Below are 57671 nucleotides of genomic sequence, written 5' to 3'. Positions count from 1 at the left end.
GCCGATTTGATTAGGGATGGTTTTGGTGAAAAACCCCTGTTTCATGTTTTTGTTGCCGAAGTACAGCAGGAGATTGTTGGAATTGCGCTCTATTATTACCGATATTCAACCTGGAAAGGAAAAATAATCCATCTTGAAGATTTGGTAGTAAAAAACAGCATGCGCGGTCAAGGTGTAGGTTATGCACTTTATTCCGAAATTATCAGGCAGGCACAGAGAGACAAGGTCAGACGAATTGACTGGAATGTACTGGATTGGAATACACCGGCAATTGATTTTTACGAAAAAACAGGAGCCAAAGTACTCAATGAATGGTGCGTAGCTCAAATGGATGAAGACGGTATTGCCAATTTTACAGAAAAGAAATTAAAATAAAAAACATATAATAATGACTTTAAATTTTTCAGCAATAAATCTGAAATCTTAAGTCTTAAATCTTAATTTAAAATGAAAGTATTCAAATTTGGTGGAGCATCTGTAAAAGATGCTGCCGGTATAAGAAACGTATATGACGTTTTACAAAAAGCAGGTTACGAGGATGTATTATTAGTTGTTTCGGCAATGGGAAAAACTACCAATGCCTTAGAAGTAGTAATCAAAAATTATTTCGATAAATCACCTGAACTTAACGCTTCGGTTCAGGAAATTAAAAAATACCACAATCAGATTTTATTGGATTTATTCGAAGACGATAAACATGAGGTATTTGCTGCTGTACAAAATCATTTTACTGATTTAGAGTATTTCCTTGCTCATAACAAATCGCCTAACTACAACTTTGTTTACGATCAAATTGTAAGTATGGGAGAGATTATTTCGACAACTGTTTTGAGTTACTACATGAATTTCATGGGAATTGAAACCCAATGGATTGATGTTCGTAATTACATTAAAACAAACAACAATTACCGTGATGCCGAAGTTGACTGGGAATTAACTCAAAGCAACATCTCTAAAAACATCAAAACCAAAAGCTTAAACATCACTCAGGGATTCTTAGGTTCTGACGAAAATAACTTTACAACAACCTTAGGCCGTGAAGGTTCTGATTATACTGCCGCAATTTTTGCTTATTGCTTAAATGCCGAAAGTGTTACTATCTGGAAAGACGTTCCAGGAGTTATGAATGCCGACCCTAGATATTTCGAAAATGCAAGTTTGTTAAATCAAATTTCGTACAGAGAAGCTATCGAATTAGCTTTCTACGGAGCAACGGTTATTCACCCAAAAACATTACAACCATTGCAAAAAAAGGAAATTCCTTTACACGTAAAATCATTCATCAATCCTTTATTAAAAGGAACTGTTGTGAGCAAAGGAGCAACACTTGAGCCATTCATGCCTTGTTTCATTGTAAAAAGAGAACAATTATTAATTTCACTTTCTTCTATTGATTTCTCATTCATTATGGAAGAAAACATTAGTGAGATTTTTGGACTATTCCATGAATTTAAAATTAAGGTAAACTTGATCCAAAATTCAGCTATCAGTTTTTCTGTATGTGTTGAGGACAAATTTGGTAACTTTAAAGACTTACTTGCTATTTTATCTAAAAAATTCAAAGTGGGTTACAACGAAGATGTTACTTTATACACGATTAGACATTTTAATGACGCTGCTGCTCAAACAGTAGTAGAAGGAAAAACGGTGCTATTGAAACAATTAGGTACTGAAACGATGCAAATTGTTACTAAAGAAGGCTAATCTTTTCGCTATAATTATACAAAAAGACACTGTTGTTTTGCAGTGTCTTTTTTTTTTACAAATTCCTCATTTAATTGTTATTTTAGGAAATAAAAACTTAATAGTTTGATAATTCATAAGCAAGTTTACAAAAACTTTGTTTAAGTATTTTTATCATTAAAAATGATTTAAAAAAATGAATTTAAACTCTCCTAGCAAAAACATTTTAGTAGCTCCGTTAAACTGGGGCTTGGGACACGCAACACGCTGTATTCCTATTATTAAAGCCTTACAAGACAATAATTTCATACCAATTATTGCCTCAGACGGCATTGCTTTGGACTTATTAAAAAAAGAATTTCCCTATTTAAAATTTCTTGAACTACCTTCTTACCAAATAGAATATGCCAAAAACGGCAAGTATTTTAAGTGGAAACTGCTCAAAAATTGCCCAAAAATGATTGAAGCCATTTTAGAAGAAAAAAGATTAGTGAAAAAATGGATTAAAAAACACGACATCGACGGAATTATCTCTGACAACAGACTTGGCGTATTCAACAAAAAAGTGCCTTCGGTATTTGTTACTCACCAACTCAATGTAATGACAGGAAATACTACCTGGTTGAGCAGCATTTTACATCAAAATATTATAAAAAAATATACCGAATGCTGGATTCCGGACACAGCAAGCACACCCAATTTAGCCGGCGAATTAAGTCATTTAAAAAATCATGATTTAAACATCAAATACATCGGGCCATTGAGTAGAATGCAGCAAAAAAAAGCAAATAAAAAATACGACTTGATGATTATACTTTCAGGCCCTGAACCGCAACGGGGAATGCTGGAAGAAAAATTGAAAAAAGAAATTACACTTTACAATGGTAACATTCTTTTTATAAAAGGAATTATAGAAAAAGAACAAAAAAAAGAACAAATAGGTAGTATTACTTTTTATAACTTCATGCACAGCCGACAACTGGAACAAGCACTGAACGAAAGTGACATCATTCTTTGCCGCTCAGGATATACCTCGATTATGGATTTGGCAAAACTGAACAAAAAAGCCTTTTTTATTCCTACTCCCGGACAATACGAACAAGAATATTTAGCCAAAAAACTAAAAAAAGAAGCTCTTGTTCCTTTTACAAAACAAGAGCTTTTTACTATTAAAGATTTGGATGAAATTGACAACTACAAAGGACTTTCTGAGATAAAATCGGATTTGAATTGGGCTGAAATATTTAATGTGTTTTTAAGGTAATGGAAATTCTATTTTTATACTTAAATAGGAACATTAACTTCTTTTAGAAAAAACTCATTGGTTTGTTTAACAAACGACAACAGAGTAAATATTTCAACATAACTTTTCAAAATTTTTCCAGAGTAAAATTAAATTTCGTAAACTTTCCTACTTCAGATTCCACCTCAATTGTACCACCTAAAGCCAATACTAGTTTTTTTACTGTTGCCAAACCAATACCGTTTCCGGTTTCTCCATTGTGATCACAAGTGTCTAAAACTTCAAAAATTTCAAAAATTTTATGCTGATCTTCTTTCGATATGCCGGGACCATTATCAGTCACTGATATTTTATATTGTAATTCTTCCTCTAATATCTCAATTTCAATTACAGCTATCTCTTTATCATTGTACTTTACAGCGTTACTAACAAGATTAATTAAAATTTGTTCTAAGGCTGTTTTATTTGTAAATAAAACCGGAACATCAGACTTTAAATTAATATCGTTTTTATTTTTAAAACTAAATAAACTTATAATATCGCCTTTTAAAGTTTGTATATCTATTGCTGTTTTTTCCTCATCAATAATTTTATCAAATTTACTGTATTCAAGCAGTTCATCAATTAATCCTCTCAGTTTAACAGATGACTTACTGATTAATTCTATAACTTCAACAGCTTCGGCATCTAAATTTTCTGCATAATGATCAATAAAAAAATGTGTCAGAGCGGCGATGTTTCCTAATGGTGATTTTAAATCGTGAGCTGCTATATAAGCAAAGCGCTCTAATTCTTTGTTTTTGTTTTCAAATTCGAATAAATTTTTTTCGAGTTGTTTTTTTTTCTTTCTCAACTCTAACAACTTCATTGCCTGATTCGAAAGTGCTTTCAAGGATTTTATCTGATTCTCACTTAATTCATTAGGTTTATTATCAATAACACATAAAGTCCCAAGGGGTAAACCATTTTGACTAACCAACGGAGCTCCTGCATAAAAAACAACATTAGGTTCCTCAATTACAAGAGGATTATCATAGAATCGATGATCATTTCTGGCATCCTGAACAATAAATACTTCATCAGGATTGAGTATTGCATGGGCACAAAAAGCAATTTCCTTAGAAGTTTCCATAACATCGGTACCATAATGTGATTTAAACCACTGTCTTTTATTGTCTAAAAGACTAATCAGTGAAATTGGAGTACCACATATTTGAGATGCTAAATAAGTTAACTCATCGTACTCATCTTCAGGCAGAGTATCTATAATAGCATAAGAATCTAAGTCTTTTAACCTCTCATTTTCCCATACAAACGTATCTGGTTTAATCATAATCCTTTTTTTAATACTTATGTTAAAATCATATTTACTTACAAAATTTATAATTTCTTCCTCTTAGGAAACCTTATAAATTTATCAACATTTACTACTATCATATCAGTTTATCAATTGGTTATCAGTCGAATAGTTCTTTTCTCTAATTGAAAAACCAACAATCCACATTGATTACAGATAATCGGTTAAGTTTTAAACCCTCTTGGATAATTGTAACCAAAACTCCTCTATTTTAAGAATTGCCTTTAAAAACTCATCCATATCAATTGGTTTTACAACATAACTGTTACTGTAATTTTCATAAGCCAAATTAATGTCTTTCTTAGCAGAAGAAGTAGTCAAGATAATTACCGGAATTTTCTTTAATCCTTCGCTATGTTTAATTTGTTTCAAAACTTCATGACCGCTAAATACTGGCATATTAATATCCAGTAAAATCAAATCAGGTTTTTCAACATCGGTATAAGCTCCTCTTTTAAAAAGAAAATCTAAGGCATCTCCCCCATTTCTTACAACACTTATATCAGTCTTAATTTTACTTTCTTCAAAAGCATCAAGAGTTAATACAATATCTCCTTCATTATCTTCAACTAATAAAATGTGTACTGGCTTCATACGCTATAATTTTATGTTTTTTTTTAATTTTTCTATACAAACCAAGCAAAAGAAAATATCTAAATTCAACTATACTTTGGGGTTGTTTTTAGGAATTGTAAAATAAAAAGTAGTTCCCTTGTTCTCTTCAGATTCCAGCCATATTTTACCTCCCCAGGATTCTATATGCTTTTTGGCTATAGCCAAACCTATTCCCGTTCCACTGTATTCATTCCTATTGTGCAATCGTTGAAAGATAATAAATATTTTTTCAAAAAACTGACTGGCAATTCCTATTCCATTATCTTTTACAACAAATAACCATTCCTCTGTTTTGTCTTCCACTTTCAATTCTACAACAGGCGAGACTGTTTTTGACGAATACTTAATGGCATTATCCAGTAAACAGTGTAAAGTTTGAACTAATGGAACTCGAAAAGCTTCGATTATTGGCAAATGATTAAAATGTATTAAAACCGATTTTTCAGTGATAATTTTACTCCTAAGAATTTTATAATCCTCAACCATATCCGCCAGACTTACCTTTTCTTTGTTCTCATCGAGTTTACCGGCTCTTGAATATTCTAATAAATCAAGAATAATTTGCTTCATTCTTTTGGCACCATCTGTTGCAAAATAAATGTACTCATGTGCTTTTTGGTCTAAAACGTCACCATATTTTCTTTCCAGTTGGTTCATAAAACTGGTTATCATACGCAATGGTTCCTGTAAATCATGTGAAGCAATAAATGCAAATTGCTCTAACTGTTCATTACTAAGTTCCAAATCATGAGCATATTTTTTTAAGGATTCATTTGCTTCCTGAAGTTTAACTTCCTGAAGTTTTCTTTCAGAAACATCAGTTACCGCACCAATTATTCGTATCGCTTCTCCTTTATTATTTCTAATAAAAATAGCCCTGTCAATTACATAAGCATAAGTACCATCTGCACGCCTGAATCGATATTCACTTTTCCAATTCAATAATTTACTATCCTGTTCTACTCTTAAAAGACTTTCATGCACAGCTTTAAAATCATCCGGATGGACATTTTCTGTCCAGAATTGCATTGTTGGAGTGATTTTATCTAAATCATGCCCAAAAAGTTTTTTAAATCCAATTCCCCAATACAAGATACCCTCTTCTATTTTTAAATCCCAAATAGCATCATTGGTAGCTTCTGTTACTTTTTCAAATCGTTCATTGGCCCTTAAAAGTCTTAAATCAGACTGTTTCCTCAAGGTTACATCTTTAAAATAAACCGAAAGACCATCTGATGATGGATATACAGAAACTTCAAACCATTTATTCAATGTAGTGTAATACTCTTCAAAACTTACATTTTTTTGAGTTTCCATAGCAAAATGATATTGGCGATAAAAATCGGAATCTATAGCATCGGCATATTCTTCCCAAAGATTTTTACCCATTATCGAATCCCTTTTTTTACCTAAAAGATTTTCAGCTTCCTTGTTCCAATAAGTTACAATCCATTCATTATCGACTGCAAAGAAGGCATCGCCAATACTTTCCAGTATATTATTTCTTTCTTCGTAAACATCTAATAATTTTTTTCTCAAAGAAATATCTCTAAAAAACACTGTTAATCCATCTCCTGAAGGATAAGCATTTACTTCTAGCCAAATCCCGTAATAATCTTCAAAACTAATGGGCTGTCCGGTTTCTAAAACTTTATGATAATTAGTATAGGAAGGAAGAGAAACAGCATCCGGGAATACATCCCACAAATTTTTGCCTAAAAGCTGTTCTCTTTTAACACCCAATAATTCTTCGGCTGCTCTATTCCAATACGATACTATAAAATTTTCATCTATCGTAAAAAACGCATCGGCAATACTTTCTACAATGTTGTTTTTCTCCAGATAGGCTTTTTCAAGTTTCTCCCTAGCCAATTTACGTTCATCAATATTTTTAAAATAAACCGAAATTCCTCCGTTTGAAGGATAGACATTTATTTCATACCATTTGCCATCTCCGGGAAAAAGATATTCAAAAGAAGTTGATTCTTTGGATTTTGCAACATTGTAATAAACCCTTTCTAAAGAGGTTCCTATGGCAGCTGGGAATTCCTGCCACAAATTCTTACCAAGAACATCGACAGCTCTTTTTTGAAGAAGATTTTCTGCCTCTTTGTTAAAATAATTAATCTTCCAATTTTTATCAAGAGCATAAAAGGCATCCGAAATACTGCCTAAAATTTCACTGAATTGAAGTTCTAACATTTTAGCATCATGAATATCCTGAAAACTACCGTATATACGCACACATTTTCCATCTACCAAATCAGCATTGCCTATTACACGTACCCAACGTTCATTCTTTTTAGCAGTAATAAGTGCCGCTTCAAAATTAAAGGTCTTACCTTCTGAAATACAGGAATTAATACTCTGCCTAATCATTTCCCTAAAATCCTTTCGATAGAAATTGATTCCTTTTAATAAATCCGGAACAAAATTTCTAGGATTTGTCTCATGCAGTTGATGCACCATATCTGTCCAAAACAGTTTTCCGTCAATCAAATCAATTTCCCAGCTTCCAATTTTAGCTAATGATGATGCCTGAGCATTAAGTTCACTTAACTTTTTCTCTTTTGTTATATTTTTTGCAGTAGCATAAATTAATCCGTCTTCAAGTTGTGAAGTACACACCCAGCTTAACCAGACAATTTCTCCTTTTTTGGTAATATATCTATTTTCAAACTTAAAAGTAGTTTTGTCCTCTCCTATTTTTTGCAACTCCTGTAATGAAATATCTTTATCTTCAGGATGTACAAATTCCACACAATGATGAAAAAGTAATTCCTCTTCCGAATACCCTAACAACTCACATCCTGCGGCATTCATTTTAAGAAACCTACCTTGAAAATCGGCTAAACAAACAATATCCGGAATCGCTTTAAATAAATGGTCAAGGCTTGACTCAAGCGTTTTTCTGTTTATTTCTGAACCGATGAAGGTCTCCAATTCTTTAAAAACACCAACATACCGATTCAATTGCACACTTTTTTTAGTGGAACCAAAAACCAACACCCCTACAATTGAATCTTTAAACAGCAAAGGAATGCCTGAAACTGCCTGAATACCTGCCTGCAATGCGGCATCTTTCCTGACAATAAAATCCTTCTTATCTTCTATATCCCAAACAATCGGCTTTTTGGTTTCCCATACCAAACCTGCCAGACCTTCACCAAATTTAAAAGATCTTATTTCCTGTGTTTGAAGGTAAAACTGTGCTGCCGTATTCGAATTATTATGATAACTCAGCAGTTGAATCAGTGAATTTTCAAGATTAGGAATCCAAACTTCTACAAAATCAAATTCTCCAAAATCAGCAAATTCAGAACACAACTTATTCGTGGCACTTTTAAGTTCTGTCTCTTCATTAAATATTAAACTTATTTGTCTTAACAGCCTTTGCTCTAATTCACGATTCATTTTCGCAGTCACATCCCGCTCAATTGCAATCCAATGGGTAAACCATCCTTTTTCATTAGCTACAGGAGTAACAGAAAAATTAATCCAAAATTCTTCTCCATTCTTCTTATAATTAATAATTGTAATTTCACAAGATTCCCAATTTTGAAGTGCTTTTTTAAGTTTGGCAAGTTCCGCTTTGTTTGATTTTGGCCCTTGTAATATACGAGGGCTTTTACCTATAACCTCATGAGACTCATAGCCCGTCATTTTAGTAAATGCTTCATTAACATATACAATACGTGGTCCAGGAGAATCAAAGGGTTCGGCTTCAGTAATTAATATAGCGTCATGGGTATTAGTAATTACACTTTCTAATAGCTTATGCCTTTGTTCTTCTTCTTTCTCTATAGTAATATCTCTTACCGTTCCTTCAAAAGCAATTGGCTCTCCATTTTGGTCTTTCACCAATCGCCCTAATTCATGCACCCATCTTATACTGCCATCGGGCAAAATTATTCTATGAGTAAAATCATGTTCTTTCTCTCCTGAAAATGAAGCATTTTGCTCTATTTCAAAAGTTTCCTTGTCATCGGGATGAATCGTTTGAAAAAAATTATCATAATTTACATCAAAATCTTCTTTTGTTCGACCCCATATTTTATAAACTTCATCAGACCAGGAAAGTGTGTTTGCATCTAGCTCCAATTTCCAATATCCCAACTTTGCTATTGCAGAAGCCGCTTTTAATCTTTTTTCTGATTCTTTTAAATTTCTATACTTCAATTCCCGCTCTGTTACATCCTGACAAACTACCAGCATACCTTTTTTTTGCTGAAAATCTATTGGATGTCCGTTCATTTCTATCCGGATATTTTCTCCACTCTTTTTTTTATGCGTAAAAACACCCAAATAAATAGCTGCTGTGTTTGCCTCTTCCTGAGAAATTGTAAGAAGCATTTTAGAAAACGATTCGGGCGGCATTAAGTCCATAATAGTCAATTGGAAAAACTCCTCTTTATTATATCCATATAATGCAACAGCCGCATTATTTACATCAAGAATTTCAAAAGTATCCAAATCAAAAAAACAATTTGGCAAAGGATTAAAATAGAACAAATCACTATAACTTTCTTTCACTTTTCTTATTTTTTGATTAATTTTCATAGCTTAAAAACTATCCCTTTTTTTTTTTGATTTTATAAATACTAAAAATTAACTTTTAAGATTGTTTTTAGAACTTTACCGGAACAAAGCAAATCTATTTTGGTCTTCATTAAAGTGTATCAAGATTATTAACACCCGATAAAGCCTTACGAATTAATCACCCTCTTAAAAGTTAATTTTAAACATTTTTAAAATAACAGCTGTAATTTATGAAAAAAGAACTACAAATCATTTGCTTTAATCAATAAAAAAAGACTAAATTTAGACTTATACAATCTTACATTTTTTAAGACACCACAGATTTTCTTTAAAATTTAAAAAATATTAATTCAATTCGTTAACAACAGAAGCCTTTTAAATACAATATTTTTAAAAATTCAGGATTAATTTTTTTAATCATCTAATTAACAAACACCTATGAAAGAAAGTTCAGCCTCTTATAAATTTCTTGTTGTTGAGGACAATCCGGGTGATTTCTATTTAATAGAGGAATACCTGACGGAAAGCTTTGCTTCATTAAAAATAGAAAATGCAAAAAATTTTACGGAAGCAAAAGAGTATTTAACCAAATCTCCATATTGTTTCAATATCATCTTTTTAGACTTAAGCTTACCCGACAAACAGGGAGAAGAACTCATAAAAAACATTTTACTGAATGCCGGAGAAATCCCGGTAATTGTACTTACAGGATATAGTGACATTGCATTTAGTGTTCGATCGTTACATCTGGGCGTTGCCGATTATTTGAATAAAGACGAATTAAACGCTACTTTACTCTATAAAAGTGTAGTTTATAACATCGAAAGAAAAAGAAAAAAAGACGAATTAGAAGAATCCAAAAAGCTTTATAGCGATTTATTTCACCTGAGTCCAATTCCGATGTGGGTGTTTGATGTAAAAACATTGTTCTTTTTAGACGTCAATCAAGCGGCAATTAATCATTACGGTTATTCGTTACAGGAATTTTTAGCAATGACCATCAAAGACATTAAACCGCTTGAAGAAATGACAAAAATGAAACAGGCTTTGCATGATAATGAAACTTTATTTAAAGACAAATTCAAACACATCAAGAAAAACGGAACCCAAATTGATGTAGAAATACAAAGTACACATATAGAATTTCTGGGTCGCAAGGCAAAATTAATGCTGGTTTATGATATTACAGAAAAAATAAAATATCTGAAAACGATAGAAAGCCAAAATGAAAATTTAAAAGAAATAGCACGAATTCAATCTCATGTGGTACGTTCACCTGTAGCGCGAATTTTAGGGCTACTCAACTATATGGAAGAATACGACTTAGATGATGAAGAAAAAAAATTCTTTCAAAAAAGCTTAAAAACATCAGTTCTGGAATTAGACGACATCATAAAAGACATTACCCATAAAACACAACAATTGAGCCCACAAAATAATATAAATGGTTCTAAAAACATATTCAAATAAATTAAGTCCGTTTTGCAATTATACTTAAAAAACACTTATAGACTATTTTTATGAAAAATGAATTGAAACCCAACTTTGAAAGGATTATGATTATTGATGATAATCAAATTGATCTCTTTATATTTTCAAAATTACTGACTAAAAATAATTTTTGTGAAAATATTTTACAATACTCCTCTGCCGAAAAAGCGCTAAAATACATCACAGAAAACCAAGGAAACAGCCAGTTAATGCCACAAATCATTTTTCTTGATATTTATATGCCTGTAATGGATGGTTTTGAATTCTTAGAAAATTACAGACAGCTTTTTAAAAACACAACTCAACACTGTAAAATAATAATGGTTTCCTCTTCTATAGACAATAGTGATATTTCCCGTGCCAAATTAGACAAAAATGTAGTGCTATATGCTACAAAACCAATATCTAAAAATTTATTTGACAATATAACTGCACTCTAAAAACAAAATATCCAACAAAAAAAAACAGATTCTTCAAAATGAAAAACCTGGTTTTTTTGTGATAAAAATATTCGATAGCTATTGCTTATCCTCAAACTTTTCATGTTTGATAATCTTAGCCTTAATCATAAAATGAACGTGCTCAGCAATATTAGTACAATGTTCTGAAACGCGCTCTAAATGTTTTAAAACCATTACCAGATTCATTCCCGAAACTACAGCTTTCGAATTCGATTTCATTTCGTTCATCAAATTATGAATCGTATCGTCGGTTCCTTTTTTAATACTGTTATTAAGTACAAAAATTTCTCCAATAGTGGTTTCGCTTCTATCTAAAAAACACTGATTCATTTTTACCGTGATTTCCTCAACTTGTTTTGCCAATTCGGCTACATTGAATTTTACAATTAAATCGTGTTTGTCTTTAATGTTTTTCGAATTTTTGATAACACTCATTGCCAAATCGCCAATTCTCTCAATCTCATTACTAATTTGCATCGAAGCCATGATAAACCGCAAATCGGAAGCTACAGGCTGTTGCAAGGCAAAAATAGTTTGACAAATCTCATCGATTTTCACATCTAATCTATCTATTTTTTCTTCGGTTTTTTTCACCTCTTTCTTCTCGGCCATAGGCTCTGAAAGCAGAGCTTTTACCGCTTCAATTAATTGATTTTCGGCAAGAGTACCGATCTTGATGATTACGTTTTTAAGTTTATCTAATTCTATTTCGAAGTGTGATGCCATTTTTTTAATTTTAAAGTTATCCGATTACAATTGGGAACAATTATCAGCCAAATCTTCCCGTTATATAATCCTCAGTTTGCTGTATTGCCGGTTTGGTAAAAATCGTTTTTGTCTTATCACATTCAATCAATTTTCCCATATAGAAAAAAGCTGTATTGTCGCTCACACGCGCTGCCTGCTGCATATTATGCGTCACAATAACAATAGTATATTGCTTTTTTAATTCGTGTACTAATTCTTCAATTTTTGAAGTCGAAATAGGATCTAATGCCGAAGTAGGCTCATCCATCAATAAAACCGAAGGCTGTATAGCCAGAGCACGGGCAATACACAAACGCTGTTGTTGTCCACCGGATAATTCAAATGCCGATTTTTTTAACTTGTCTTTTACCTCATCCCAGAGTGCCACCTGCTCAATGGAAGTAATGACTCTTTCTTCGATTAAATGTTTATCCTCAACTCCGTTTACTCTCAAACCATAGGCTACATTTTCATAGATTGTTTTAGGAAAAGGATTAGGTTTCTGGAACACCATTCCCACATTCTTTCTCAAATCATCAACATTAGTATTCTTTTGATAAATATCCTTTTGATCAATTAAAATACTTCCTTCCATTCGGGTGTTATCAATCAAATCATTCATTCGATTCAATAAACGCAAATAAGTTGACTTCCCACAACCTGATGGCCCAATAAGTGCCGTAACAGTATTCTCCTTCATCGATAACGAAATGTCGTGTAAGGCCTGGGTTTCTCCGTAAAAAAAATTTACGTTTTTGGATTCTATTTTGTGCATGTTATACTTTTTACTTTTACTTAATAAACCAACTTTAATGGCATTAATTCATTTTTACTTTTTTCCCGTAATATTTACGAAGTGCATTCGCCAATAAATTAGAGATTAATACAATTACAATTAAAATAAGTGCCGTTCCATAAGCCATTGCTCTGGATTTCTCAATATTAGTCCCACTGGTTGCAATTACATATAAATGATACGGCAAAGCCATAGCCTGATCAAAAATAGACGAAGGTAATTTAGGCAAAAAATAAGCGGCTACAGTAAATAAAATAGGAGCTGTTTCGCCTGAAACCCTTCCGATGGAAAGAATCAAACCGGTAATGATATTTGGAAAAGCGATTGGCAAAACTACTTTGCTTGTTGTTTGCCATTTAGAAGCTCCCAAACCTAAACTGGCCTGCCTGAAAGTAGAATCAACAGCTTTTAAAGATTCTTCAGTTGTTCTGATAACAACAGGAAGTACTAATAATCCCAGAGTTAATCCACCGGCTAAAATTGAATCGCCAAAACCCAGTTTATTTACAAATAATGACATTCCGAACAACCCAAAAACAATCGATGGAACTCCCGCCAGATTATTTGTCATCTGTTTGATTATCTTTTTAACCCAACCGTCTTTTACATATTCGTTCATGTAAATTGCAGCAAAAACACCCACCGGAAAAGCAAAAATCATACTTGCCAAAACCAAACAAAGCGTACCTATGATGGCAGGAAAAATTCCGCCTTCGGTCATTCCGTTACTTGGCATTGCTGTAATGAATTCCCAACTAATTACGCCGATTCCTTTGACCACAATAAATGCCAGAATAACAAATAAAAGGGCTACAATAGCATAACTTATTGCTGTAAAGATTCCAAAAGCAATGTTTTGACTAATTCTCTTTTTACGGGCTAATTTATTTTGTGCTTTCATTATTAATGTTTTTTGTGTGCTTTTCTGTTAGTCACTAATTCGACTAACATATTGATCCCAAATGTGATTAGGAATAAAATACAACCCAAAGCAAATAAGGCTTCGTAATGCAAACCTCCGTTTGGTGCTTCACCCAGTTCGGCAGCAATGGTTGCCGGAATGGTTCTTACCGGAGCTAAAAGGGTATTAGGAATTACAGCAGCATTTCCGGTCACCATTAATACCGCCATGGTTTCGCCAATAGCCCTACCAATTCCTAAAATAGCTCCCGCAGTAATTCCCGAAGCCGAATAAGGCATGACCACCTTATAAATCGTTTGCCATTTGGATGCACCTAAAGCCAAACTGGCTTCTTTCATGGCACGTGGCGTATTGCGCATGGCATCTTCTGAAATAGTAATAATAGTTGGCAAAGCCATAATAGCTAAAACCACACTTCCTGCTAATCCGGTTTCGCCTACAGGCAAATTAAACATTTCCTGAATTAAAGGGACAATCACCACTAATCCAAAAAAACCATAAACTACCGATGGAATTCCGGCTAATAATTCGATTAAAGGTTTTAATAAACTTCGGGTTCTTTTTTGAGCAATTTCACTAAGATAAATTGCCGCTGCTAATCCAATAGGCAAAGCCAATAAAATAGCACCAAAACTTACCCACAGCGTTCCATAAATTAAAGGCTTTACTCCCATTTGAGCAATGGGCTGGGCTGTAGGAAACCATTCTTCACCTGACAAAAATTCCCAAACCTTAATTTTATCAATATCTAACTCTTTGCCAACAAATTGATCCGACTTGTATTTATCTGAAAAAAAAGCAATAATGCCGGGTTGTTTCTGAATTAGTTCATTAATTTTTTCAGGAAAATGCTCAAAGTTAGCTCCTAATTCTTCCTCAGTATAATATTGGGTAATATCACTGGTTGTAAATAACACTATGGGCCTGTTCTCACCTCCGAGTTGATTCCAATTGGTTATTTTTTTATCAAAAACATCTTTTACTTGCGAAGGCTGAAGGGTCTTTACTTTGTTAGTAGCATTAACCACTAACAAATAACCATCATCAATGGGTTTTCTATTAAAAACTCCAGCACCTTCAATAAATAGAAAAAAAACAATCAAAACTACGGTAATACTTGTGGCCGCACCACTTAGCATTAAAATGGCTTCGACAAGCTTCTCTTTCAGCTGTTTAAAATTTGTTTTCAAATCAGTATCTTTTATTTTTTTGCAAAATTACATCAGCCTGACTGACTGAATGTTCTGTAGTTATTACTATTGAGTTAACTTAATGTTAAGCCAATGTATTTTTGGGTATAAAAAAAGGTTATCGATAAAAAATGATAACCTTTTCAAGAACTTATAATAACCTTTAGAATTATTTTAATGGAATATAACCAATATCTGAAACTGTTTTTTGACCTACATCCGAAAGCGCATAATCAACTATTGATTTTACTTTGGCTGCATTTGTTTTATCATACATATAAAATAACGGTCTTGAAATTGGATAGCTTTTATCTTTAGCACTAGCTATTGAAGGCTCAACAAAGGTTTTTCCCTGATCATAAGAAACCGCTAATTGTTTTACTTCTTTAGTTTCATAAGCCAAACCAATGTAACCAATCGCTCCTTTTGTCTGACCTACAGCCTGAACAATGGCTCCTGTAGCCGGTAAACTTAACACATCTGTAGCGTAGTTTTTCTTACCCATTACTTCTTCTTTAAAAAACTCGTAAGTTCCTGAAGAAGATTCTCTGGAATAAGCCACAATTTTCTCATCGGCTCCACCTACTTCTTTCCAGTTTTTAATTGCTCCGGTAAAAATTCCTTCTAATTGCTCACGAGTTAACTTAGAAACTCCATTAGCCGGATTCACAATTACAGTTAAAGCATCAAATGCAATAACTACTTCTTCAATCTCTTTTTTAGCTTCTGAGAATTTCAATTTCTCTTCTGTTTTCAAATCTCTTGAAGCCATGGCAATATCAGTAGTTCCATCGATAAGAGCAGTAATCCCTACTCCTGATCCTCCACCTACTACAGTAACACTGATGTTTTTGTCAGATTTCATTAAATCTTCAGCTTCTTTTTGAGCCAATGGCAAAACAGTATCACTTCCTTTGATAGTTACTGAAACAGCTGCTGCATTATCCTCAGAAGCCTTATCTTCTGTTTTAGCCTTACCACAACTCAACATACCTATTAAAGGTAAAATCAAAAATAATTTTGTTTTTTTCATTTTGTTTTAAATTAATTGTTGCAAAAGTAAATCCTCCATATTAAGCCTGCGTTAATTCATCATTAAGCAATTGGACACTTTTTTCAAGGAAAACTAATTTTTAAATATATTGTTTAGATTAGAATGAATTAAAAATTAAACTGCGCTTGTAATCGCAATAAATTACCACGTTGTCTGTTGACAGGCAATGCGCTGTCTTCAAAAGTACGATCGGCAATTACCCATTCGGCTACTAATTCAAAAGCTTTGAAAGGCTGCCATTCCAATCCTAATTCGTAATCTCTTACTACATAACTTCTGGCATCTTTTTCAAATTTCTTTCCTCCATCATAGTATTGGAATTTTGCAAAAGGATAAATCAAATGATGTCTAGGCAAATCTAATTTGTAGTTCAGTAATACATAACCTCCTTCTAAATGAGATACATCAACCGTATTTGTTGTTTTGTTGTAACGAGGTCCTTTACCAATGTTATATTCTGCCTGAATCCCGAATGGTTTTGGATACAATATAAAAGAAGCCGCCACACGTTGATCTAAGGTATTTTGTTTGTTAGCAGTAGTTACACCTGTAGAAAGTTCGCTAGTAAAAGCCCATTTTCCGGTATAAGCCTGAATTCCCGGCTCGATAATTTGGTTCCCTACTACAAACGGATAACTAAAACGGGTTACCACATGCAGGTTTCTATTTGCTTCTAATTTATTAGCCGTTTGACCGTTGTAAGCTCCAAAGGCAAATACTCCGTAATCTCCCGAACCTTTATAACCCTCTTTAATCAACATAGCAAAACGCTCTCTAACCGCTGCTGGTGCCCAGTAGAAAAAAGCTCCCAAATCACGCTCATTAACCACAGCACTGTTCAAACCGTCGTTTCGGTCTAATGTCAATCGGTTTTGACTTGATTGCATATTTTCAAAACCATAAGGCACTTTACTTTGTCCTATACGCACTCTAAATTCTCTCTTTTTATCAAATGACAAATCAAAATACGCATCTCTTAATTGGGCAAAATGCAATGCTCCAGAAACAGGAGAACTGGCAAAATCCGGCTGAATATAAACATAAACATTAGGATGTATTTGACCTGAGAACACCAAACGTGCACGTCTTAAGAAAAGGCCATTGTTTGATTTTGCATCCGGAGCAGTTGAAGTCGTCCCCCAGGATTTATCACATTGATCACAAGCTACTTTATCATTTGTTGACAACAAGCCATTGTATCGTACCTGCACATAACCTCTTAAACCAATATTATCATACCAATGTTCTTTTTTCTCGGATTTCTCCGGTTTTTCAGTAAGCATTGGTTTTTCCTGTTCGCTCTGTTTTTGTTTGTTAGCCGAATTAATAGAATCTAAAATTCGAACTACTTCTTTTTTAATCTCGTCTTTCTTTACATCTTGCGCATTCATTAATGACGAAACCAACAGTAAACCTGTAAATAAAAATCTTTTCATTTTAAGTATAAATCAATATTACATTATTTTAACGCAAAACTAATATTAAACTTTTTATCCAATATTAAGCCTGAGTTACCATTTGAACACCACTGCATAAACATTTGTTTACATTAGCACTCTAATTCTACATTTAAACACATACGCAGAAATTAAAAAACCAATAAACACAGTACTTAAGAAGCTTTTATTTGTTAACATTTACTTAACATTGAGAAAAAACAGCATTCTGTTTTTATCAAAAAAAATACTTTTCGGCTTCATATTTGAGGATATTTATTTACAATTCCAAAATTCGTTTATCTTAAAATTTCCATTTAAATACTAAAACGAAGCTCTAAATCTGATTTTTAAAACAACCAAACAACCTTCGTATCGCTATTTTTTCAAAAATGACTCAATTACACTTGTATAAAACAAAAAAGGTGTCGCTGTACAAACAACGACACCTTTTAAGTGTTTTTAATTTACAAATGCTATTCAGGCACTAATTCTTTATCCTTTTCTTTTTCTTTCTTTTTCTTCTTAGCTTTTTCGATGGTAAATGAAAACTCAGATCCAATTCCGAATTCACTTTCTACATATATTTTCTCTTTATGCGCTTCGATAATATGTTTTACAATGGCTAAACCTAATCCCGAACCTCCCTCGGCTCTGGAACCACTTTTGTTCACGCGATAAAAACGTTCAAAAAGCCTTGGAATATTTTGTTTTTCAATTCCTTCGCCGTCATCACTTATTCTGACTAAGACCTTTTCTTTAGTTAAATTCACAACGGCAATTTCGGTAGTTCCTTCTTTTTTACCGTACTTAATCGAATTCACAATCAGGTTTTCTATCACCTGCTGGATTCGGTCTTTATCGGCTTTGACAAAATTAGGCTGGATATTTTCATTTTCAAAAACCAAATTGATTTTCTTTTTATCAGCTTTCATTTCTAACAAATCGAAAACATTTCGAATCAGCTCTACAATATCAAATTCGGTTATTTCTAAATTCAAATCACCCGATTCGAGTTTAGTAATCATATCCAAATCTTCTACTATATAAATGAGTCGCTCTACTCCTTTATCGGCACGTTTTAAATATTTTTTACGAATAGCCTTGTCTTCCATTGCTCCGTCAAGCAAAGTAGAAATATAACCTTGCACGGTAAACAATGGTGTTTTTAACTCATGCGATATATTCCCCAGAAACTCTCTTCGGTATTCTTCACGAACTTGCAGCATTTCGATTTCCAGTTTTTTATCGGTGGCAAACTTCTTGACTTCACGGGTCAGCGTTTCCATATCAGTTGTGATAGGCTGATTGATAAGCGTACTGGATTCTAACAGGGAAACATCGTCGTAGATTTTTTTGACTCTTCTGTAAATAAAACGCTCCACACGGTATTGAAGTACCAAAAATGAAAAGAGATAAATAGCAAAAACAAAAATAATCCCGAAAAGAAATAAGGTTTTGGTAGTGGTATTAAAAATTATCATTGCCAGAAAAAGAACAAAAGCCGTAGAAAAAAGGCTGATGTAAAATGCCGATTTGATGGCAAACTTGTATGTTTTTTTGAAGCTAATTTTCATTTATTCGTCTTTGTTCTTAAATAATAACAACCCTGTCTTTTTTTAACCATATACCTGTCTGCCGACAGGCAGGAGTCAGATACGTTTTTTCTCTTTGGCTGATTACAAAAATATCATTTTGAAAATAAGAGCATGTAAGCATAAGAACAAAAAGAAAACCTAACTATAACATTGGTTAAACTTATATGACTTCCCGTTGGGTGTAATACCATTTAGAAATATAGAGAGGTCTGATTGTTTTTTGTCAAATCGAGCGCAGTCGAGATTAATAGTAGTTCTCGACTGCTCTCGAACTGACAATCAAGAACATTTTATATTCTAAATGGTGGTATAACTTATATGGTTTTAAAAACCAATCTTATACTTCAAATTTATACCCTACTCCTTTTATGGTTTTAAAAAGATCATCACCTATTTTTTCACGCAATTTTCTAATGTGTACATCAATAGTTCTTCCGCCTACCACAACTTCATTACCCCAAACCTTATCCAGGATTTCGTCTCTTTTAAATACTTTTCCTGGTTTTGAAGCTAAAAGGTAAAATAATTCAAACTCTTTTCTAGGCAAAGCAATCTCTACATCGTCTTTGATAATCTTATATTCTTCACGATTAATTTCGATTCCGCCCACATTTAGCGTTTCGCTGTCCTGTCCGCTTGCTTCTTTCAATCTTCGCAATAAAGCTTTTACTTTACTTACTAATAACTTTGGCTTAATCGGCTTAGTGATATAATCATCGGCCCCGGCATCAAAACCGGCTACCTGAGAATAATCTTCACTTCTTGCTGTTAAGAAAGTAATAATCACTTCGCTCAATTCAGGAATGTTTCTAATATTCTCACAGGCTTCCATACCGTCCATTTCCGGCATCATCACATCCATGATAATTAAATCAGGTAATTCCTTTTTAGCTTTAGTAATTGCCTCTCTACCATTAGAAGCTGTAACAATTTGATAGCCTTCCTGAGCTAAATTGTAACCTACAATTTCTAAAATATCTGGTTCATCATCTACCAGTAAAATCTTTGTGTTTTTCTTTTTCATAGCTAGCAAATTTTCTTTTGCGATGGTAAATGTACTAATAAAAAAACAGCATAAAAGTTGTGTTAACTGTAATTTAAAGAGATAACGATTTGATAATATTGAAGCAACATAATCGTAACAACCGATTAACACCAACTTTACAAAGCTGACATTACTTTGCAAAAAATTTAATCAAATTATGAAACTTAGATTATTGATTCTAACGCTTTTTATTACAACAATTAGCTTTGCTCAGAGTAAAGGTACAATTTCAGGAGTAATAACAGACAAAAATTCGAACAATGAAACACTACCTTTTGCAACTGTGCTTGTAAAAGGGACTAAAATTAACACTACTACCGATATTAATGGAAAATACACTATTAGTATCGCACCGGGAAGCTACACAATTCAATATAGCTTTGTTGGTTATGAAACTAAGGAAGTTGCCGTAAAAGTAACCGAAGGAGCTAAACTAACTCTTGATCAATCACTCTCATCAGGTGGTTATACCCTCAAGGATGTTGTAGTAACTGCTACTAAAAACAGACAAAAAGAAACAGCATTATTACTTGAACAAAAAAATGCAGTTGAAATTAAGCAATCTATTGGCGCACAGGAAATGTCCCGAAAAGGTGTTAGTGATGTTGAAGCAGGACTAACAAAAATAACCGGAATCACCAAAGTAGAATCCAGAGGGTTATTTGTACGTGGATTAGAAGACCGATACAACAATCTACAAGTGAACGATTTGGCGGTTCCTTCAAACAGCCCTTTTAAGAAAATCATTCCTTTAGATTTATTCCCAACTGATATTGTTGGCTATATGGATGTTTTTAAAACTTTCAATCCAAATATTTATGGTGATTTTGCCGGTGCAACAATTGATATTCATACATCACAACCTACAACTAGCTTTACCAAATTAAGCTATGGTGTTGGATATACTACCAATAACAATATGAGTGATTTTCTACTTTCATCAGATGCTGATAACACAAAAAGCTTCTTTGGATTTGGAGGACAGGAAAGACAATTACCAAGTGGATTTGGTAAAATACCAAACGGACAAATTAATAATAATTTCGAATCAAGCTGGAATGTAAAGAAAATGAAATCTCCTTTAAACACAAGTTTTGGGGTTACTCATGCTGATAATTTTTCAATAGGAAAAAACAGTAACACATTAAAATACATTCTGGGAGTTAATTTTGATAATAAATATCAAATTAGAAAAGGAGCTGATCGATTTTTTGCAATTGGACAAGGAGAATACGACAACAACTTAAATCGTTCCCAATACAAATTTTTGACTCAGGCTTCTGCTTTACTTGGATTAGAATACAAAACTGACCGCCTAAAATTATCAACAACTTCATTGTTTTTAAAATCTACCGAAAATCAAATTCAAGATCAGGTTGGTTACACCAGAAATGCGAAAGACAATCCAAATGAAATTATTCGTTTGAATCAATATGACGAATCTAACTTTTTTACTAATCAGTTAAAGTCAGAATATAAGTTAACTGAAGAGGGTAATCATCTTATTAAAGGAGGATTATCATACACCAGAACAAAATACAATCAGCCTGATAGAAAATTTATAAACGGTGTGCTTTTAAATGAGGAAGAAGCAGAAACACGTTATGGAAGTAACCACCTTATCAGACAATTTTTAGACGTTGAAAACAATTTTCATTTGTCAGGATTTTTTGAATATCAATATTTATTCGGAAAGAATGAAGACAAAAAAAATAAATTATCAGCAGGATACAACGGCTATGCCGAATACATGACGACCTCCTACCGATTTATTTCCGGAATTCCAAACGGATCTCAACCTGCTAATATTGTAAACATAAACAATATTGACAGTTCCATTCAAAATGATATTGCTAACAACAACTTATCATTTACTGAAAGTACTAACGGAGAATACAAAACCAAACTTGATAACAGAGTTGATGGTGTTTACGCTAATTTGTTATTTCATGTAGGAGAAAAACTTGAGATCAACACCGGTTTACGTGCTGAAAATACCATTCGTGATCTGAAATACCGATTGATTTTTGACCCAATAGGATCTGCATACAGAACAAATCTAACTGAAAAACTAGACATCCTGCCATCATTAAACATCAAATATTTAGTTAACGAAAACAGCAACATCCGTTTTGCAGCAAGTAGAACAATTACCAGACCTGTTTTGTTTGAAACACTTCCAATGACTTATATTAGTGCAGACGGAACATCTGAAAGAGGAAATGAAAATCTAAAAAATTCCACAAATACAAATGTGGATTTAAAATATGAAATCTTCCCAACTAAAAACGAACTTTTCGCAGTTACATTATTTGGAAAACACATTCAAGATCCTATCGAACGTTCATTTGACAATTTTGGTGGTGGTTCCGGAAGACAAGTTGCCTATTACAACAATAAAACAGCTTCAATTTTTGGTGCTGAATTCGAAGTAATTATTGAACTAAGCAGATTATCCGAACAATTAGAAGGACTATCTTTTGGAGCTAATACATCAATTATGCACACAGAAGCTGTTGCCGACACAAACAGAGGATCCTATTTTGATACTTTTGAAAAAAGACAACTACAAGGAGCTTCAAACTGGTTAGTAAATGCCGATTTAAAATATGCGTTTGAATTCAATAGTGAATGGAAAAATACTGCAACCCTAGTTTATGGAGTTTACGGAGACAGGATATACGCAGTAGGTATTGCAGGACAAGATAATGAATACGAAAAAGCTTTTCATAAACTAGACTTTATTTGGGGACAAAACATTAATAAAAAATGGGATATTAAATTCAGTATCAACAACATTTTGAACCCAAATTACAGAAGAGTTTTAGGAGGTGACAATAAAATTCCAATATTAGAATCTTCATTAACCTTACAAGAATACAAAAGAGGTACAGGATTTTCAACCAGCATTTCTTATACATTTTAACACTAACAACTTACCATCCGAAAGGATGGTTTTTTGTTTACACTAAAGCAACATTAAGATTACAATTAATCCAAATATGATAACTGTTTCATAAACTTTAGAAAACACCTAAAATTCCTTACCGATATACATTTGTAAAAAAATATTAAAACAATTCAATCATGAAAAAATTAGCATTAAGCTTATCAATCTTAGCAGCTTTATTCACAAGTTGTTCAACTAATGACGACGAAGGAACTATTCAACCTGTAGAAGGAGAATTAACCGGAGCTATTACAACAAACAGGACTATTGCATATGGAAACTATACTATTAAAGGTATTGTAACTATTGAAAGCGGAGTTACTGTTACTTTTGATGCTGGTTCAACAGTTACAGCAAATGCTGCTGATGGTGTTGATGCACTAGTAGTTAAAAATGGTGGAAAATTAATCATGAACGGAACTGCTAATCAACCTATCGTTTTAACTGAACAATCAAAAATTGCCGGTTCATGGGGTGGAATTATCATGTATGGTGATGCTCCAATTAGAGGTGCTGGTGATACGGCTTCAAAAACATCAGAAGACGGATTAAACTACACTTATGGAGGTACAAATGCTGCTCATAACGGTGGAACATTAAGATACGTTAGAGTAGAATATGCAGGTAAAAAAATTACTGACGGAACAAGTGAAATGAATGCGTTTTCATTCTACTCTGTAGGATCAGGAACTACATTAGACCATTTAGTTGCTTACAAAGGAGCTGATGATGGATATGAATTTTATGGTGGTACAGTAAGTGCTACAAACTTGATTTCTTACGGAAACTTTGACGACTCTTTTGACTGGCAAGACGGATGGAGAGGACAAAACAACTCTAACTGGTTAGCAATTCAAGTAGGTACAGGAAATTTCGGAATGGAAATTGAAGCCTCTAACAACAACAATACTTACTGGCCAGTTATAGCTAATATTACATTAAAAAGAACAGCCGGAACACAAACAGAAGGAGGTTCATCTGCAGCAGAATATGATGCAATCCAGTTCAAAAAAGAAGGAAATGGAGAATTTTCAAACGTAGTAATCTCTGGATACACAACAACCGGAGCAGCTGCTGTAAGAATTCAAGATGTAACTACAAACACAAATCAAGTAAATGGAAGTAAAATTAAATTGACTAACATCAAAATTAATGATGCTACTACTCAATTTGCTGGAGCTGGAACTATAATACCAGCTTTCCCAACAGGACAATTTACTACAAGTACAACTGCAACAGGAGCTTCTCTAACGTCTGGAACTTGGGCAACTGTTGATGGTGTTAATTTAGTTAACTAATCAGTAAACACCCTTTAATACTTTCAAAAACATCCTGATTATCAGGATGTTTTTTTTTGGCATACTATTTGATTTTTTGTATATTTACTACACAAAATCAAGCTGATGAAAAAAAACTACTTTTATAGTATCCTTTTAACGGTTTTTTTCTGCTCCCTAAGCGTTGTTGCTCAGGATAACAAGCAGCAAAATAACCTGAGCGCACCCTCAGTTATTGAGGGCTTGAATTTGTACCCTAATCCCGTAAGTACCGGTCGAGTAAATATTACAACTAAAAATGATGGTGAAAAAGAAATTATCATTTTTGACTTATTGGGAAAAAAAGTACTTCAAACCCATCTTAACTCCAGGGAACTGAATGTTTCCGGTCTAATGCCAGGTGTTTACATTATTAAAATAAACGAACAAAACGCTTCGGCTACCCGAAAATTAATTATCAGATAATCTAAACTTAAATAGTAAAAAGCTTCAAAATTCAACCTTTGAAGCTTTTTTTATGCTAAAGAAAAAGCAATAAATTTATACCTTTACCAAAAAAAATTCTTGATTACAGCTACCGATATATTTACCATTTCCAGCCAAAAGCAATTTGAAAAAACAGCCTTAAAAGTGTTTCGTTTTCAACATGAAAACAACTTAGTATATCGGGAATTTTGCGATTTTCTAAAAGTCGATGTTCAAAAAGTAAAATCACTACAACAGATTCCGTTTCTTCCCATTCAGTTTTTTAAAAGCCACAATGTAGTTTCCAACAGTAATCCTATTCAAACTACTTTTACAAGTAGCGGAACTACAGGGATGATTACCAGCAAACATCCGGTAACTGATGTAAGCCTTTATGAAGAAAGTTACCGAAAGGGATTTGCTGAATTTTACGGCAACATCGAAGATTATGTCATCTTGGCGTTACTTCCTTCCTACTTGGAAAGAGAAGGTTCTTCATTAATTTATATGGTCGAAGATTTAATCAAACTTTCCAATCATCCCGAAAGCGGTTTTTACCTCCACAACCACGAGGATTTGATTAAAAAATTAACCGAATTAGACCAATCAGGACAAAATGTAATCTTAATTGGAGTTACTTATGCCTTACTCGATTTAATCGAAAAACAGCAATTCCAACTCCAAAACACCATTATCATGGAAACGGGCGGAATGAAGGGCAAACGCAAAGAGATGATTCGCGAAGAACTGCACCAACAATTGTGTGATGGCTTTGGGGTATCATCCATCCATTCCGAATACGGCATGACCGAATTACTTTCGCAAGCCTATTCTTTAGGCGAAGGTGTATTCGAATGTCCTTCCTGGATGCAAATTCTCATTCGCGATACCGAAGATGCTTTGACTTACATTCCTCAGGGAAAAACAGGTGGTATCAACGTAATTGACCTTGCTAATATCAATTCCTGTTCGTTTATCGCTACACAAGATTTAGGAAAAAAATATCCCAATAATTCTTTCGAAGTATTGGGACGTTTTGATAATTCGGATATCAGAGGTTGTAACTTGATGGTGGTTTAAAATCCCACTATATCTCAAAACAAAAGTCAACGATAAATTTTAAGCATAAAAAATGTCCGAAAATCACTTCTCGGACATTTTTTTTAACAACAACAATACTTATTATTATTCGAGTACTATTTTTAAATTTTTCTCTCCATCTGCACTAAGTACTTTCAGAAGGTACAGACCTCTTGCATGATTAGAAATATTACATAAAACAGTTTGCTTACCACCCACCAGACTAACTTCTTTTTGCATTAAAACTTGCCCAACTGTACTCATTATCACAACATTTGCTTTAGACGATTTATAACCATTAAGTTGAACCGTAAATTGTCCAGCTGTAGGATTAGGATACGCTAATACTTCAACTGTTGGCTCTTGAACCGCACAAGATCCTAATTTGCATCCATGATCTAGATGAGCCTGCACAGCAGCTGAGGCAACACAAAGAGCGACTCCGTTATGACAAATCATCACTTTGTCATTTTTATTTCCACAGCTAACGTCTAACACATTAATCACTATTGATGCTTCACTGGTACAACCTTTAGTATCTGTAATAGTTAGGGTGTAGGTTCCTGCACTACTTACATTGATAGAGGAACTTGTTTCGCCTGTACTCCATAAGTAACTATGATTTCCTGTGCCACCTTCGGAAATTGCATTCAAAGTAAGAAAAGTTGGTCCATAGCCAAGGTATAGTGTGTTAACCAAATCAATACTTGGATTCATTGCATATACATCAGGAATACTCACAACTAAAGGAGCATTTACGGTAACCGTAGTAGTGTCAATAGTTTGATTGTTATTAACATCGGTAACTGTCCAAGTAATCGTAGATTCGCCTACATTGAAACTTCCGCTTGCATCTGTGCCAGAACCACTTCTTTCGGTAGCTCCTGTAATGTTATAAGTAACAGCAGCTATTTCGCAGTTGTCATTCGCTATCAGAGTAGGAATAGAGTAGGTTTCACTGTAGCATAGGTTTTGGGCAGCCGGAGTTGTCAAAACAGGAGCAATTGAATCCATTACTGTAACTTCAAAACTGTAATTAACCGAACCGGAAGTATTGCTGGCTGTAACGGTTACATTGGTAACTCCTTTGTTGAATATGCTACCAGAACCTGTGCCATTTCCAGAAGCTGTGGTTGCTCCTGTAAAAGTATACGTGTAACTTGGCGCTGGAAAACCTGAAGCTTCAGCGGCATAATCTACCATTGTATCGCATCCATCAATACGTGTATTTTTAGTTGTATTCATAACCTCCGGTGCTGTAATATATTTTACCTCAATATTAGGAGTTGGTGCTTCGGCCATATCATAGCCAAGGAAAAAACTTGGGTGAGGAGGCTGGTTATATCCTGAATTTTGCCAAGCTACAGCAGTACGATATTGCGGATCATGCATCAAGGTGTAAATTCTGTTTTCTGTTGGAATATTAGTAGTAAAAATAATCAACGCAGTATTGTCGCTACGGCGTAAGATGATTTCCTCTCTCCAATCACCAAATATATCAGCAGTAAGAGCAGGATTCTTTTTAGAATCGTTGTTTGACGAAACTGGTGCTGCTTGGTATATAGTAAACAAGCGATTCAGTGATTTTGTCACAGGATTCCATTTGTCCATAATTGTACCATCCAACACTTCTCGACCTAAATCTCCATCCCACCATACTAAGTGATTGACAGCTTGACTACCACCTGTAGGTTTAGCTGTTCCAATTTCTCCATCTTGAACGTTATAAAGATTTCCGGAAGAACTCCACATCTCATAACCTCTATGATTTGGGTCAATATCTGCTGCTAAAGCACGACCCACATCACCTGTTGTTGGTACACCAAAAATCATTGCTCCCGTTTTAGCATCATTAAGTCGAATACCATACGGACTGTATTGTCCCGGAGATTCCAAACATTGCCAGATTTCCTGACCTGGACGATCCGGATCCATATCGGACATGTGTAGTGCATCCCCATGACCTTGACCATAAGTCCATAGACGTTTACCATTATCGTTAATAGCACTCGATCCATTAATAATTTCGTCTTTACCATCACCGTCTACATCACCAACAGTCATCTGGTGATTTCCTTGGCTGGAGTAAGCGTTATTGGCAGGATCACTCGGGTCTTTACTGTCAAAAATCCATCTAAGCGTCAATTGACCGTCGCGCCAGTCATAAGCTGCACGAACTAATTTGTCATAATATCCACGTCCAACAACAATACTCGGACGTGCACCATCAAGGTAAGCCACAGCAGAAACAAAACGATCCTGACGGTTACCATAGCTGTCTCCCCAATCGGAAGTATTTGCTCTGGCTGGTTGGTAAGTCGTGCTAGCCATAGCAGCACCTGTTAAGCCGTTGAATACTGTCAGGAACTCTGGCCCCTGTTGTACCCATCCGGAAGTATTTCGGTAATCAACAGTAGCATTACCAATCACTGTTCCTGTTCCATCAATAGTACCGTCGGCCGTTTTTAGAATAATTTCGGCTTTGCCATCTCCATCAAAATCATAAACCATAAACGGATTGAAATGAGGTCCCCCATTCATGTTAATCCCTAGGTCGATTCGCCATAATTTGATTCCGTTCAATTTATAACAATCAAAAATTTGGTTTCCACTATAACCACCTGAGTTATGATTAGCAACAGTAGGTTCCCATTTCAAGATGACTTCATATTCTCCATCACCGTCAACATCTCCTACACTGGCATCATTGGCAGTATAAGTATAGGCTTTCCCATCAGGTGTAGTTCCTCCTGGTGGAATTTGCAAAGGAATAGATAATTGATTGTTTGCCCAAACCGAAACTGGGGCAGAAGCTGCTCCTTCGGTATTGTTATTTACTGCTTTCACAGTATAAGTGCCATTAACGGCAGTATTGTCCAGAAAGTTTGTTGAATTAGTAATAGGAGTTGTATTGAGTTTTACATTATCACGGTAGATATTAAAGGCAATACCAGAAGGATCATTACCTAATAAACGCCAGCTAATAAATACCTGGCTGCTCGATTTACGCAATGCAACTACTCCACGATTCAGGAATTCCATTTGCTTTGGTGTAGTCACCACTGCATCAGGTAATGCAAGAGTATTTAAACGTACATTGTCTCCGTAAGAGGTACCAGCGCTGTTAATAGCGTATGCTCTTATATAATACAAAGTAGCCGGGTTTAGATTAGGAATAGTTACATTATATGAACCTGAACCGGCACTAGAAGCTACAACCTTAGTATTCGCCGTTGTTGGGTTTCCACTGGTATTGTAAACAATTCCTCTTTCCGTGATGGCTGTTCCTCCATCAGAAGTAATATTCCCACCAGTTTCTGCAGTAGTAGTGGTAATATTGGTTACTGCAAGAGTACTCAATACGGCTGGAGGTGGAGGCGGTGTGTACATTCTAACAATAGGTGTACTGATGCTACTAGAATTGTTTTTTGTATATACTACAAAAGGATATTCGCTTCCTGCGGCAATAGTTAAATTACCCACAGGTTCGTCAATGCCTCGCGCTACAGTAGGATCTTTCATTTCAGTCCATGCTGTTGCACCTGCTAATTGTTTGAAAACACGTGCGGAGTAGGTTGGAGTGCTACTAACATTATCAATAAAAGAGCAATAAAGATTTCCTGATACATCTTTTATTAAACTTAAACTTGGGGAGTCTCTAGAACCTATTCGGGTGGTAGAACTCCAAGTAGCAGTAGTTTTGTTGTAAACAATAGATGTGGCTCTATTAGTATCAGCAGTATTAAAATAAGCAATAACCAAGTTTCCAGCAGAATTAAGCTCCATGCTGGTATGACGAATACCCGCAGTAACAGTTGGAGCAATAGAATTCCAAGTACCACTATTGTATTGGTAAAGAGCCATAGTTCCGGTAGAAGTAGTAGGTGTAGCAAGGCTACAAAACGTTAACCAAGGAGTGTCTGCTTCATCGATGACCAAGCTTACTGCTACTGCTTTTGCTGCTGCATTAACTGGGGCCGAACCTACGGTTATCCATGAAGTACCGTCAAATTTCTTTACATAAGGAGTCAGATTAGCACCATCTCCAAAAGCGATGTATGGGTTATTATCTGAATCGAATGCTAATGAACTACGTGGTGTTGAACTATATTGCCCTACATTGTTGGTAACTGAACCCGTAGAAACATAGAGATTGTTTGCATCCCCATTTATTGGCTCCCAAATTTGGTTGCTTTCGTTATATACTTTTACAGCTAGTTTATTTCCGTTAGAAGCATCAACATAAGTAATAAAAAGATTATTGGCTTTGTCCACATATATCCTTGTATAGGTGAGATTAGTACCAATATCATTTCCAAATTGCTCCCAGACTCCTGTAGCGGTGTTTCTCTTTTTTACTTTTGCAGTGGTGCCTTCTCTGTATACAACATAAGGAACATTATTCAAAGCTGCGATAGAAGTGTAAGTAGAAGCAACGGAGGATACTTGGTTTTCATTCCCTAAAATAGTCCATTGTTGGGCAAACGTAGTTTGAGTTGTTAAAAAACTCAAAAGAACAAAAAAAGTAAGTCTTAAAAGCATCTTTTGAAAAAGAAACGATTTAGACTCATAGAGTAATTGTTTTTTCATAAAATAATGGTTAATGGTTAGTCATTTCAAAACTATTCCATTAACACTTTATTAGCATCCTGCCCTATCCTGCTACATATCAATATCTTAGAATAAACAATTACTAATAAAACTTTCAAAACCACCCAATCTACTGAAAATCAAAAATCTACAATAAATAATTAATATTAAAAATTAGCATAATAAAAATCATCGTTTTATTTTACGATTTACACAATCACTAATCTTAGATTAATTAAAAAAAACAAAATCCTCTCTTCTTGACATAACCAAAACAAAATATCCCAACAACTCTTTCGAGGTATTGGGACGTTTTGATAATTCGGATATTAGAGGTTGTAATTTGATGGTGGTTTAATAATTTTAAATCCATCTAATTATTAATCAAATAACGAATTCCCATTTCAAGTCCTGCCAATTCAGCCAGACCTTTTAATCTTCCAATTAATGGATAACCAGGATTTCCTGCTCTATTAAAGTCGTCTAACATTTTATGTCCATGATCAGGGCGGATTGGAATATTATAATCGGTTCTTCCAGCAGACTTTCTCCTGATTTGCTCTTCAACAATGGCTTTCATTACTCCCGGCAAATCCACCGTTGGGTCTAAATGCTCCGTTTCATAAAAATCGCCGTTATCTAATATTTTAGTACTTCTTAAATGCAGAAAATGTACGCGCTCTGCATATTGTTTAAAAATTACTGAAAGATTATTATCCTTTCGGGCACCTAACGAACCTGTACAAAATGTAATTCCGTTGTGTAATGACGGACAGGCTTTAGACAACCATTCAAAATCATCTCCACTGCTCACAATTCTTGGTAATCCTAACAAAGGAAATGGAGGATCATCAGGATGAACCGCTAAACGAACGCCATTCTCTTCAGCAACCGGAATCACTTCGTTTAAGAAAAATGCAAAATTTTCTCTCAGTTTATCTTTGTCAATCCCATCGTACTCGGCTAATAATTTTAAAAATATGGCTACTGGTTCTTTTTCATCAGCATCAACAGCTCCATCTATAAAAGATTGAGTAGCGACAATGATATTGTAAGCAAGTGCTCTGGCATCTTCTTTAGTTAAAGTTTGATAAATATCCTCAGCTTTTTTAATTTGTTCTTCAGTATAATCGTTAGAAGCATTTGGTCTTTTTAAGATAAACATATCAAATGCTGCAAATAAATCAGCTTGAAAATACATGGCTTCAGTTCCGTTTTCAAGTTTATAGTGCAAATTGGTTCTTGCCCAATCTAATACTGGCATAAAATTATAGCAAATGGTGGTTATCCCACATTGCCCTAAATTTTTCACGCTTTCCTTATAATTGGCAATAATCCTGTCACGACTTGGCTTCCCTTTCTTGATATCCTCATGTACCGGCAAACTTTCTACCACATCCCAACTAAGTCCGTGAGCTTCTATATTACTTTTGGTTTTTAAAATCTCTTCTACTGACCAAATTTCGCCGTTAGGGATATGATGTAAAGCCGTAACAATACCTGTTGCTCCTGTTTGTTTGATTTGAGCTAAACTAATAGGATCTTTAGCACCAAACCACCTCAATGTTTTTTTTAATTCCATTTTATTATTTTTTAGACTATCCTTTTCTTATACCAATTATTGAGAATGGCACACAGATGAAACTGATTTTAGCGGATTATCGCAGATTGTAATTTACAAAAAACTATGAAAAATCCGTTTTTATCTGTTCAATCAGTGTCACCTGCCTGTCGGCAGACAGGTCTGTGGGCTATTTTTTTTATTTAGTCCGCTTAGCGGACAGTCATATTATTTTTTAAACTCCGCTAAAAGAACTAAAACCTCCGTCAACAGGAATAATAGTTCCTGTTATAAAACTCGCTGCATCTGAACATAAAAACTGAACAATTCCATTTAGTTCATTAATATCTCCAAAACGTTGCATTGGCGTTCTTGCTAAAACTTTTTTACTTCTTTCAGTGTAAGAACCATCCTCATTTATTAATACTTTTCTATTTTGATCTCCCACAAAAAACCCAGGTGAAATGGCATTTACCCTTACTTTTTCTCCAAATTTAGTTCCCAATTCCATTGCCAGCCATTTTGTAAAAATATCAATTCCGCTTTTAGCCACAGAATAACCCGGAACCCTTGTTATAGCTGATAAGGTTGCCATTGAAGAAACATTAATGATACTTCCTTTTCCATGACTTGCCATAACTTCACCAAAAACAATACAAGGATAAACACTTCCATTCAAATTCAAATCAGTTACTTTTTCAAAATCACTAATTTTCATATCAAAAACAGTTTGTTCCTCTGTCAATGTTGCACCCGGTAAATTACCCCCAGCAGCATTAATTAGAATATCAATTGTTTCCCAATTATCCAAAATTTTCGTCCTTGTCTCTTTCATTTCTTCAACATCCAAAACATTAGAAACAAAACCGATAGCCTCTCCTCCCATTTGCTTTAATTCGGCCACTCGGTCATTAACATTTTCTGCTCTAATATCTAGTACAACAACCTTACATCCTGCACTAATTAAATGTTTTGCGATACTTCCTCCAAGTACTCCACCGCCACCGGTAACAATTGCCACTTTTCCTTCAATACTAAACGTATCATTCATATCTTATTTACTTTTAGATTACTATATACAAATCTAAGAAGAAGCAAAACCAATATTATTTCCTAAATTTGCACACACTGAGTCTATTTTTGCAAATTAAATAGCGATCTATGAAAACGATTATGAACGAAAGACTTCCTATTTCGAAGTCTTTCCCTTTAAAAGTACGCTTTTTTGACTATGAGCATTTCACATATCCTTTGCATTTTCATTCGGAATACGAAATCATTTATATCAAAGAAGGAACAGGAACACGATTTTTGGGCAACAACATTGCCGAATATCAAGCGGGAGATATATTATTAATTGGTTCTAATTTACCTCATTTTTTGAAAAGTGATGCTATTTACCATTCCGGAAATACCGATTTAAGAGTAAAAGGCACCATCATTCAATTTGAAAAAAATTTTATGTATTATGCCATTAATCATTATCCCCATTTTATCAAAATAAAAAAGTTGCTGTATGAATCCCAAAGGGGAATTCATTTTACTGCAGCTTGTTTACCAAAATTAGAGTCTTTAATAGAAGAACTACCATTGGAAAACGGTTTGAATCAACTGATGCTTTTCCTGGAAATCCTCAAAGAAATGTCTGAAACCGACAACAGACAAATCATTTCCACCACAGATTTTGTCAACGAAACGATATACGATACAGCAAGAATAGACAAAATAATATCCTTTTTGAATAAAAACTATACCCGTAATATCAGTCTTGAAGAAATTGCCTCTTTTGCTGCGATGAACACCTCTGCTTTTTGTCGTTATTTTAAAAGCAAAACAGGCAAGTCTTTTAAAAATTATATTTTGGATATGCGAATTGGTTATGCGTGTAAATTATTATTAATGGAAGACATCAGTATTTCCCAATTGAGCAGCCAATGTGGTTTTGACACTATCTCTCATTTCAATAAAACCTTTAAAAAAATCATGGGATATGTGCCATCTCAATACAGGAAAGTAATGGTTATCAATTCATAAAAAAGCCTATCGATATTTATCACATCGATAGGCAATTCATAACCCAACTATTAAAATAAAATCTTTATACTTTCAATTTAAAATTATTTTATCAATTCATAAAACTCAACTTCTACTATTGGTAACTTCTGAATATTTTTATCAGATTTTAAACCCGCTTCATCCACTTTTCCTGTAATTTCTACCAGGTTCATAGCATCACTGTTTTTAGCATTTCCTATTAACTCAATTTTTACTTTTTTACCTTTTGTTGGCTTCACGTCAAGTGTAACATATCCTAAACTAAGAGGTGTGGATCCTTCGAATACTTTTTTATTATCAACAAAAATTCGAACTGGATATTTTTTACTTCTCCATCCTGCCAATTTCATCACTACCTGATTGATAGTAGCTTCGCGCTCTAATTCATATTCAATCACTGCATCATCACTTTTTCCGTAAGACCATTGTGTCAATTCGTTGTCATCATAACTATTAATGGCTTCTACCTGATTCGAATTGGTTTTAGCTCCAATAATTCCCACCGCAGTTCTTGTTCTCGTGAAAGAAGGCGTATTAGGCGTAGGTCCTTTTTCCATAAACGAAGGTAAGTTCTCATTTGGCATTTGTTGAGACAGTTTTTCAATGTCAGTTTTAATCGTTCTAAGAGTGAGCAAATCCCCTTTAAGTGCATCCGAAGATGCCTTGATTTTTATTTCACCATCAACTTCGGTTGCTCTTACCAAAATCCGGTTCACTCCACATTCTACAGGAAGACTTGATGCTCCAATATAATTATCCGGTCCCTGAGCAATTCCACCCACAAAAGTTCCTTGTCCTGTCACCTCAAAATTCACCATATTCAATGCCGTAGGACAACGATTTCCTTTAGCATCAACTACTTCAACCTGTACTAAAACCAAGTCGTTACCATTAGCCAAAGTTCCTCCCGGTCTTTCGATAGCTGTCAACTTCAATCCGGTCGCTTTTCCGGCAGTGATTATTTCTTTTTCGCAAACTTTTTTTCCTGATTTATCATAGCCAATAGCTTTGATAGTTCCCGGTTTAAATACCACATTTTTAAAAGTGTAAATGAATCTTTTACTTTGTACTCCTTTACCAAGGCTCACATTATTAACGAATAATTCTACTGCATCAGCTGTCGAAATTACCGTAATATCTTTAGTTACTCCTTTTTCGTAATTCCAGTGTCCAATAATATGCGCTGCCGGTTTTTCGGTATCAACCCATCCATCCCAGATTACCTGATGTGTATAAAACCCATCTTTAGGAATTCGCATTGCATCCACTTCACCACTTCTACGATAATTTTCCTGTCCTCGGTAATGGGTATTTGAATCACTAAAAATAATATTCACTCCTCCCGAACTCACCCTTTCTCCCGTTCCCGGTCTCGATTCCCAGTAGTCATACCAACGTTCTGCATTCTCAATCGCATGAGTATCCTGATTGCGATTATAGGCACTGGCATCTGCAACTTTTGTACCATTCACATTTGTATGTGTAGTTCCTCCTGTTCCATTTTTATGGAATGGCGGCGTAAATTCGTCCCAATATTTACGTAAACCTTCATCCCTGCTGTATTCGGTTGCCCAAAATGGAATACGGGCACTTTTATTGATATACAGCATTTCACCTCCATACTCAGCTACTTTACTGTCCAACATTTCCCTACTACCAATAGCACGACCTCCAAAAGGATCATATTGATTTCTTATTGCCAACATTTCGCTCATATGCGCTTCCGAGATACTTTCGTTACCACATTCGTAAAACAAAATACTAGGATTATTACGGTTGTAGATAATAGCATCACGCATTAAATCAGTACGTTGCTCCCAACGTCTTCCTTCCACATCTTTCTCAGAATCTCCAGCCGGCATCGCCTGAATCAAACCAACCCTGTCACAAGATTCCACATCCTGTTTCCAAGGTGTAATATGCATCCAACGCACTAAGTTCCCATTGCTTTTTACCATTAAACTATTCGAATAATCACTTAACCAAGCCGGGGCCGACATTCCAATCGAAGGCCATTCATTACTGGTACGTTGGGCATAACCGTGCATCATAATCACACGGTCATTTAAATAAACCATTCCGTTTTTAAATTCCGCCTTTCTAAAACCTGTACGGATTTCAGTTTTATCAACCGATTGATTGTCTACTACTAATTCAGAAGTAACAGTATACAGATAACCATAACCCCAACTCCAGAAATTCAAATCCTGTAAAGCTTTGGATGCTTTTAAATCCTTCATTTCATTTGGAGCCAATGATATTGCATCGCCTAAAAAAGAAGCCACTTCTTTACCTTGCATATCTTTAACACTTACTTTCAATTGTGCACTGACCGTTTTAGCCTCTTCATTTTTCACTTGCGAAGAAACATTTACAGTAGCCTTCTTTTCAGCTATATTGAAATCAGTGGCATACACATAAGTTCCTGTTGTGCCTAAAAATGAATACAAAGGCAGGGTTTGATATACTTTGGATTTAATATGTAAGAATACATTTTTTGGAATTCCTCCATAATTGGCATTGAAGTTTTTATCATTCCATTGAAATCCTGAACCTGTAGCTTTTTCTTTGTATCGCCAATCGTTGTCGGTTTTAACGGCAATTACATTTTCCTGAGGAAAAGGATTCACAAAAGCAGAAATATCGATTCCAAAAGCCATAGCCCCATTTTCATGACGCCCCGCAAATTTTCCGTTTACATAAACTTCACCCATTTGACGCACCCCTTCAAATTCGATAAAAACTTTTTTGTTAACAGCCTCTTTTGGCAGTTGAAATGTTTTTCGGTACCAGGCAACTCCTGTTGAGAGATGGGAAATATCCAGTCTGAAAGCTTCTGCCTGATTCCAGGAATATGGCAAATTTACGTTAGTCCATAACTTATCATTAAAGTTGGCATTTTGTGCCTCCTCTACATTTCCAACGTTTAATTTCCAACCGTAATTAAAGTTGTATTTTTCCCTGGCTGATTTATTTTCCTGCGCACTTACTGCATTTGTAAATAACATTACAAAACTGAGTGCATATAAAACTCCTTTCAAATTCATTGCTTAATAGTTATTTGGTTTATTTTTTATAATGAACATAGATTAACAATACATCTACAAATGTAAATTCCTTAATTCATTTTGAATTATCATAGATTGCCATTAGCATTCATATCTTGACATTTGGCAGAATTTGATATAAAATGGCGGAATATGACTAGTGGATACGACGAAAAACAATAAGTAACAAGAATAATTTTATTTTGAATTTGACAAACTGAAACCACGAAACTACAAATTCAAAACCTAAACTTTGGAAAATAAATTTTACCACAGATTCGCAGATTATTAAAAATTTGCGAATTTGCGGTAATTATTTTTAGAACCTGAAAACTAAATAGTAATGATAAGCTTAAAACTATTGCCTACAATTTATTTTAGATATTGCGAAGGACTACAGCCAAAATGCTTAGAAAAAGTTCTGGAGAAATTAGAAGGTTCAGAAAAACCTACTTTGTATGCAATTTCGGAAATACTAAGATTGGAGTTTTTAAGCAGGGCTTCGGCATGATCCATCTTTACTTTTGTAATAAACTCGTGCACGGTACAACCACTAACTGCCTTTATTTTTCGATACAACTGTCTTTGGCTGATGTTTAATTCCTGTGCTAAGACATCAGAATTAAAATCTGCTTCTTCAATACGACTACTGATCAGCTCAACCATTTTACCCAGAAAAACCTTGTCTAAGCTAGGCGATTCTTCCTGAAGTTGTTTGATATCCTTGATTCCCGAAAGTCGGTTGAGCAAAATCATACGATTTTCTAAAACACTTTTTAGCTGTGCTTTTAAAACTTCCACACTAAAAGGTTTCATCACATAAGCTTCGGCTCCTAATTCGTAACCTTCAATCTGATTTTCATCAGAACCTTTTGCTGTTAATAGAATAACCGGAATATGACATGTATTTTCGTTTGCTTTGAGCTCCTTAACCAGTTCTGTCCCTTCCATCTCAGGCATCATAACATCCGAAATAATAATATCAGGAATGTATTGGATAGCGGCTTCTAATCCTTTTTTTCCGTTGTACTCCTGAATTAAAACATATTCTTTTTGGAACTCATTACTTAAATACGCCTGAACATCCGGATTGTCCTCAACAATAAGTACCTTGAGTTTGTTGGTCTCCAAGCCTGTGGTTGGCATTTCCTTTGGAATTGCATACGTTACTGCATCATCAACAGATTCTTCTTTAATTTTGACAACCGGCATTTGTTGAGAAGCGACATAAGGCAACATAATCAGGACTTTTGTTCCCTGACTTACCAAACTTTCCACAGCAATTGTTCCGCTTAAAAACTGAACCAAACTTTGGGTTAACGACAAACCAATTCCCGAAGAATAACCATGAAAAGGACTCGGCCCTATATTATTGAAGGGTTCGAATATTTTTTCTAATTCTTTAGCTTCGATTCCAATACCATTGTCTTCGATACTAATTTCTAAGGCTTTTTTTTCTTTATTCAAATATGCCGAAAAGCAAACAACTCCTCCATCCGGTGTGTATTTTAAAGCGTTAGACAAAACATTAATGATAATCTGCTCTGTTTTTTCGAAATCCAAATCGCAATACAATGGCCCTTTTTCAAGCTGTAATTTAAAATCGATATTACGCTTCATCGCTATGTACTTAAAGGTATTATAACATTCTTCTATAAATACATTGAAATCCTGCGTAGAAGGTTTCAGCTTTAATTTACCTATTTCCGATTTTCTAAAATCTAATATTTGATGAATCAGCTTAGTTAAATAACTTAAATTCCTATTGATTATCGAAAAATATAATGCCTTGTCCTTAGCCGACAAACTCTTGTTTTCCAATTGTTTTAACGGATCAACAATCAGCGTTAAAGGTGTTTTCAAATCGTGGGAAATGTTGGTAAAAAATTCTAATTTTTCCCTGTTTAACTCTTCCTTTTTCTCGGCATTTAGTCTTTCTAATTTGATTTCGTTTTTCAATCGGTCACGATACAACATCGATTTAAAAACCCAATACACAGCCGCTACAATCAATCCCACGAAAATGAATTTAGCATACCAGGTAGCATACCAGGGCGCACTAACATTTACTTCCAAAGTTTGTATTGGCGATTTGCTGTCATTAAGTGAAACGATGCGCGCCTTAAAAACATAATCCCCCGGCGGCACTTTGTTATAAGTTATTTTGCTGCTGCTGGTTTTGATCCACTTGTCCTCATAACCTTCGAGCATGTACTCATAAACTTCCTTATTGGTTCTGTTGAAATTTAGGGAAGCAAATTCAATTGCAAAACTTCTGTTTTCATAATCCAACTGAATCGATTGGGTTTGCGATAAATCCTGCTCCAAAACAATTTGATCATTAATTGTTTCCATCGGAATTACTTTTTCATTCGATAAATACAAGGTTTTGAAAATCAATTTATCATTAACTGAATTCGTTTTGATTTCTTTTGGACTAAAAGAAAGATAGCCGTTTTTATCCCCAAAATAGAGTTTCTGATTGGCTACATCCTTATAAAAAGCTCTTTCTGAAAAAGTCCATGACCCAAACTGATCTTCTCTCCTATAATTGGAAATTTTATTCGTTCCAATATCAATCATCGAAAGTCCCTGTTTATGGGCAATCCAAAGATTTCCTTTGACATCATCAGTTATAGACGAAATATAGATATTAGGACTTTCCGATTGCAATTGTATTTTTTCAATTCGCATCGGATTTGTATTCGTGTAAATTTTATTCAATCCTTCGCTGGAACCAACCCAAATTGCTCCTCGTTTGTCTCTATGCAAAGCATAAATTATATTTCCTGAAATCTTATTCTTAAGATGCTTATCAAAAGTATTCAATGCTAATTTATCATATATTTTTCCCTGACTATTTATTTTTAATCGGATAACCCCGCTTCCCTCAGTTGCTAACCAAAGTTCACGACCATTAACAGATAAAACATCCATAACACTACCATTATGGACAGTAGCCGCTAAATCATAATAGCTGATTTTATCGTTGGCTAAATTGATACGGGCAATACCATTGTACAAACCAACCCACAAATTATTCCCGGATGCTTCTAAGGCATAAACAGACCAAATTTCTAAATTTGGGCTTAAAGCCCTATTGATAATAAACTTACATTGATTGGTTTTAGGATCATAACACTCTAATCCGTTAATACCACCTATCCAAATTCTGCCCTTATTGTCCTTCAAAAAACTACGCGCATTCTTAATTTGGCTATTTGATTTATAAAAAGGATGATTATAATCTAAACCCTTGTTTTTGTAGATTAATATTCCTTCATCAGTAGCCAGCCATATTTTATCATCTACTTTTAAAATGCCTTTAACAGTAGCTAATTTGGTGTTTTCACTATCCTTCCTATAGCTGTAATGCAATTCAAAAGGATTCCTGTTTGGATTTGCCTTATATACATCACCACCTCTGGTTCCCAGCCAGATAATATTTTCATCATCAATAAAAAAATCAGTGATATAATCATCCAATAATTGCCCCGGACGATTGATATTAGCCGTATAACGATATTCTTCGCCTGATTTTACATCCTGAGAAGTAAATTGATGTGAGGATAAATAATAGCTTTTCCCATTTACAATCCGGTTTTTATTTAACTCACTGGATTTATTGTTAAGCCTCTCAATTATAATCTTAGGTACTTTATAAGTAGCAACAATTTTAAACGAATTTAACTGATAATTAAATCGCACGTATTTTCTATCGAAGGTAAAAAACCAAAGCCCTAATTTTTTGTCGGAAACAATATTGCGTATTCGATTATTAGGTAACGAAGTCTTATCTTTTGGGTTGTGATAAAAAAAGTCGAATGTTTTTCCGTCGTATCGGTAAGCGCCATTCCAGCTCCCAATCCAGATATAACCCACAGAATCCTTAGCAATACCATGTATTTGAGTAACTGGGTTTGCTTCACGACCGGAAATTTTTTCGAAAAAAAGATTTTGGGCTTTCAATCCTGATAAAGACAGGAGAGAAACCACAAAAAAAGAAACTACGTAAGACCAAACTTGTTGATTTTTCATACTGATAGTAAAATTCAAAAATAGATAACGGTTCTTAAAACACAAAAACCTGATAACAATATTATCAGGCTTTTGGATTTTTAATGTAATTCCCTAAAAAGAAAATCACTTTATTTATTGTTTGTTGAATGATTAAACTACTCTAACCACAAAATAATTTTTCTTTCCGCTTTGCAATAACACAAATTGGTCATTGATTAAATCTTTTGTCGAAAGGACAAAATCTTCTTTTACTTTTTCTCTGTTTACCGAAATAGAATTAGCAGTCAAAGCACGTCTTGCTTCTCCATTAGATTTCATAAATCCTGTCTTTTCATTTAAAACAGTCACAATATCTAATCCGGCTTCTATATCCGCTTTAGCGATTTCTGCCTGAGGCACTCCATCAAAAACTTCTAAGAAAGTAGCTGCATCTAATTGTTTTAAATCCTCAGCATTCGAGTTTCCAAAAAGAATATTCGAAGCTTTAATGGCATTTTCTAAATCTTCGGCTGAGTGAACCATAATTGTAATTTCTTCGGCCAACTTTTTTTGCAACACACGTAAATGCGGTGCTTCTCTGTGCTGTACTGTTAAATCTTCGATTTCCTCTTTCGATAAAAAAGTAAAGATCTTAATATACTTTTCAGCATCAATATCAGAAGTATTCAACCAATATTGGTAGAATTTATAAGGTGAAGTTCTGGCAGCATCCAGCCAGATATTTCCTCCTTCGGATTTACCAAATTTAGTTCCGTCCGCTTTTGTAATTAATGGACAAGTCAAGGCATAAGCTTTTCCACTGGCAATTCTGCGTACTAATTCGGTTCCGGTTGTGATATTTCCCCACTGGTCACTTCCTCCCATTTGCAGCGTACAGCTTTTATCTCTGTACAAATGCAAGAAATCGTAACCCTGAACCAATTGGTATGTAAACTCAGTAAATGACATTCCTTCAGCCGATTCGGATGACAAACGTTTCTTTACCGAATCTTTAGCCATCATATAGTTGACAGTAATGTGTTTACCCACATCACGAATGAAATCCAGAAAAGAGAAATTCTTCATCCAATCGTAGTTATTTACTAACTCGGCAGCATTTGGAGCATCGGAAGTAAAATCTAAGAAACGAGCCAATTGTCCTTTTATCGCTTCCTGATTGTGACGCAAAGTGATTTCGTCTAATAAATTTCTTTCGTTTGATTTCCCTGATGGATCTCCAATCATTCCTGTGGCACCACCCACCAATGCTAATGGTTTGTGTCCGGACAACTGAAAATGTTTCAGCAACATCACGCCTACTAAATGTCCTATATGTAATGAATCTGCAGTTGGGTCAATCCCCACATACGCCACACGCATTTGTTCCATCAAATGTTCTTCGGTGCCTGGCATAACATCGTGGAGCATTCCTCTCCAAGTTACTTCTTCAATAAAATTCTTCATGTTTTTAATCAATTTACGTCGTCAGTTCAGCCCTTTGGGCTTCGAGTGCGCAAATATAATGAATCAATGGCAAAAATCAATTTCAATGACAATAACAATAAAAAATCAATCATAATAACCATAGAAATATTCGACAAAACTTTAAAATTGAAATTGATTTTTGAAATTGCCATTGAAATTGATTTTATTACATTTACAAAATGATTTTAGTTACAGGAGGAACCGGTTTAGTGGGTGCACATTTATTACTTCATTTATTAGAGAATGGAGAAAAAGTCCGTGCTATTTACCGCAAAAAAAGCAATATCCAAAAAACAAAATCCTTATTCCTACATTATAACAAATCCGCTTTGTTTGATGCTATCGAATGGGTTCAGGCAGATATTCTTGATATTCCTTCATTAGAACATGCCTTTGTAGATATTACAAGAGTTTATCATTGTGCTGCCGTTATTTCGTTTGACCCAAAAGACGAAAAACAATTGCGCAAAACCAATATTGAAGGCACTGCTAATATTGTCAATTTCTGTATTGCCAAAGAAGTTCAAAAACTATGTTATGTTAGTTCCATTGCTGCACTTGGTGATTTAGCTTCACACGAAAGTATTGTCACCGAAGAAACTGAGTGGAATCCGGAGAGACACCATAGCGATTATGCTATTTCTAAATATGGTGCCGAAATGGAAATTTGGCGTGGTCAGCAAGAAGGCTTAAATGTCATCATTGTTAATCCGGGCGTTATTATTGGTCCCGGATTTCCAAAACAGGGCAGCGGACAGTTGATACAAAAAATAGCCGACGGTTTGCCATTTTACACCTCCGGAAACAGCGGTTTTGTGAGTGTAGATGATGTAGTACGAATTATGTACCAATTGATGCAAAGCAGTATTTGCAACGAACGCTATATTCTGATTGCTGAAAATATTGGTTTTAAAGCCCTTTTCAACACCATTGCCGACAGCCTTAAAGTAAAAAGACCCAGCATTGAAGCCAAGTCTTTTATTCTGGAAATAACGTGGAGATTACAATGGATTCTTAGTCTGTTTTCTAAAAAAACAAATAATTTATCTAAAGATGCTATTCGCTCTTTTATTAGCAAAACCGAATATTCAAATAACAAAATTAAAAACACATTAAACACTTCTTTTTTAGATGTACATCAATACATCGAAGAGAAATTTGCAGTTAATCAATCCTAACTCCGTTTTTAATTACTTTTGATTTTATTGTTGGCGTAACTGTTTTTGGTTTTTTCTTCAACAAAAGCAGGCTGTCTTTTTTCTTAATTTTTTGTAACGAATCTTTCTTCTTAGCCAAAATTACTTTTTTAGCCTTTTTAATCGAATCCAATTCTTTCTTTTTAGCAATCAAAGAATCTCTTTTTGCTTCTTTTTTAAGAACAGCATCAATAACTGCTTTTTTACTGTCAATTCGCTTAATCACATTATCATACATCTCTTTGTACTCTTCAAAATTTGATGCGTAATAAATGTTATTTTGTGCAAATTGCGCACTGTCTATTTTATATTTTTTATAAATAAACTCTTTTGGATTGACTTTATAATTTTCGGTCGTAGCAGGTTCGTTGTATTTTATCGCATCCAAAAGCGACAAATCATAAATAATATTTTGCATCACTTCCTTGTCTATAAGACGATCCGGTTCTTTTACCGTCTCTTCCTTACAGCCAATAAATGACATCATTATCATTAAAAAAAATACCGCTTTTTTCATGGTCTTATCGATCAAATGACAATCTTTTTCCAGCTCGGATGTTTTTTACTTTAAAAGCATTGTACACTAGCTGTCCGTTTACAAAAGTATGTGTAATTCTGGATTTAAAAGTAAATCCTTCAAACGGAGACCATCCGCATTTAGCAAAGATATTCTCTTTTTTAACTCCCCAAGGCAAACCTGCATTTACTATTACTAAGTCGGCATAATAACCTTCTTTAATAAAACCGCGTTTTTCAATCTTGAAAATCTTAGCCGGATTGTGACACATTTTCTCCACAATTTTCTCCACGCTAATTTTTCCCTGATGAAAAGCTTCAAACATAGCCACAACTGCGTGTTGTACCAGCGGCCCTCCTGATGGTGCTTTTAAATAGGATTGTTTTTTTTCTTCCAGTGTATGCGGCGCATGATCCGTTGCAATAACATCGATTCGGTCATCTAACAAGGCTTTCCACAAAGCGTCCCTGTCATTAGCGGTTTTAACTGCCGGATTCCATTTGATAAAATTGCCTTTGGTAGCATAATCATCATTGGTAAACCATAAATGATGTACACAAACTTCAGCCGTAATTTTCTTTTCTTCCAATGGGATTTTATTGGTAAACAAATCCATTTCTTTAGCAGTTGAAAGATGAAAAATATGCAAACGCGCACCTGTTTTCTTAGCCAAAGCAATGGCTTTTGAAGAAGACAAATAACAAGCTTCTTCACTTCTTATTAAATGATGCGCCGTAACCGGAACATCTTCTCCGTATTCTTCTTTATATTTTTCTGAATTGGCTCTAATAGTCGCTTCGTCTTCACAGTGAACCGCAATCAACATTGGCGTACTTGAGAATATTTTTTCAAGTGTAGCTTCGTTATCCACTAACATATTTCCGGTTGAAGAACCTAAAAATATCTTGATTCCGGCAACATTTTTTGGATTGGTTTTTAAAACTTCTTCTAAATTGTCATTAGTTGCCCCCATCATAAACGAATAATTCGCATAGGATTTCTCGGCAGCCAACTGGTATTTTTCTTCTAAAATTTCCTGAGTCACTGCATTAGGAACCGTATTGGGCTGTTCGATATACGAAGTAATTCCGCCCGCAACAGCAGCTCTTGATTCTGATTCAATATCGCCTTTGTGAGTTAAACCCGGTTCTCTAAAATGCACCTGATCGTCGATAGCTCCCGGAATTAAGTAATTCCCTTCGGCATCAATAATTTTACAATCGGATGATTTTGCACTAATGCTTTCTGAAATTTCAACAATTAAGTCATTCTCAATTAAAACATCGCCTTCAAAAATTACTCCTTCATTTACTATTTTGGCATTCTTAATTAAAACCCTGTTCATTGTCTTTTTTTTATAATCTATTTATTAATTTTTTTAATCGAAGAGAAATAACTCCAAATACCGCTTCTACTATTATTGAATTACTCATTTTTGACTGCCCTTTAGTACGGTCGGTAAAAATAATAGGCACTTCGGTAATTTTAAAATTATGGCTAAAAGTGCGGTATTTCATTTCTATTTGAAAAGCGTAACCCACAAATTTTATTTTATCCAGGTTTATTTTTTCTAAAACTTCGCGTTTGTAACACACAAAACCAGCTGTAGCATCGTGAATTTGCATTCCGGTAATCATTCGAACATAAACCGAAGCAAAATAAGAAAGCAACACCCTGTTTAATGGCCAGTTCACCACATTAACACCTGTAACATAACGCGAACCGATAGCCAAATCAGCATCACCAAAATGGCAGGCATTGTATAATTTTTCTAAATCATTAGGATTGTGTGAAAAATCGGCATCCATTTCAAAAATAAACTCATAATTATTAGCCAATGCCCACTTAAATCCGTGTACATAAGCCGTTCCTAATCCTGATTTTTCTTTTCTGTTTTCTAAAAATAAACGCCCTTCAAATTCCGTTTGCAACAATCTAACCTTATCAGCAGTATGATCCGGAGAATTATCGTCCACTATAAGCACATGAAAATGTTTGTGTTGGGAGAGCACCGCTCTTATGATACTTTCTACATTTTCAATTTCGTTATAGGTAGGAATTATAACAATGCAATTATTCATATTTCTAAAAATTTCATCGCAAAAATAACCTTTTTATGCCATTTGATTCATAATAATATTATAATAATACCGATTGTATTTTCAATATAATTCAATTGTAATGCACTATTTTCATATTGCACGGGCATCAAACAAGAATAATTTGTGCTTATTTGTGGCAAAAATTTTTAAATGCCAATGCCTTGACAAAATATTGATATAAAATTTCACTAATTTTGCTATCGCTATGACAGAATACCTCTTACATCCGAGAATCACGGAGAACAAAGACTGGGCAACTTTTCTTTTTGTTCTTGCCTTTGGCATTATTGCCATCACTAAATCAGTTTACGGAAATCGATTTAGCGATTTTATCAATCTTTTTTTTTCGGATAAATATTCCAAAGTGTATCGCGATAGCAGCCAGCTAAAAAGCAGTTTTACTATCTCTTTATTTTTTGTTCAGGTAATTTCTTTTGCCTTTTTTATCCAAATTTCCCTGAGTATTTTTGGTTATGCTTCAAAAACCGATTGGATTTTATACATCCAAATCATCACTTTTCTGAGCTTTTTTATTTTATCAAAGTATTTGGTCGAAAAAATTATTGCCACCACCTTTAATATCGAGGAATTTATGGAGCAATTTAACCTGCAAAAAATCACTTACCGAACCTATATTGGAATTATTATCCTGCCTGTAAACATTATTTTATATTATTATAATACTGTTTCTCAAAACATTCCTATTGTAATTATCAGCATAATCCTCTTGCTTAGCATACTGACTTATTCTCTTTCAATAAAAAAATATCAAAGTGTAATATTCAGTAAGTTGTTTTATTTTATTTTATATCTTTGCACTCTCGAAATAGCTCCCTATTTTTTCATGTATTATTTGTTTACAAGAGGGAGCGCTTAGAAAATGTTAAAATATGAAAGTCAAAACAATTTTGGTATCGCAACCAGAGCCTAAAGTAGAGAATTCGCCTTACTTTGAACTCCAACAAAAACATAAAATCAAAATTGATTTCCGCCCTTTTATCCACATAGAAGGAGTTAGTGCCAAAGAAATTAGACTTCAAAAAATTGACCTCAACAATTTTTCTGCTATTATTTTAACCAGTAGAAATGCTGTTGACCACTTTTTTAGAGTGGCCGAAGAAATGCGCTTTAAAGTTCCTGAAGGTTTAAAATATTTTTGTCAGTCAGAAGCAGTAGCTTTCTACCTGCAGAAATATGTGGTTTACAGAAAAAGAAAAATATATGTTGGCGCAAAAGATTTTGCCGACTTATCGCCTTTAATCAAAAAATACAAGGACGAAAAATTCTTATTACCTGCTTCAGACCAATTGAACGCAGAAGCTCCTATAGTATTAGACAATTTAAAAGTGGATTGGAAACAAGCTACTTTTTACAAAACAGTAATGAGTGATTTATCGGATTTAGCGGATGTTTATTATGATGTCCTGGCGTTTTTTAGCCCAACAGGAATCAAATCCTTGTTTAAAAACTTCCCGGATTTCCAACAAAACAACACCCGAATTGCTGTTTTTGGAAGTACCACTCAAAAGGAAGCACTCGATCACGGATTAAGAGTTGACATTATGGCTCCCGCTCCGGGAACACCATCAATGACTATGGCATTAGAAAAATACGTTATTGAAGCCAACAAAGGGAAATAATCTCCTAAATCATATACTTCTAGCCGTCCCGAAAATATCGGGACGGCTTTTTTTTTATACTTATTTACAGGAAGCTAAAACAACAAAAAAAAAACAGCAATCTCTTTATTTTTATATTAAAAAAGCTTATTTTGCCATAAGCGATAAGACAAAAACTGTTGCTATTTATTTAAAAAAGCCTTTTTCCTGACACAAAACCTAATACCACATGATAGGCGAAAACGAAATTAAAAATCTTCGTTCCGAATTCTTTAATAATTCCGAATTGCATTTTATTGTATTTGACAAAGACCTCAACGTCATTGACATCAACGACAGCCTGCTTAAATTTTACCATATCGACTATAACAAAATCATTGGCAAAAACATTCTCGACATCTCACCAGACATAAGAGAAAGAGGCCTGTATGACAAATACCTCGAAGTAATTAGAACAGGAACTCCCATAGTTATCGAAGATAGCTTAAGTCATCCCAATTACGGCAACCAACTAAACAGACTCAAAGTGTTTAAAGTAGGCGACGGAATTGGTGTTACGGCTTCAAACATAACCGAATTAAAAGACACTATAAGTGCCTTAGAATTATTCTCCTACAAGATAACGCACGATGTCAATAGTCCAATGGCAAGCATATTAGGAATTACCGACCTGGCTCTTAACGAACCTAACGATTCTGACGAATTAAAAATGTACTTCGAATTAGTTCAGGAAAACATCCAAAAACTAATGAGCACATTGGAGCAAATTAATAAAACACTAAGGATTCAAAAAGGAAACACCCATTTAGAATTAATCGATTTCAAAAAAATAATCCCTGAGGTCAAAAAAACACTGGCCTATATGCCGGGTTACAACACTATTCGATTTGAAGAAAACATAGACCCCATAACTGATTTTTATTTTGACAAACTCATCATTATTTCTCTATTCCAAAACCTTATCGACAATGCTATAAAGTACAGAAAGGAAACTCAAAACGATTCCTTCATAAAAATCGATGTTTTAAAAAAAGAAGACAACACTACTACAATTACAGTTGCAGATAACGGGATAGGAATAATTGCAGCCTTACAAAAAAACATTTTTAAATTATTTTATCGGGCAACCACGCAATCCAGCGGAAACGGAATTGGGCTCTACACTCTTAGATATGGCATTGAAAAACTGGGAGGGCATATTAAATTTGAAAGCACCGAAAATATCGGTACTACTTTTACTGTTTATTTACCCAATCAAAAATAAATCAGAGAGTTTCCATCACGAATTGCACTAACAAACACGAATTAAAGCGTATCTCAATCACAGCAATTCTCACAATAGTCATAATCCAAATCGGACAAGATTAATCCCAATTGGCGTGATTCGCAGCACACTTAAAACCGAATATTCTGAAAACAAATCGACATTTAATACTCGAATCCTTTTTTTACTATTTTTGACCAACAACTGAAATAAAAAATCATGAAAAGAAACCAATTAATTGCCCTTATCATTCCATTATCCATGTTAATGGCAAACTGTAGTTCTGCCAAAAAAGGAAAAGACTATGTAGAAGCTAAAAAAATAAGCTACACCGCCGATGTGAAACCTATTATCACTAACAGCTGTACACCATGCCACATGCCACCTCAAGGACGTAAAGAACCATTTGAAAACTACGAACAGGTAAAAGAACATATCGCAGCTATAATTGCCCGTGTAAAATTACCTCAAGACGACCGTAAATTTATGCCCCCTGTGAATAAAAAACCGGCTTTAACTAATGAGCAAGTTGCGGTTTTAGTACAATGGCAACAACAAAACATGCCGCAATAACAGCCCAAAATATTTAATAAAAAAATTCCAAATTCCAATTGTCACACTGAGTTTATCGAAGTGTTATTGGATTTTGGAATTTTTGTTTTTGGATTTTTATTTTTTTTAATTTCTCCTGTTTCCTCCTAGATAAATAGACAAATAATACAACAAGGTAGCAATAGAACCCAAAGCTGCCACGACATAAGTACGAGCCGCCCATTTCAATGAATCTTCTGCTCCCGCATATTCCGCCGGATTAAGCATGTTTTTGTTTTTTAGCCAGGCCAAAGCACGATTACTGGCATCGTATTCCACCGGCAAAGTAACAATCGAAAACAAGGTAGTAGCCGCAAACAGGATAATACCAATTAACAGCAATCCCGGAAAGGTCTTCAGCATCAGAATTCCCGCCAGCAAAATCCATTGCATATACGAAGAAGCCACATTGACAAATGGAACCAATTTAGAACGCATTGTCAACCACTCATAACCCACGGCATGTTGCACCGCGTGACCGCATTCGTGTGCCGCTACAGCCGCAGCCGCAGCATTGCGCTGATTATACACCGACTCGCTTAAATTAACCGTTTTATCCACCGGATTGTAATGATCGGTTAATTGCCCCTCAGTCGAAATCACACGTACATCATAAATTCCGTTATCCGATAACATTTTCTGCGCAATCTCAGCACCGCTCATATTATTTTGCAAATGCAATTGTGAATAATGTTCAAACTTGCTCTTCAGTCTTGAACTCACTAACCAACTGAACAACATAATTGCTCCCGCCAGAATTAAATAACCACTTCCCATATCTTTTTATATTTTTGTTTCAAATTTTAAAAGTAAACCTCAAATTCTAAACCAATTTACAAAAATGTCATTTTGACAGCTGTTAAAAAAATTACAATTTCAAAAATCAATTTCAAAAAAAAATCCAAACTCCAATTACACTTCGACAAGCTCAGTGTGACAATTGGAATTTGGATTTTGGAATTTACTTATTTCAACTTAATCATTGACGATTGAAATTGATATTGGAATTAAAATTACCCCACAAGGTTAATGATTTTCCCCGGAACAATAATCACCTTGTTTGGTGTTCTACCGTCTAATTGTTTTTGGGTTCTTTCGTCTTTCATAACGATTTCCTCAATCTGTTCTTTAGTTAAATCCAAAGGCAAATTAATCGTAAAACGCATTTTTCCGTTGAAAGAAACCGGATATTCTTTATCAGATTCTACCAAATGAGCTGGTTCGAATTTAGGGAAAGCCACAGTCGCAATCGAACCTTCATGTCCCAAAGCACTCCATAATTCTTCAGCAATATGAGGTGCATAAGAAGAAATCACAATTGCCAATGGTTCTAAAATTGCTCTTGAATGACAATTTTGCGTTGACAACTCATTCACACAAATCATAAACTGGGAAACCGAAGTATTGAAAGAGAAACTCTCAATATCTTCTGAAACTTTCTTGATGGTTTTGTGTAACGATTTTAAGTTGTCTTTGGTTGGTTCGTCGTTGTTTACGATTAAACCGCTTTCGTCAAAATACAATCTCCATAGTTTTTTAAGGAACCCAAAAACTCCCGAAATTCCTGCCGTATTCCATGGTTTTGCCTGTTCCAATGGCCCTAAAAACATTTCGTACAAACGCAAAGTATCCGCACCGTATTCGTTACAAATAGCATCTGGAGTTACCACATTGTATTTGGATTTCGACATTTTTTCGATTTCACGACCAACAATGTATTTTCCACTTTCTTCTCTGATGAATTCAGCATCTTTATAATCAGAATATAATGGATGTTTTTTAAAAGCTTCGATATTCAATTCATTTGTAGAATCATTAATCACAGCTAAGTCAACATGGATACCACTAATAAAAGGAACTAAATTCTTTAAAAATTCATCTGATAATTGTGTTCTTTCTTTAATAATTCCAATAACCTCATCCTTCAATGTAATAGTTCCCAACAACCCATTTAAAACTTGATCGTTTTTCTTTAATACATCATAGGATATAAAAACAGTTGGAATCTTGTTTAAGATTTCAATTGTCTCATTATTATCTTCGGATACAATTCCATAAGAAAAAGCTACTCTATATACAAAAGCACTTTGTCCCAAAATCATTCCCTGATTAATCAGTTTTTTGAATGGTTCTTCTGTTGGAGCAAAACCTTTGTCTTTTAAGAATTTGTTCCAAAAACGGGAATACAATAAATGTCCGGTTGCGTGTTCGCTTCCACCAATGTATAAATCCACAGATTCCCAATATTTCAATGCGGCTGCACCGGCAAATTCGTTTTCATTAGCTGCATCCATATAACGCATCCAGTACCATGAACTTCCCGCCCAACCTGGCATGGTGTTCAATTCTAATGGAAAAATAGTTTTATTATCAACTAAATCAGTATTCACCACTGCATTCTGAACTGTGTCCCAAGCCCAAACCGCAGCGTTTCCTAATGGAGGCAATCCGTCTTCGGTTGGTAAATATTTCTCAACTTCCGGCAAAATAATTGGCAAATGTTGCGCATCAATCATCTGCGGCAAACCATTCACATAATACACCGGAAATGGTTCTCCCCAATATCTTTGACGGGAGAAAACCGCATCACGCAAACGGTAATTTACCTTACCGTAACCTTGATTTATTTTCTCCAATTCGGCAATTACTTTCTGGGTTCCATCTTTGTAACCCATGCCATTTAAGAAATCAGAATTCACTAATTGAAATCCTTCTTTTCCTCCATACGCCCCTTCCGAAATATCTTTATCAACAATATTTTTGATTTCCGGCATTCCGTTTTCACCTTTGAAGAAATTGGCAAAAGCATAATCTCTTTCATCCCCACAAGGAACCGCCATTACAGCACCTGTTCCGTAACCGGCCAAAACATAATCCCCAATCCAAACCGGAATCGCTTCTTTGGTAAACGGATGCTCGGCATAAGCTCCTGTAAATACTCCTGAAATGGTTTTTACATCAGCCATACGCTCTCTTTCGGAACGTTTTGCTGTTTTTTCGATATATGCTTCAACTGCTGCTTTTTGTTCAGGGGTGGTAATTTGAACTACCAATTCGTGTTCCGGTGCTAAAGTCATAAACGTCACTCCGAAAATAGTATCAGGTCTGGTTGTAAATACTGAAATACTGCTTTCTGAATTCTGCAGTCTGAAATCTACCATCGCTCCTACCGACTTCCCAATCCAGTTTCTCTGACTTTCTTTGATACTTTCACTCCAGTCAATATCATTCAAACCTTGCAACAAACGCTCAGCGTAAGCCGAAATACGCATGCTCCATTGGGTCATTTTTTTACGAACTACCGGATACCCTCCTCGTTCTGAAACTCCATTGATGATTTCGTCATTAGCTAAAACAGTTCCTAAGCCTGGACACCAGTTTACTTCGGTTTCAGCCAAATAAGTCAGTCTATATTGTAACAAGATTTTTTCCTGTTGTTCTTTTGCGAAAGCATTCCATTCAGCAGCCGAAAAACCTTCGATATTATCATCACAAACCGCATTGACATTAGCATTTCCTTCTTTTTCGAAAAGGGCAATCAAAGTCGAAATATCCTCTGCTTTATCTGAATCTTTATTATACCAGGAATTGAATAATTGGATAAAAATCCACTGGGTATGTTTGTAATAATCAGGATTTGAAGTTCTAACTTCTCTATCCCAATCAAATGAAAATCCTATTTTGTCTAATTGTTTACGGTAACCCGCAATTTGGCTTCCTTCTTTATCCACACCACCGTCAATATTCACGCGGGTAGTATCTTCCGGACGCTGACCAGTCTGAATGGCATATTGCTCAGCAGGCAATCCAAAACTATCATAACCCATTGGGTGCAACACATTAAAACCCTGATGTCTTTTGAAACGAGAATACACATCCGAAGCAATATAACCCAGCGGATGCCCCACGTGCAATCCCGCTCCCGAAGGATAAGGAAACATATCTAAAACGTAATGTTTTGGTTTTTCGGAAGTATTGGATGCTGCAAAAGTTTTGTTATCAGCCCAGTATTTTTGCCATTTGGCTTCAATTTCGTTCGGATTGTATTTCATTCCTTTTATTTTAATTTTAAATTAAACCCATTCAGGGTTTTGAACCCTGAATGGGTTACAAAAAAATTGAGTGGCAAATTTACGTTTATTGCACATTGCACCAAAGTTATTTCTTGAAAAGAAGAAATAAATCAACAACTGATCAAATGCTAAGTAAGAATACTTATTTTTGCAATCTGTTTAAAAAGCATTTTGCACAAACAACTTTCTATGAAAAAAACGGCTCTGCTCTGCTTTCTTACTATTCTAAGCTTTTTCGCTTTTGAAAAAACAGCAGCACAAAACAACTCAGCCATTACCAATTTATTACTTCAAAAAAAACTCATTACACAAAGAGAGGCCGATTCAATAATGGCACTTCCAATTGTAAATCAAAACAAAAATCCGGAGAACAAAGAATTTAACATTGGTTTAGAATTCAGACCCAGAACTGAATATCGTGATGGATACAAACAATTGAGAACAGCCGATTCTAAAGCCGCTTTTTTTACAACTCAAAGAAGCCGATTGTATTTTAATTACAGCCAACCCAAATTCAAATTTCATACTTCTATTCAGGATTTGAGAGTTTGGGGACAATACGGCCAAACTTCAACATCGGGTTCACTAAATGTTTTTGAAGCCTATGTAGATGCCAATATTAACGAGCAGTTTTTGGTTCGAATGGGCCGCCAAAAAGTAGAATTAGACAATGGAAGACTTTTTTCGGCTGCCAACTGGAGTCAGGCTGCCAGAGCACATGACGGAATTAATTTTATCTTTAACAACAGTAACATTCATTCGGAATTGATAACTTCTTTTAATCAAACAGCCGAACGCATTTTTTACACTGATTTTTCTCCAACCACATTTACCAATTACAAATTGCTCAATGTTCATTATCTAAAAGCAAAACTCAACGAACATTTTAGCCTGACCACAATCAATGCTGCTGATAGTTATCAGAGTAAAACAAATACCAATACCTTATACACCCGCGGAACTTCGGGAGGACGACTGGATTTTGAAAAAGGCAATTTATATGTAACGCTCAGCGGATATTATCAATACGGACAATTGCAAACAGGTAATCGTATTTCTGCCTATTATTTCCAACCCGAAATCCAACTGAAAACAAACAAACTCACCAGCCGTTTAGGAGCCGAATTTGTAAGTGGCGAGAATTCCGAAAAAACAAGCGAATTCTCAAAATCGTTTGTACCTCTTTATGGTGTGGCATGGCGATTTATGGGAAATATGGATTATTTTACTGCTTTTCCTACCGATGTAAAAAACGGCGGATTGTTTAATCCGTATTTATTCTTTATTTATGATTTGAATAAAAAAGTGAACTTACGTTCTGATTTTCACTTATTCTATTTGTCCAACAAGACTAAAAACGATTTGGGCAATACAATTAATCCTTACTTAGGTTTTGAAAACGATTTGTCAATCCATTACAAATGCAACTCATTTACAATGATTGATTTTGGATTCTCTTATATGACAGCCAAAAAAAGCATGGAAACACTTAAAGCAGGAAACAGCAACATCATTCCGGTTTGGAGCTACGTTATGATTACTTTTAAACCGGAATTGTTTAGTTTTAAAAAATAATCTTCATGGATTACACCCCTATTTTACTACTGTTTTTATTAGTATTAGTTGCATTTGTCTATTCGGCTGTAGGTCACGGTGGTGCCAGTGGTTATCTGGCTATCATGGCAATAGCTGGCGTAGCTCCTGCTATGATGAAACAATCGGCATTAGTGATGAATTTAGCAGTATCCTTATTCTCTTTTATTGGTTTTTACAGAGCTGGGGTTTTTCGATTAAAATTATTTCTTCCATTTGTAATTGCTAGTATTCCCATGGCTTTTTTGGGAGGAACTATGAGTTTACCGGATGCTATTTATAAAAAAATATTAGGCATTTGTATCTTTATTTCAATTATTAGATTAGTCTATCAATTTGAAGAAAAAAACGAACCCAATCGGGAAATTCCTCTGTGGGCAGGACTTTTTTCAGGTGGTAGCATAGGACTTCTTTCCGGACTTTTAGGCATTGGCGGAGGCATCATCCTTAGTCCTTTGATGCTTTTAATGCGTTGGTCAAAACTAAAAGAAACCGCAGCTGTTTCGGCATTATTCATTTTTGTCAATTCGCTTTCGGGACTTTATGGTCAAATTCAAAAAGGAGGTTTTAACCTCACACCCGATTTACAAATAGCGGTTATTGCTACAATTATAGGGGGATTATTAGGCTCTTATTTTGGAAGCCAAAAATTCAACTCCAAAACACTAAAATATCTTTTAGCAGTTGGATTAACAATTGCAGGCTTAAAATTACTTTTTACCTGAAAAATATTTTAAAAAGCCGTTCTTTATGACAAGAAAATCGAAACTTTGAACGTTATTAACTTCAAATAAAGAAATTCTTTATTATTTTTACCGCAAATTAAAGTAAACTATGAGTTCTTCATTTGATAAGTTTCAAAAACGCAGGTTAATTTCCTCTTATTTTTCGGTAGTTTTAAGTATTTCCTTAGTTTTATTTTTACTGGGAACATTAGGACTTTTTATTATCAATTCTAAAAGATTAGCTGACAATTTTAAAGAAAAAATTGCCATGACGGTATTCTTTAAAAATGAAGCCAATGATACAATTTTGAAAAATTTTGGCACTGAATTAAAAAGAGCAGCTTACGCAAAAAAGATTGTTTATGTCAGCAAAGATGCCGCTGCAAAACAACACACCGATATTATTGGTGAAGATTTCCTGACTTTCCTTGGCGAAAATCCGCTACAAAATTCTTATGACATTCACATCAAAGCGGCTTATGTAGAAAATGACAGCGTAGCCAAAATAGAACGTCAATTGCGCACTAACCCAATGATTTCAGACATTGTTTACGATAAACAATTAGTGAATTTAGTCAACGACAATATCAAAAAAGTAAGTATGTGGATTTTAATCATCAGCGGATTTTTAACTTTTATTGCTGTATTATTAATTAACAGTTCGCTTCGTTTGTCTATATATTCGCATCGTTTTATCATTAAAACCATGCAAATGGTAGGTGCTACAAAATCGTTTATTAGAAAACCTTTTGTAATGCGAAGTGTAAAACTGGGAATGCTGGGAGCTATTTTAGCAATTCTGGCTCTAATAGGACTTTTATCTTATGTACAAACTAACTTCCCTGATTTAGGAATTCTAAATGATAAAGTGCTGATTTTACTGGTTTTTGCTGCTGTTTTTGGATTTGGAGTTTTAATCACCTGGTTAAGCACCCATTTTGCTACACAACGTTTCTTAAACCTTAGAACAGACGATTTATACTAGTCATAAACTAACTTAATAATGAGGAAGAGATTGCTTCCGCCACGGCGGACAAGTAGTTCCTCGCAATGACATCATGAAAGACGACAAACAAGAATTCTTATTCGATAAAATCAATTATAAAATTCTATTAATCGGAATTGGAGTAATTGCACTTGGATTTATATTAATGTCCGGTGGCGGTAGTGATGACCCTAAGGTGTATAGCGATGCTATTTTTAACTTTAGAAGAATTCGTTTAGCTCCTACAACGGTTTTAATTGGTTTTGGAATTACAATTTATGCTATTTTAAAAAACCCTAAAAAACAGTAAACAGTAAGCA

At 34.6% G+C, this 57671-nt stretch carries 41 protein-coding genes (1 of these 41 running past the window's edge); 19 read left to right on the top strand and 22 right to left on the bottom strand.

All coding sequences use genetic code 11. The features are described from left to right. The 3 genes from FDM27_RS06450 to FDM27_RS06440 form a co-directional block, all read left to right on the top strand. Window positions 1-375 carry the 3' portion of a GNAT family N-acetyltransferase gene (locus FDM27_RS06450; protein WP_140485652.1) on the top strand. Its footprint begins 105 nt before the window's first position, so 375 of the gene's 480 nt are visible here — the last part of the coding sequence; its start codon lies off the left edge, out of view; it ends in the stop codon at window positions 373-375. Window positions 376-447: 72 nt separating this feature from the next. After that, entirely contained in the window at window positions 448-1704 is a 1257-nt protein-coding gene (locus FDM27_RS06445) for an aspartate kinase (protein WP_071184649.1), read from the top strand. Between the two features lie 175 nt (window positions 1705-1879). Further along, entirely contained in the window at window positions 1880-2947 is a 1068-nt protein-coding gene (locus FDM27_RS06440; RefSeq protein ID WP_140485651.1) for a glycosyltransferase, read from the top strand. Window positions 2948-3053: 106 nt separating this feature from the next. Here the strand turns inward: FDM27_RS06440 and FDM27_RS06435 are convergent, their stop codons facing one another. The 3 genes from FDM27_RS06435 to FDM27_RS06425 form a co-directional block, all read right to left on the bottom strand. After that, a complete protein-coding gene (locus FDM27_RS06435; protein ID WP_140485650.1) occupies window positions 3054-4259 on the bottom strand; it encodes a GAF domain-containing sensor histidine kinase in 1206 nt (401 codons plus the stop codon). Between the two features lie 195 nt (window positions 4260-4454). Continuing rightward, window positions 4455-4877 carry a response regulator gene (locus tag FDM27_RS06430; protein WP_140485649.1) on the bottom strand — a complete coding sequence of 141 codons (423 nt, stop codon included), beginning with the start codon at window positions 4875-4877 and terminating at the stop codon, window positions 4455-4457. Window positions 4878-4946: 69 nt separating this feature from the next. Further along, the gene (locus FDM27_RS06425) at window positions 4947-9458 is read right to left on the bottom strand and encodes a PAS domain S-box protein (RefSeq protein ID WP_140485648.1); all 4512 of its coding nucleotides are present in this window, start codon (window positions 9456-9458) and stop codon (window positions 4947-4949) included. A gap of 417 nt (window positions 9459-9875) precedes the next feature. On the opposite strand from FDM27_RS06425, the gene FDM27_RS06420 reads away from it, so the two are divergent. Together FDM27_RS06420 and FDM27_RS06415 are read left to right on the top strand one after the other, a co-directional pair. Beyond that, complete coding sequence (locus FDM27_RS06420; RefSeq protein ID WP_140485647.1) at window positions 9876-10907, top strand: response regulator; 1032 nt, start codon at window positions 9876-9878, stop codon at window positions 10905-10907. A gap of 50 nt (window positions 10908-10957) precedes the next feature. Further along, the gene (locus FDM27_RS06415) at window positions 10958-11368 is read left to right on the top strand and encodes a two-component system response regulator (RefSeq protein ID WP_140485646.1); all 411 of its coding nucleotides are present in this window, start codon (window positions 10958-10960) and stop codon (window positions 11366-11368) included. Between the two features lie 78 nt (window positions 11369-11446). On the opposite strand, the gene phoU is transcribed toward FDM27_RS06415, so the two are convergent. The 8 genes from phoU to FDM27_RS06375 form a co-directional block, all read right to left on the bottom strand. Then, entirely contained in the window at window positions 11447-12115 is a 669-nt protein-coding gene (gene phoU / locus FDM27_RS06410; protein ID WP_140485645.1) for a phosphate signaling complex protein PhoU, read from the bottom strand. 43 nt (window positions 12116-12158) lie between these two features. Beyond that, window positions 12159-12911, bottom strand: coding sequence for a phosphate ABC transporter ATP-binding protein PstB (gene pstB, locus FDM27_RS06405; RefSeq protein ID WP_140485644.1), 753 nt, complete (start codon window positions 12909-12911; stop codon window positions 12159-12161). Between the two features lie 43 nt (window positions 12912-12954). Next, window positions 12955-13833: a phosphate ABC transporter permease PstA gene (gene pstA, locus FDM27_RS06400; RefSeq protein WP_140485643.1), complete on the bottom strand. Its 879-nt coding sequence runs from the start codon at window positions 13831-13833 to the stop codon at window positions 12955-12957. A gap of 2 nt (window positions 13834-13835) precedes the next feature. Next, the gene (pstC, locus tag FDM27_RS06395) at window positions 13836-15044 is read right to left on the bottom strand and encodes a phosphate ABC transporter permease subunit PstC (protein ID WP_255510494.1); all 1209 of its coding nucleotides are present in this window, start codon (window positions 15042-15044) and stop codon (window positions 13836-13838) included. Between the two features lie 169 nt (window positions 15045-15213). Continuing rightward, window positions 15214-16077: a PstS family phosphate ABC transporter substrate-binding protein gene (locus FDM27_RS06390; RefSeq protein ID WP_140485642.1), complete on the bottom strand. Its 864-nt coding sequence runs from the start codon at window positions 16075-16077 to the stop codon at window positions 15214-15216. Window positions 16078-16205: 128 nt separating this feature from the next. Beyond that, window positions 16206-17381, bottom strand: coding sequence for a porin (locus tag FDM27_RS06385; RefSeq protein ID WP_410503839.1), 1176 nt, complete (start codon window positions 17379-17381; stop codon window positions 16206-16208). Window positions 17382-18010: 629 nt separating this feature from the next. Next, the gene (locus tag FDM27_RS06380) at window positions 18011-19111 is read right to left on the bottom strand and encodes a sensor histidine kinase (protein WP_140485640.1); all 1101 of its coding nucleotides are present in this window, start codon (window positions 19109-19111) and stop codon (window positions 18011-18013) included. Between the two features lie 358 nt (window positions 19112-19469). After that, the gene (locus FDM27_RS06375) at window positions 19470-20156 is read right to left on the bottom strand and encodes a response regulator transcription factor (RefSeq protein WP_071186230.1); all 687 of its coding nucleotides are present in this window, start codon (window positions 20154-20156) and stop codon (window positions 19470-19472) included. A gap of 178 nt (window positions 20157-20334) precedes the next feature. Between FDM27_RS06375 and FDM27_RS06370 the strand changes: the two genes are divergently transcribed. The 4 genes from FDM27_RS06370 (at window position 20335) to FDM27_RS06355 (ending at window position 25949) form a co-directional block, all read left to right on the top strand. Continuing rightward, window positions 20335-23103: a TonB-dependent receptor gene (locus tag FDM27_RS06370; protein ID WP_140485639.1), complete on the top strand. Its 2769-nt coding sequence runs from the start codon at window positions 20335-20337 to the stop codon at window positions 23101-23103. A gap of 161 nt (window positions 23104-23264) precedes the next feature. Continuing rightward, window positions 23265-24425 carry a hypothetical protein gene (locus FDM27_RS06365; protein WP_140485638.1) on the top strand — a complete coding sequence of 387 codons (1161 nt, stop codon included), beginning with the start codon at window positions 23265-23267 and terminating at the stop codon, window positions 24423-24425. A 105-nt stretch (window positions 24426-24530) separates the two neighbouring features. Then, entirely contained in the window at window positions 24531-24869 is a 339-nt protein-coding gene (locus tag FDM27_RS06360) for a T9SS type A sorting domain-containing protein (RefSeq protein ID WP_140485637.1), read from the top strand. A gap of 99 nt (window positions 24870-24968) precedes the next feature. Continuing rightward, window positions 24969-25949 carry an acyl transferase gene (locus FDM27_RS06355; protein ID WP_140485636.1) on the top strand — a complete coding sequence of 327 codons (981 nt, stop codon included), beginning with the start codon at window positions 24969-24971 and terminating at the stop codon, window positions 25947-25949. A gap of 105 nt (window positions 25950-26054) precedes the next feature. Here the strand turns inward: FDM27_RS06355 and FDM27_RS06350 are convergent, their stop codons facing one another. The 3 genes from FDM27_RS06350 to FDM27_RS06340 all read right to left on the bottom strand — a co-directional run bounded on the left by FDM27_RS06350 (window position 26055) and on the right by FDM27_RS06340 (window position 33151). After that, a complete protein-coding gene (locus FDM27_RS06350; RefSeq protein WP_140485635.1) occupies window positions 26055-30539 on the bottom strand; it encodes a T9SS type A sorting domain-containing protein in 4485 nt (1494 codons plus the stop codon). A gap of 373 nt (window positions 30540-30912) precedes the next feature. Next, the gene (gene uxuA / locus FDM27_RS06345) at window positions 30913-32121 is read right to left on the bottom strand and encodes a mannonate dehydratase (RefSeq protein WP_140485634.1); all 1209 of its coding nucleotides are present in this window, start codon (window positions 32119-32121) and stop codon (window positions 30913-30915) included. Between the two features lie 214 nt (window positions 32122-32335). Next, window positions 32336-33151 carry an SDR family oxidoreductase gene (locus FDM27_RS06340; RefSeq protein WP_140485633.1) on the bottom strand — a complete coding sequence of 272 codons (816 nt, stop codon included), beginning with the start codon at window positions 33149-33151 and terminating at the stop codon, window positions 32336-32338. Between the two features lie 110 nt (window positions 33152-33261). On the opposite strand from FDM27_RS06340, the gene FDM27_RS06335 reads away from it, so the two are divergent. Further along, complete coding sequence (locus FDM27_RS06335; RefSeq protein WP_140485632.1) at window positions 33262-34134, top strand: AraC family transcriptional regulator; 873 nt, start codon at window positions 33262-33264, stop codon at window positions 34132-34134. Window positions 34135-34217: 83 nt separating this feature from the next. Here FDM27_RS06335 and FDM27_RS06330 read toward each other — a convergent pair whose 3' ends face one another. The 3 genes from FDM27_RS06330 to tyrS all read right to left on the bottom strand — a co-directional run bounded on the left by FDM27_RS06330 (window position 34218) and on the right by tyrS (window position 42665). Beyond that, window positions 34218-37202: a glycoside hydrolase family 2 protein gene (locus tag FDM27_RS06330; protein WP_140485631.1), complete on the bottom strand. Its 2985-nt coding sequence runs from the start codon at window positions 37200-37202 to the stop codon at window positions 34218-34220. Window positions 37203-37574: 372 nt separating this feature from the next. Continuing rightward, the gene (locus tag FDM27_RS06325; RefSeq protein WP_140485630.1) at window positions 37575-41240 is read right to left on the bottom strand and encodes a hybrid sensor histidine kinase/response regulator transcription factor; all 3666 of its coding nucleotides are present in this window, start codon (window positions 41238-41240) and stop codon (window positions 37575-37577) included. A gap of 132 nt (window positions 41241-41372) precedes the next feature. Then, window positions 41373-42665, bottom strand: coding sequence for a tyrosine--tRNA ligase (gene tyrS, locus FDM27_RS06320; protein ID WP_071184626.1), 1293 nt, complete (start codon window positions 42663-42665; stop codon window positions 41373-41375). 200 nt (window positions 42666-42865) lie between these two features. Between tyrS and FDM27_RS06315 the strand changes: the two genes are divergently transcribed. Continuing rightward, window positions 42866-43864: an NAD-dependent epimerase/dehydratase family protein gene (locus FDM27_RS06315; protein ID WP_071184625.1), complete on the top strand. Its 999-nt coding sequence runs from the start codon at window positions 42866-42868 to the stop codon at window positions 43862-43864. Here the strand turns inward: FDM27_RS06315 and FDM27_RS06310 are convergent. The 3 genes from FDM27_RS06310 to FDM27_RS06300 are packed head-to-tail and all read right to left on the bottom strand — an operon-like array spanning window position 43851 to window position 46480. Beyond that, window positions 43851-44399, bottom strand: a complete 549-nt coding sequence (locus FDM27_RS06310; RefSeq protein ID WP_140485629.1) for a DUF4296 domain-containing protein — start codon at window positions 44397-44399, stop codon at window positions 43851-43853. The two genes, FDM27_RS06315 and FDM27_RS06310, sit on opposite strands and share 14 nt — an antisense overlap. Before the next feature lie 4 nt (window positions 44400-44403). After that, a complete protein-coding gene (locus tag FDM27_RS06305) occupies window positions 44404-45744 on the bottom strand; it encodes a dihydroorotase (protein ID WP_071184624.1) in 1341 nt (446 codons plus the stop codon). Window positions 45745-45754: 10 nt separating this feature from the next. Further along, a complete protein-coding gene (locus FDM27_RS06300; RefSeq protein ID WP_071184623.1) occupies window positions 45755-46480 on the bottom strand; it encodes a polyprenol monophosphomannose synthase in 726 nt (241 codons plus the stop codon). Window positions 46481-46706: 226 nt separating this feature from the next. Here FDM27_RS06300 and FDM27_RS06295 point away from each other — a divergent pair, with 226 nt between their 5' ends. The 4 genes from FDM27_RS06295 to FDM27_RS06280 all read left to right on the top strand — a co-directional run bounded on the left by FDM27_RS06295 (window position 46707) and on the right by FDM27_RS06280 (window position 49957). Next, window positions 46707-47378, top strand: a complete 672-nt coding sequence (locus FDM27_RS06295; protein ID WP_071184622.1) for a DUF4271 domain-containing protein — start codon at window positions 46707-46709, stop codon at window positions 47376-47378. Window positions 47379-47391: 13 nt separating this feature from the next. Next, window positions 47392-48141, top strand: a complete 750-nt coding sequence (locus FDM27_RS06290) for a uroporphyrinogen-III synthase (RefSeq protein ID WP_071184621.1) — start codon at window positions 47392-47394, stop codon at window positions 48139-48141. A 208-nt stretch (window positions 48142-48349) separates the two neighbouring features. Next, window positions 48350-49384 (top strand): sensor histidine kinase, encoded by a 1035-nt coding sequence (locus FDM27_RS06285; protein WP_071184620.1) that lies wholly within the window; start codon window positions 48350-48352, stop codon window positions 49382-49384. 219 nt (window positions 49385-49603) lie between these two features. Further along, complete coding sequence (locus FDM27_RS06280; RefSeq protein ID WP_140485628.1) at window positions 49604-49957, top strand: hypothetical protein; 354 nt, start codon at window positions 49604-49606, stop codon at window positions 49955-49957. Between the two features lie 105 nt (window positions 49958-50062). Here the strand turns inward: FDM27_RS06280 and FDM27_RS06275 are convergent, their stop codons facing one another. Together FDM27_RS06275 and FDM27_RS06270 are read right to left on the bottom strand one after the other, a co-directional pair. Next, window positions 50063-50752, bottom strand: coding sequence for a zinc metallopeptidase (locus FDM27_RS06275; protein ID WP_071184618.1), 690 nt, complete (start codon window positions 50750-50752; stop codon window positions 50063-50065). A gap of 236 nt (window positions 50753-50988) precedes the next feature. Next, the gene (locus FDM27_RS06270; protein ID WP_140485627.1) at window positions 50989-54027 is read right to left on the bottom strand and encodes a leucine--tRNA ligase; all 3039 of its coding nucleotides are present in this window, start codon (window positions 54025-54027) and stop codon (window positions 50989-50991) included. A 210-nt stretch (window positions 54028-54237) separates the two neighbouring features. On the opposite strand from FDM27_RS06270, the gene FDM27_RS06265 reads away from it, so the two are divergent. The 4 genes from FDM27_RS06265 to FDM27_RS06250 all read left to right on the top strand — a co-directional run bounded on the left by FDM27_RS06265 (window position 54238) and on the right by FDM27_RS06250 (window position 57661). Further along, entirely contained in the window at window positions 54238-55623 is a 1386-nt protein-coding gene (locus FDM27_RS06265; protein ID WP_140485626.1) for an alginate export family protein, read from the top strand. 5 nt (window positions 55624-55628) lie between these two features. Further along, window positions 55629-56366, top strand: a complete 738-nt coding sequence (locus tag FDM27_RS06260; RefSeq protein ID WP_071184616.1) for a sulfite exporter TauE/SafE family protein — start codon at window positions 55629-55631, stop codon at window positions 56364-56366. 109 nt (window positions 56367-56475) lie between these two features. Then, window positions 56476-57351: a cell division protein FtsX gene (locus FDM27_RS06255; RefSeq protein WP_140485625.1), complete on the top strand. Its 876-nt coding sequence runs from the start codon at window positions 56476-56478 to the stop codon at window positions 57349-57351. Between the two features lie 73 nt (window positions 57352-57424). Beyond that, window positions 57425-57661: a DUF3098 domain-containing protein gene (locus FDM27_RS06250; RefSeq protein WP_071184614.1), complete on the top strand. Its 237-nt coding sequence runs from the start codon at window positions 57425-57427 to the stop codon at window positions 57659-57661. Window positions 57662-57671: the final 10 nt, after the last annotated feature.

The sequence above is a fragment of the Flavobacterium sp. GSA192 genome (assembly GCF_006386525.1).
GTDB classification, from domain to species: Bacteria; Bacteroidota; Bacteroidia; order Flavobacteriales; family Flavobacteriaceae; genus Flavobacterium; species Flavobacterium commune.
The sequence above is the reverse complement of the archived record's forward strand: the minus strand, read 5'-3'. Positions and strand labels throughout refer to the sequence as shown.

Bases quoted from the DNA above. Each gene is read 5' to 3' on its own strand.
- tyrS (WP_071184626.1), bottom strand. From the start codon at position 42,665: ATGAAGAATTTTATTGAAGAAGTAACTTGGAGAGGAATGCTCCACGAT.
- FDM27_RS06335 (WP_140485632.1), top strand. From the start codon at position 33,262: ATGAAAACGATTATGAACGAAAGACTTCCTATTTCGAAGTCTTTCCCT.
- FDM27_RS06315 (WP_071184625.1), top strand. From the start codon at position 42,866: ATGATTTTAGTTACAGGAGGAACCGGTTTAGTGGGTGCACATTTATTA.
- FDM27_RS06425 (WP_140485648.1), bottom strand. From the start codon at position 9,458: ATGAAAATTAATCAAAAAATAAGAAAAGTGAAAGAAAGTTATAGTGAT.
- FDM27_RS06420 (WP_140485647.1), top strand. From the start codon at position 9,876: ATGAAAGAAAGTTCAGCCTCTTATAAATTTCTTGTTGTTGAGGACAAT.
- pstA (WP_140485643.1), bottom strand. From the start codon at position 13,833: ATGAAAGCACAAAATAAATTAGCCCGTAAAAAGAGAATTAGTCAAAAC.
- FDM27_RS06280 (WP_140485628.1), top strand. From the start codon at position 49,604: ATGAAAAGAAACCAATTAATTGCCCTTATCATTCCATTATCCATGTTA.
- FDM27_RS06350 (WP_140485635.1), bottom strand. From the start codon at position 30,539: ATGAAAAAACAATTACTCTATGAGTCTAAATCGTTTCTTTTTCAAAAG.
- FDM27_RS06285 (WP_071184620.1), top strand. From the start codon at position 48,350: ATGATAGGCGAAAACGAAATTAAAAATCTTCGTTCCGAATTCTTTAAT.
- uxuA (WP_140485634.1), bottom strand. From the start codon at position 32,121: ATGGAATTAAAAAAAACATTGAGGTGGTTTGGTGCTAAAGATCCTATT.
- FDM27_RS06275 (WP_071184618.1), bottom strand. From the start codon at position 50,752: ATGGGAAGTGGTTATTTAATTCTGGCGGGAGCAATTATGTTGTTCAGT.
- FDM27_RS06260 (WP_071184616.1), top strand. From the start codon at position 55,629: ATGGATTACACCCCTATTTTACTACTGTTTTTATTAGTATTAGTTGCA.
- FDM27_RS06415 (WP_140485646.1), top strand. From the start codon at position 10,958: ATGAAAAATGAATTGAAACCCAACTTTGAAAGGATTATGATTATTGAT.
- FDM27_RS06305 (WP_071184624.1), bottom strand. From the start codon at position 45,744: ATGAACAGGGTTTTAATTAAGAATGCCAAAATAGTAAATGAAGGAGTA.
- FDM27_RS06390 (WP_140485642.1), bottom strand. From the start codon at position 16,077: ATGAAAAAAACAAAATTATTTTTGATTTTACCTTTAATAGGTATGTTG.
- FDM27_RS06380 (WP_140485640.1), bottom strand. From the start codon at position 19,111: ATGAAAATTAGCTTCAAAAAAACATACAAGTTTGCCATCAAATCGGCA.
- FDM27_RS06295 (WP_071184622.1), top strand. From the start codon at position 46,707: ATGACAGAATACCTCTTACATCCGAGAATCACGGAGAACAAAGACTGG.
- FDM27_RS06250 (WP_071184614.1), top strand. From the start codon at position 57,425: ATGAAAGACGACAAACAAGAATTCTTATTCGATAAAATCAATTATAAA.
- FDM27_RS06370 (WP_140485639.1), top strand. From the start codon at position 20,335: ATGAAACTTAGATTATTGATTCTAACGCTTTTTATTACAACAATTAGC.
- FDM27_RS06290 (WP_071184621.1), top strand. From the start codon at position 47,392: ATGAAAGTCAAAACAATTTTGGTATCGCAACCAGAGCCTAAAGTAGAG.
- FDM27_RS06375 (WP_071186230.1), bottom strand. From the start codon at position 20,156: ATGAAAAAGAAAAACACAAAGATTTTACTGGTAGATGATGAACCAGAT.
- FDM27_RS06430 (WP_140485649.1), bottom strand. From the start codon at position 4,877: ATGAAGCCAGTACACATTTTATTAGTTGAAGATAATGAAGGAGATATT.
- FDM27_RS06365 (WP_140485638.1), top strand. From the start codon at position 23,265: ATGAAAAAATTAGCATTAAGCTTATCAATCTTAGCAGCTTTATTCACA.
- phoU (WP_140485645.1), bottom strand. From the start codon at position 12,115: ATGGCATCACACTTCGAAATAGAATTAGATAAACTTAAAAACGTAATC.
- FDM27_RS06330 (WP_140485631.1), bottom strand. From the start codon at position 37,202: ATGAATTTGAAAGGAGTTTTATATGCACTCAGTTTTGTAATGTTATTT.
- FDM27_RS06440 (WP_140485651.1), top strand. From the start codon at position 1,880: ATGAATTTAAACTCTCCTAGCAAAAACATTTTAGTAGCTCCGTTAAAC.
- FDM27_RS06300 (WP_071184623.1), bottom strand. From the start codon at position 46,480: ATGAATAATTGCATTGTTATAATTCCTACCTATAACGAAATTGAAAAT.
- FDM27_RS06435 (WP_140485650.1), bottom strand. From the start codon at position 4,259: ATGATTAAACCAGATACGTTTGTATGGGAAAATGAGAGGTTAAAAGAC.
- FDM27_RS06270 (WP_140485627.1), bottom strand. From the start codon at position 54,027: ATGAAATACAATCCGAACGAAATTGAAGCCAAATGGCAAAAATACTGG.
- FDM27_RS06360 (WP_140485637.1), top strand. From the start codon at position 24,531: ATGAAAAAAAACTACTTTTATAGTATCCTTTTAACGGTTTTTTTCTGC.
- FDM27_RS06445 (WP_071184649.1), top strand. From the start codon at position 448: ATGAAAGTATTCAAATTTGGTGGAGCATCTGTAAAAGATGCTGCCGGT.
- FDM27_RS06265 (WP_140485626.1), top strand. From the start codon at position 54,238: ATGAAAAAAACGGCTCTGCTCTGCTTTCTTACTATTCTAAGCTTTTTC.
- pstB (WP_140485644.1), bottom strand. From the start codon at position 12,911: ATGCACAAAATAGAATCCAAAAACGTAAATTTTTTTTACGGAGAAACC.
- FDM27_RS06340 (WP_140485633.1), bottom strand. From the start codon at position 33,151: ATGAATGATACGTTTAGTATTGAAGGAAAAGTGGCAATTGTTACCGGT.
- FDM27_RS06385 (WP_410503839.1), bottom strand. From the start codon at position 17,381: ATGCTTACTGAAAAACCGGAGAAATCCGAGAAAAAAGAACATTGGTAT.
- FDM27_RS06325 (WP_140485630.1), bottom strand. From the start codon at position 41,240: ATGAAAAATCAACAAGTTTGGTCTTACGTAGTTTCTTTTTTTGTGGTT.
- FDM27_RS06255 (WP_140485625.1), top strand. From the start codon at position 56,476: ATGAGTTCTTCATTTGATAAGTTTCAAAAACGCAGGTTAATTTCCTCT.
- FDM27_RS06310 (WP_140485629.1), bottom strand. From the start codon at position 44,399: ATGAAAAAAGCGGTATTTTTTTTAATGATAATGATGTCATTTATTGGC.